The sequence below is a fragment of the Microbulbifer maximicatervae (SeqCode) genome, from assembly GCF_052468295.1.
In genome coordinates this window covers 1,267,006-1,324,676 of record NZ_CP174340.1, presented here as the reverse complement: position 1 = coordinate 1,324,676, position 57,671 = coordinate 1,267,006, and the positions used below count along the sequence as shown (strand labels likewise).

Sequence of the window (57,671 nt, the reverse complement as noted above, 5' to 3'; positions counted from 1 at the left end):
TTGGCCAATCGCATTCTCTGTAATTGCGGCACCCACCTTATTGCCGGAGAGGAATCCTGATGTGCTGCCAATACTGCCCTCTGCACCCGATAAACTCCCCAGGCCCTCCATCACACCAAAAGTCACCATACTGGTCACACCGGCTTTGGCCACCCCACTCCAATCGAAGCCGCTCTGTAAGCCTACGGCCATACTGGCTACCTGCGTGGCAGAGGCAACGGCGGCTCCAGAGGCAAAGGCACCCGCCGCTCCGGCAACGACAGGACCTGCACCGGCAAGTGCACCCGATACCGCACCATACACCCAAGGCCCCAAAAAGATCGCGGCCACCACTGCAACCGCCAGCACAATCATCACGGCCAAACCACAACCATCGGAATCAACCGGTGGTGGTGGCGGTACATCTGGCAGGGTTGGGCTGATATCGCCCAGCTGTAGGCTGCCGTCTACAGGACGGAAGGTATCGGCATTGTTATGGATATTGGTGACTACATTGGGCAGTTCCAGGCGCTGCCCCCGGGTCAGTACTTCATCCCCACGCAGACCGTTGGCATCCGCCAGCAGGTACCACAGGCTGGAGTCTCCCCAGATCGTGGCCGCAATAGTTTGCAGGCTTTCACCGCCCTGGGCCTCGTAACTGGTATAGCTGGCGGCCGGGTAACTGGGGTTGATCGGCTGGAAGTTCTGGTCAAAGTCTGCCGATTGCACCGCCTGTACATGGTCGCCGTTGTCGTTTAGGTGGCGGTTGCCGCTACCGTCAGTTTCCGCCAGCGCTTTCACATAGTCGTAGCGGCTCGGTACCCGGTCATTACCCACATCGCCCACGGCGTGGCCATTGAAGTAATAGAAGTGACGCATCTCGCGACCGAGTGTAGTTTCCCCGCTATCGCGAATCTCTTCGCGCACCAGAGTGCGGCCCTCTTTATCGGTTACGTAAGCCCTGGCACTTTCATTGGCCACATCGTAGACCCGGCGTATATGTCCGTTGCTGTCATAGGTGTAGTAGGCCTCACCGCTCTCCCACTGGGCGCGCTGCTCCGGGGTGAGATCAGCGTTATCGGCGTTGATCACTACCGATTTAGTTTTGTAGGTGTCCCACTTCTCGTAACTGTTGTGCAAGGTGGTGACCGTGGGCGCCGCACCGCCTTCGGGGTATGCCCTGGTAATCGAGGTATCCACTGTTGCGCCATCACCGAGGAAGGTGTTGCGCATCCGCGTAACCTCATCGGTCGCCCGACCGCTGTCGTCATAGCGGGTCGTCTGGTAACCCAGTAGGGTGCCATCGGCATTGTGATGATTCTCGGTCACACTAAACAGGGTGCCATCCGAGTCATACTCGTAAGAGGCGGTCACCTGCCCTGCATGGTTATTGACTCGTTGGGCGCGCAAGACAAAGCCGCTGCCCTGGTCGATATGTACGGTGGTGACACGGCCATTGGCATCGTAGGCGTACTGCTCGCGAATGCTGCCATCACTGGCGCGCACAGCTTGATAACGCTGATCCAGGCCGTTGTAACTGATCGCGGTTCCACTCTCTCCCATCACTATCTGGCCGTCCTGGAATTCGCCCAGGGTCAGGGTAAAGCGGTTGTTCTTGTCGTAGGTGTAATAGAACGATTGGGTTTCCCCTTCGATAGTGCCGTCTAAGTTATCCACATAGCGGCCGTTGTAAACACTGCTGACACTGCGGCGATTACTAAAGGCATCGAAGGTGTAGTCGATCTGGTAGGCATTTCCGTATTCGTCATAGCCCTCAATGCTGACAATACGGCCCTGCTCATCGTATTCAGCGTTGCTGTGCTGATACACCACGCGTCCGTTGTTGTTATACAAGTCGTTAGAGCGGTAATAGAGCTCACCGGTGCGGTTGCCCGCCTTGTCATAGCGATACTCGGTCACCGCCGGCGCCACCGTATCCCCGACTGCGGCCTGGTCCCCATCGACCAGGCCGTTGTTGCCGTAGTCGAAGGTGCGGAACAGGTTGCCGTTGTGGTAATAGGTGTAGCGAATATCCTGGCTGTTCCGGTCCTCCCACAGGGCGTCGCCGCTCATACCGGTATTGCCTGTCTGACGCGACAGCCAGCCGGCATAGTTATAGGAGTATTCGATGCGGTGACCACCTAAGTCGTCGTGCCAGACCGCTTTGCCAAAGTAGTCGCTGACATCAGTAATCACGTCTTCGCGGGAGCTCTGGCTCCAATTGACCGCGACGGTACCGCCCATACCGGCTCTGGCCACCGAGGTGATATAGCCCCCCAGGCGCACCTGGATGGCGTCGTCCTGGGCCTGCTCGCCGCTGGCGGCGAGCACACTGCGCGTGACATAGTCACTCCAGGCGTAGGCGTAATCCGTCACCTGGCCGCTGTAACTTGTGTACTCCAATACCCGGCCGAGACCGTCGTAGCGATAGGTCTCCTGTCCAACTGTGCCGCTGGCACTGGCATCGCCCGTATTGTCAAAGCTGGAATTGAGCACATAGCGGGTGTCGCCGTAGAGGGCGTTGCGATGGCGGATGCGATTGCCAAACTCGTCGTAGTCCCACTCATCGTAGTAGGCGGAGGCGCCGTAGTTGTAGTCGATCGCCCGGCTGCTGTCCTGGAAGCGATTCATCCGCACCAGCTGGTTATTGGCGTCGTAGTGGTAGGCCACCTGATAGTAGAGCGCACCGGTACCGCTGCCGCGCTCGCCGGCCCGGTAGGCCAGTTGGCTGGTCCCCTTGAGGTTGCCGGCCTGGTCGAAGGCCTGGGTATCGTAGTCTCCCACCGCGTCCTGGCTGGCAACCAACAAGCCCGCAGCATAGTCCTGCAAGCTCACCTGCTCGTGCTTGATGTTGTAGTTGTCGACAGCGGTGCGGGTGGCGCTGCTGGCGCCTGCGGCGGCTTGCGCAGCCACTTTTTCCATCACCGTCTCGCCGTAAGCGTTAACGCCGTACACAGTGGCGGTGTGGGCGCGGAAATGGGTCATCTGCTCCGTGTAGACATCCGCCTCTGGTTTCAACTCCTGCACCACATTGCCGCGCTTGTCGTACTGGTACAGGGTGGCATTGCCATTGTTGTCGATAGAGGCCACGGTTTCGCCAAAGGCGTTATAACTAGCGTGGTGGGCAATCAGTGTCTCGTCATTGGCGGCACCAGTCAGTTGCAAGGCGATATTGCGGACTGCCTGGCGGTTATACATGCCCACCTGGGAGTAGAACACCGAGCTATTCGCGTCACCATCGGAACTGGCACTGCGGGTATAAGTATTTGTGTCAACAGTTTTCAGCACCTCGTTGGTGATATTGCTCACCGAGCCGCCACTGTCGTTATTAAATTGGCCTTTGGCGTGATTGAGCAAGGTCCCGGTCTGGTTGTTGCCGCTGTAGGCCCAGAGCTCGAAGTCGAGAGCGGTAGCACTGTTGTCCATATCTGAAGTGTCGACATAAACCCAATCCTGCCCGGTAGGTACATCGACCTTCCTCGTCTCGCCATCGGCCGCAAACGTGATGGACTCAGTGCCCGGCGGCAAAGCGTAGACCTTGACGCGTTCAGGCGAGGTATAAGTCGCACCACCGTCGCCGGCGTAATGCCCCCAGCTCTGGTCGTTAGTCTTCATAGACACGGAGATGGCAGGGTTTGGCCGGCTCTCTGTAACCGCTCGGTAGAAACCGGCAGCGATCGTAAAAGTGCCATTACCGGTGACGATAACCGTTGCCGAATTGCCACCTATGGATAGATTCAGCTCAGCGCCTGTCGCATCCCGCAACCCCGAGACCGTAAAAGTGATCTCAGCCTGCATTTCGTACATTCTGAGATCACCGTTGCCAGTCGGCTCAGAACCCAGAACAACACTTTGCACCGAATCATAGGTAACCGACACGTCACCATAAGCCTCTACCTGCCCCGGGTAACTGGCAGCGACGCTGCCCGGAGGCAGTCCATAGGTTGTCTCATTGGTAGCTAGCGAATCGGAATAACTCAAATCGATACTCTGACCACTGCCCTGCTTGGACGCCTTATAACCTGCTGAAAGCCAGAAAGTATTTACCTCCGGTAAATGCTCCAGGCCCACTCCTTCGCCCGGCAGGCCAAAGCTCCCTTCCTGTGTCGCCGCGCCGCTGCTGTAGAGGTCAACGGCGTGCAGCACCAGGCCATCTGGGGACAGGAAAGTCAGCGACAGCGAGTGCACCCCGGGCGCGAGGGCAATTTCCATGCCGTCGCTCCAGTCGTACTGGGTGTTGTCCATTACCACTGCGCCCTCGGCATTCTTTGCCAGCACCTGCACCTTGGCGGTGCTGCCAAAAACATCGGCTACATCCGCACTGGTGAGACTGAGGGTGTTATCTGCCAGGGCCCAATCCAGGCTGGGCATCAGCGCCAGGGGGTTATTCTGAGCGTCATCCAGGATATCAGCGGCCTCATCATCGCCGGCCTGCAGGAAATTACTGGTGACGTCGTAGTTATAACTCTGGGTGGTCACTACCACTTCGCGCCAGCCGTACTCGACGCCATCGTGGGACAGGGGTACAAAAACATGCAACTGTTCAACCACTGTGAAATGGATCGTCTGTACGGTGATTGTACGGCCGCTATCCAGGGTCACCTCACGATTGGTGACATATCTTAGGGTATCCTTTTCTATATACCCTCGGCGCGTCTCTTTGAGGCTACCATCAAATAGAAACTCGTCATTGCCAATTAATTCATCCAGGCCATGACGCTGCTCCGTAGTAAGATCCATGGCTTCAAATTCGAGCCGAGGGTCTCCCTCACTGAGGTAAAAAAGCTCATCGGTGTTGTCCAACCAGGAGTTGGCACTGTCCACCGCCTCGGCATCGCCGGGGTTGCTGGTATAACCGCGCCCCTCATCGTCGACAAAGTAAATACTGCTGCGCTCGGTTGTTTTACTGCGCGCCGCAGGTAAAGTGAGTACATGACTGGCAGCCAGACTAGTGCTTGCCGGCATGTCCTCGCTGCCCAGGTCCACCCACACGGAGCTACTACTGGAGTGGGTGGTCTCCCGATTGCGGACACCTACGGTCGGTACACTGCCACTGCTCTCGCCATAGCTAGCCTCGTTTTGGGTTTCGCTGCCGTCGTTGTCGACATTCCACCCCACATCCAGGTTCGGGTTGTCATCCGGGGTATCCAGCGGTGCCTCCACTACGGTGATCAGCTGATCTTCCTGGTCGTAAAGGCTGTATTTCCACTGGGTCTCACTCTGGGTGGTCTCGTTCAGCGCCTGCTGCACGGTGGTGACATCTTCCAGACCATCGTTATTGATGGCGGAGATTTCCAGCGTGGTGTTGCCGTTTTGGTCATACAAGTAGATGCGCGGGGTGCCATTGCCGCTGTTGGTTTTAAACAGGCGACCCAGTTCGTCGTAGACAAAGTACTCCTGGTACTGGTGCTCTGCGAAGCCCGTGCGGTTGGCGGTGTTGATACCCTTGCCAACAATCTGCCCGTGGGTGTTGTAGGCGATATCGTGCTGCACTAGACCGCCACCTACGGCCTGGTCGGCACTGCTCACTCGGGCGGTCTCGCGGCCCTGGGCGTCGTATTGCAGCCAGGTCACCACCTGGGTCTGTTGGTTGTCAATATCGGTTTGGTAGCTGGTCTGGTAGACCGCATGGCCGAAGGCATCGAAGACAAACTCCGTGGTGCCTTGGTAGTTGGCATCGCCGCGATTCTCCCGCGCATCGCGAGTCTCGGTGCGCACGCCCAGGGCGTTGTAGCGGTGGCTGGTCACCTGGTCGCCGTCGTTGTGCACTGTCTCTGCGGTGCGGTTGCCATACAGGTCATAGTGATAACTCACCGTGGCGCGCACGCGGTCGCCGCTGTAGTCGGTGTACTCCGCGCCCTGAGTTTGTGCCTGCTGGCCGAGGGCGTTGTAAGACACACTCTCCGTGCGGCTGTCGCTGGCATTTTCATCCCCGTCGTAGCGCACCGCAGTGTCTTGCAGGCCGGTTTCGTTATAGCCGTAGCGGGTCACCAAATCGCTGCTTACCTGGCTGCGACTCAGGGCGGTGCCCGAGTTGCTGATACGGGAGAAGGATTCGCCTTTGAGGCGCTCCTCCAATAGCAAGCCGCGGCCGCTGTAGACATACTCGGTGGTGCGCAGCTCTTCGTCATATTCCTCAGAAGTGAGGTTGGCAATCAAACCATCGCGATTGTCATTGTAAAGAGACTCCAGCCAGGCGTGGCGCGCCTCATTGTCGGCGGGGGCCCCGAGGCCATCAAAGTTGAGGGCCATGGCATAGCGGGTTTGCGCGATTACTTGGCCGAGACCATCGTAAACAGATTCAGTGACATAGCCGAGGCGGTCTACCACCAGCACTTGGTTGCCGGCGGCATCAAAGAGGGCAAAGCTGGGTTGGTCTTTGCCGTCGATCTGGATAATGCTGTTGCCATTGGCATCGTAACTTACCTGATACCCCTGGGTGCTGCCGTGGCTGAAGCCCTCTTGCAGCTCGCCCTGGTCACCGCTGGTGGAATCCGGGTCGACCAGGTTGTTGAGGTCAAAGAAGATGCCCTCGTCGCTTTCCGTTCTCACCAACAGGTTGTTGGCGTTGTAGTAGAAGTGCGTGCTGCGCCCGGTGGTAAGTTCGCGATCCTGTAGCGCCAGGGCATCGTGGCGCCAGTGCCCGGAGGCACTGTCGAGATCCAGTGCGGCTGCACTGCCGTCCCAGGTGCTGCCGTCGATGTGCAGGCGCTGGTCGTAGCGGACCTCCGTGGTGAGGTTCCCGGCGGCGGTATACACGTTAAACGTGAGGCCGCCATCGGCATCCAAAACCAGTACCTGCTGATCCAGGCGGTTGTAAACCGAGGCGACAGCTTGGATCTGGCCGTGCTGGGTGCCGGAGACACTGCCGTCGCTGTTGAGTGCGGCTCCACTCAGGCCGCGCTGGCCTTCGTAGACCTGGCGGCCCAGGGCGTCGTAGCGCACTTCGGTAACCTGGCGCAGGGTGACCTGGCCGATCGCGCCATCAAAGTCTGGGGTGCTCAATGCACTGTTGCTGGCAGCGGCAAACTCCGGTCCGATAGAGGTGATCATCCGGCTGCGGTGGTCGTAAGCCATCTCGGTGGTGCGCAGGCCCTGGGAATCGGTTTTCTCACTGGCGGCACTCACATCCCAGTAGCGCCCCTGAGTCATCTCCACCCGGTCAAAGGCGTTGTAGACATATTCGGTAATGGCGCGCACTTCTCTTGTCGCGGTGCTGTGGGCGCTCAGCGCTGCGGCAAACTGCGGTCCAGTTTCCTGGGTAATGCGCCCCTGGGCATCAAACTGGTAGTCGGTGCGGGCGCCGAGGGCGTCGATGGCCGCAGTGCGGTTGCCGGCGGCGTCGTATTCATAGCGGGTCTCACTGGCGATTGCCTGGGACGCAATCAAGTCGTAACCGTATTGCGTCGTCGAAAGTAGCTGACCCCGGTTGTCATAACTGTTGGTGATATAGCGGTCGCGCACCACATCCTGTTTGCCACTGAGCAGTGCGTCGAGTGCGGCGGCATCCAGTGCGGCAATATCCACATCGCCAGCAAGCTTCTCGGCGTAGCTGCGCACCGCCGTAGCCTGGCCAAAGGCGTCGTATTCATAGGTCGTTACGCCGCCATTGGGCAATACCTGGTGGGTGAGACGATTGTTGGCATCGTAGATAAAGATGCCGGTATTGCCGTTGGGGTCGGTGGTGGCGACGATATTGCCAAAGGCATCGAGCACCGAGTGGGTGCTGCTACCGCGGGCATCCACCTCAGCCACTTTGCGCCCCAGTTGGTCGTGCTCCTGGGCGCTGACATAGATCTCGCCTCTCGGGCTGACCAGGGTCGCCAACTCATCGAAGTGGTTGTAGCTGAAGTAGGTCGTGGCGATGCGCTCGTGCCGACCGAGATCAGCTTCACCGAGGGTGGCGCGATTGGCAATGGTGCCACTCTCGGCGTCTGGCAGACCCGCCGTCTCCTCTACCAGCCGCCCCAGGGCGTCGAAGCCGCGGTAGGTCACCCGCTGCTCGGGCAGCCCCTTGGCCTCGATCGTGAGCCAGGTTTCACCGAAGGCGGTGTAGCGCTGTTCAGTCATCACATCGGCACTGTCAATGGTGAGGACCACTTCACCACGGGCCGAATAGGTGTAGCGGGTCGAGCGATCCTGGGCGTGTGCCAGGGCACCGGTATCGATACTACTGGGTTCGCTATTCAGCGGGATCGCCTGGCTGTAATGGGTCTCGGTCAGCACCTGGCCCAGGGCGTCGTAGTTCCAGGTGGACAGATAGCCCTGTGAGCCATTGCGCGGTACCAGTTGATGGGTCAGTCGACCGGCGGCATCGTAGCTGAGGTAGGACTTGTAGCCGAGCTGATCGGTGATCTCAGTGCGGTTGCCCAGAGCGTCGTAGCCGTAGTACTCGGTAAAGCTGCTGAGTCCGCTGCCATTCCAAACTTGCTCAGTGATGCTGGTTTTGCGTCCAGCGCTGTCGTACTGGGTAACGAACACTTGGTCGGTGGCGCTGCTGCTGCCAATAGACAGATCTCCAGCGCGCAAGCTACCCCAATCGGCGACAGCGGGTACGCTAATTCGGTTGGCATAGCGGATAACCGTCTCGCGGTTATCGCTGTCGCTATAGCGAGTCTCGGTCACATAACCGAGGCTGTCGACACTGTGGGTGCGGCGCCCGCTGGCATCGTAAATAAAGAGGCTGCGGCGATTGTTGGCGGCATTGGGGTCCAGGTCTGCGGTGGTCTCACTGGCCAGGGCAATGGCCCGGGCGTAGGTGATCTCTCCGGCCACTTCCCCACGGGCGGTGTACAGGGTCTCGGTCACATAAGCGTACTGGGCCCCATCCCGCTCAAAGACCTGCAAGCGGTGGGTCTGGCGACCGGCGGCGTCGTATTGGTAGCGGGTCTCCCGATCCAGGCTGGTATCGCGCACCAGGTCGTCGACACTCTCGGTAGACGGATTGATTTTGTGCGCATAGCGGATCTCCGCACTGACGCGCCCGGCAACATCGTAGCGGGTCTCGCTCACCTGACCCAGTGAGTCAATGGTGTAGGTGAGCTGGCCGTCGCCATTGTAGATATAGCGGGTGCTGCGCTGGGCCACGCCACTGTCGAGCAGTGCGGCAATCGCCTCGGGGGCGGCGCCACTGGCGATATTCGCCGGCAGGTCTGCGCTGTCTAGGAACGCGCCGTACTGCACCTTGCCAACCAATTCGCCGGCCGCGTTGTACTGGCTCTGAACCAGGGTGTACTGCGGGTTGTCCGGGTTGCCACTGGCGGAGAGGGTGTATACCGCGCGGCCTTCGGCGTCGTATACCGTATAGCTGGTATGGCCGAGGGCATTGGTCACGGCGGTGCGATTGCCATCCCGGTCGTACTGGTAGTGAGTTGCGATGGCCAGCCCATCCGGGTCGACCGTTTCACTTTGCACCCGTCCCAGTTCGTCGTAACTGTACACTCGGGTGCGGGTGTAACTGGCGGTGCCCGCCACGCCGCCGCTGAGATAACCCTCGCGCATCTGCAACAGGTTGCCCTGGCCGTCGTAGTCAAACTCAGTGAGCAGGTTGAGGCCCGAGTTATCGCTGCTGGCATCCACGATCACCCGCACCACGCGGCCGTTGTGATCGAATTCCGTGCGAGTCACGCTGCCACTGGCATCCACCGTCTCTTCAAAGCGGTGGCCGTAGCGTTGGGTCGTGGTGAGGTTGAGCCCACCCACATCCTCGGTGCGGGTCAATACCCGCCCCTGGGGGTCGTAACGTATCTCGGTGCGCACGCCGCGCTCATCCAAAGTGGCGGTGAGCTGACCTGCAGCGTCGTATTCACTGCGACGCGCCTCACCCAGCCCATTCTCGGTACTGACCAAGTTGCCCTGGGTGTCGTACTCATAGCGCGCCTGGCGGTGCCAGCTGCCATTGGCGTAAAGGGAGACCTCGAGGGTTTCACCGTGAATGGTAAACAGCGTTTCGGTGTGCACCCCCTGTGGAGTGGTCATTTTCTGTGAACGGCGCACATCGTCATAGCTATAAATAGTGGTGCGATTGAGCGCGTCGGTGCGGGTCAGGACGCGGCCGTAGGCGTCATAGCTCAGCTGGGTGCTCTGCCCCAGCGCATCGCGCTCCTCGACCACCTGCCCCAGGCGATCATAGAAATACGCGCGCTGGTTGCCCCGCGCATCCGCAGTCGCCTGTACCTGGCCGAAGGCGTTGTACTCACTGCTCGTGGTCACCGCCGTATAGGCGCCGTAACTCAGGTGCGTACTACTGGTCAGCACTTCACCGCGGCGGCTATAACTGAAGTCCGTCTGCGCAAAGCGGCTGTTGGCCCGGTCGATGGCCTGGCTGAGGTGGGTGCGCTCGCCGAAGGCGTTGTAGGTAGAGGTGCTGGTAAAACCCTCGCCGTCTGTGCTGTTCATCAGCAGGCCGCGCTGGTTGTACTCGCTGCTGGTGACGGTGTCCCCATCACTGGCGAGTCCCTCGACCAAGCTGTCCAACTGCGCTGCATTGCCATTCAGGTTCAAGCTGTGCAGCAGGCTGTCGCTGAGGCGATTGGCGTACTGACGGCTGCGGGTCAGCTCGCCAAACACACTGTAAGCCAGCTGGCTGACCTGCCACTCCAGGGTCTCCGAGCCCGGTTTGAACACCGGCGCAATGGTATATTTCAGTTGCCCGTCTTCGGTGTAGGCATAATAGGTGGTGTAACCGTTGGCATCGGTACTGGACAAGCGCCGCCCGGCGGCATCGTAGCTGTACCCTTTGACCTGCCGCCCCAGGTGATCCCACTCACCGGTCACCCGTCCGTGTACATCGTACTCCCAGTGGGCGTCGCGAGCGGCGCTGTCATTGGCGCTAAAGGTCGCATCGCCCTGGTAGTTGTCCAGGTAATTATCCAGGATCGAGCCGGAAGTTATCGCGAGACCACTGCGGCTGCTCTGCAGCTGGCCGTCGGCGGTATAGGTGAAGTGACTGGTATTGCCGTAGACGTCGGTGCTGTGGGTCACCTGGTTGCGGCTGTCGTAGCGCCACTCGCTCACCTGGTCGTCATCACTGCTGACCAGGCGCCCAGTGGTCTCGGTGGTAACTTCCAGGGTGCCTATACGACCGCTGCCGCGCACCAGGAACACGCCGATATTGAGCAGCTCCACATCCGGGTCCAGGGAGGCCAGATCCGCCTGTAAATCTCGCTCGAAGGCGTGCCAGTTGCCATCCAGGTAGCTGGCATCCAGGGGGAACTGGTAGTAGGGAGTTCCCGAGGAGGAGTAATAGATCCCCGGGCTGGTCACCTGCGAGCTGTACTCGATAAAGGCATAACCCTTCGAGGTCTCCACCGAAAAGAAGATCCGGCTGGGGGCACTGAGGTTCATCTCGAGACGCACACTGGCACTACCCTCGATATTCCACTGCTCGTGCGCCGCGTTCTTATACAGTTTGAAGCCGTCGTTAGTGCCCGAACCGGAAAGCTCCACCACTTCCCGCTGCATACGAATATCGTACACCTTCTCTATCGTGGCACTGCCGGAGTTCTGGGCGTAGATATCCCAACTACCCAGATCCAAATTGTCTTCGTTAAAACGGTGTTGGATAAAATTGAGGCCCTTGAGGGTGAGGCGCGAAGCATCGCCGTTCACCGCATCGAGTGCGTTGTCGAGGCCGTTGAGTGCGCTGGCGTAACGAATGGTTTTAACCCGGTTGCCGGCGACATCGTACTGGTGCTCGGAGAGGTAACCCTCTGCATCAATCTCGGCAACTTCGCGACCCTGGGCGTCGTAAATCCAGTAGCTGGTGCGGTCATTCTGCGCGTCCACCACCGGGCGCAGGGTCTTCAGGGTACCGCTGTTCAGCCAGTGTGCGCTCTCGCTATAGCTGGCCACCCGGTTGGCATAGCGGGTGGTTGCCACCAGCTGGCCTGCGCGATTGTAGCGATACTCAGTGAGATAGCCCTCCTGGTCCAGTGTGCCGCTGACCCGTCCCGCCTCATCGTAAAAAGTGCGGCTGATACGGGCATCGGCCAGGTCCACTCCACTGGCCGTGGCGCTGAGATATTGGGTATAGCTGTCGCCGGGAGCGAGGGTAAAGCGGCCCTCGCCGCTCTTGCTCACAGCAACACCATCCACATCCAGGGTGTAAGACAGGCGGTATTCGTAGACACCGCTGCCATAAAAGTCCTTGTCCAGCTCCACCGTGCCATTTTCTGCATCCACCGGCAGAGTGACCCACTCACCCTCGGGCAGTGAGCGAATGGATAGCTCCATCCCACTGGCGCTGTAGGACGGGTCCAGGGCCAGGGTTAGACGGGGGTTTTCCACCATTTGCAGCTGCCGCCCCACCTGCTGTTGGAAGGGGTCATCCACCAGGCTGGTGCCATCGTTGTAGTAACGGGTCACCTGCACGGTGTAATCGCCGTCGGGCAGCGTGGCGCCCATCAGCAGGTTGAGGCGGCCGGCAAAGGAGCCATCGCGCAGGGTGGCGGGATCAATCCAGGTTTGCACGGGGGCGCCGATGGCCGTGCCGGTGGCATTGTCGATCACCACCGCTTCCATATAGGCGATCGCCGCCGCCTCCTCGGCACTCAGGTAGCCCTCAACGGCATAGCCCTCCGCAGTGCTGCGGTGGTAGGTGGGCATTTCCCAGGTGGCCGGGGTAATACCGCTGTCGTTGGCGGCGAAAGTCCCAGACAAACTGCGCAGCAGGCGATCGTTGTCTCCGTAGCGATTGCTGTCCAGGCGATTAGTACCAATCTCAATGGTGCCGATACGGCCGCTGCCGCGCACTAGGAAAGCATCCACAGACTCCAGCTCAACATCTGCATCCAACTGCGCGATATCCGCGCGGATATCCCGCTCAAAGGTATGCCAGTTGCCGTCTAGGTACTCCGCCCCCAGGGGAAGCCTGTAATAGGTTATGCCGCCGCCGCTAACGTACATTTCGGGAGCGGAAATATCCGAGCGATACTCGACATAGGCGGAGCCCGCTGAGGTCTCTATGCGGTAGTAAAGTACGGCGGGAGCACTCAGGTTGATCTGGGCACTCACCGTACTGGCATCAGTAACCCCAAAACCCTGGTCAAGGGTGTTGCTATAGAGCCTGAAGCCATCATCGATTCCCTGAGCGGAAATCTCGACCACCTCCCGCTGTAAATAGCTGTCGTAAACCGTACCGAGCGCCGCCGTTTCCGAACTATTACTGTAAATATCCCAGTGGTCCAGATTGAGGTTGTCGGCGCTGTTGTAGGTGTAACCGACATAGTCGGTAACACCATCCCGGTAAGTGACAACCCGATACTCGTAATCGCCGCTGAGATCATTCCCCAGGTTAGCACTGAAGTGGTCTCCGTTTTGCTGCACGGCCACCCGCTGCCAGGGATTTTCGCCACTGACAGGGGTATCGGTCGTAATTTCTACGGTGCCGATACGGCCGTTGCCACGCAGAGTAAATTCGTGGAAAGCCTGTATTTCTTCAGTGGGGTCCAAATAGGCAATATCGGCGAGGATATCCCGCTCGAAGGTGTGCCAGTTGCCATCCAGGTATTTATCATCAAGGGGGAAGGTATAATAAATATAGCCGGAAACCACTTGAATATAGGGTTCTGTGGCTTCTGAATCGTACTTGGCATAGGCGATACCGCTGGCGGCCTTACTGCTGTCCAGCTTGTAGTAAATTCGATATTCACCTTCACCAGCATATTGCATCTCAACGCTGGCATTGACCCCATCGGCAATATCCCAAGAATCCCTATCGGCATTTTTACTGAGCGAAAAGGCATTATTGGCACTATCACCGGAAGTCTCCACCACCTTGCGCTGTAACTGGGTGTCGTACACCTCCGTCACGGTGGCTCCCGCCGGGCTAGAGTCAGAAACCCGCCACTGTTTCATATCTAGGTTATCGCCGTTGTTATAAGAGTGACGTACAACATCACTCCCCCCAACCCGGCGGTACTCCAGGTAGGTGACTTCATCGGCTTCACCGAGGGTAATCGCACCGATACGGCCACTGCCGCGCACCAGGAAACGATCGACCTCTAACAACTCAACATCCGGGGCCAGAGTAGCGAGATCCTGGCGCAAGTCACGCTCGAAAGCATGCCAGTTGCCATCCAGGTATTGGCTGTCTAGAGGGAGGTTATAATAAATAGTCCCCGACTCAGAAACTTCAGTAAAAGGACTGGAGATAAAGGGGTTATATTTTAAGTAGGCACCCCCCTCCGAAGTCTCAATCCAAAAATATAAGTAAGTATCCCCCTGCAAGTTAACTTCAATACGGGCCTGAGCGCTGTCACTAATATTCCATGCTTCGTGCGCGGCATTTTTATGTAACTTAAACCCATTACTTGTCCCCGTACCGGAGAAAGCGACGACATCCCGCTGCAAGAACTCATCGTAAACCCGATCAATGGTTGCACCGGCTGGAGTGCTGTCGTAAATCTCCCAGCTATTAACATCCAGGTTTTCACCGCTATTCAATACATGGCGAGGAATATTGAGCCCACCTGACTGAGCGGAAAAAACCGAGTCAATTTCTACAGTGCCGATGCGGCCACTGCCGCGCACCAATAACTTATCAATAGCCTGAATATATTCATTTGCATCGAGGGAATTGACATCCGCACGGATATCCCGCTCAAAGGTGTGCCAGTTACCATCTAAGTACTGATCTTCCAATGGAAATTTATAATAAATTGTACCGCTAGAAGATACCGCAGCTTCAGGTTCTGTAATCCCAGAGTGATATGTCGCATAGGCAACCCCATTGCTAGCAAGACTACTACCTAACTTGTAAAAGAGAGCAAGGTCTCCTTCACCTGAGTGTTGGATCTCTGTGCGAACCACACCACCATCGGTAATATTCCAACTTTCTCCAGCCGCATTTTTACTCAGGTCAAAACGGTTATCCGTACCATTGCCTGAGAATTCCACTACCGAACGCTGTAATTGTGGGTCATAAACTTGTGTGAGCGTAGCTCCAGCAGGATCATTATCACCTACCTGCCATTGCCCCAAGTCGAAATTATCAGCCGTGTTATAACGGTAGCGGGAAAAACTCTGTGCGCTCAGCCCCGCATCGGACCAATTGACAATATCTACCCGACCGATACGACCACTACCGCGCACAAGAAGATTATTAATACTCTGTATTTGTTCATCGGGGTCCAGAGAGGCCACATCCGCAACAATATCCCGCTCAAAGACATGCCAGTTGCCATCCCGGTACTGGGCCTCCAAAGGGAAGCTATAAAAGATCGAACCGCTGGTAGCGCTTATCGATATAGAGGGACTGCTAACGCTTGAGGAATAGGAGACATAGGCAACCCCGTTGCTTGCCTTACTACTAGTCACTGTATAATAGAGGCGCGTATGCTCTTCACTGGAAAATTGAATTTCAGTGCGAACCACGCGACCATCGGTAATATTCCAGGAATCCCCGGCTTCATTTATTCCCAGTTTAAATCCATTATCTGTACCAGTGCCGGATACCTCCACCACCGAACGCTGTAACTGCGAATCATAAACTTGTGTAACAGTCGCCCCTGCGGGACTAGTGTCATAGACACTCCAGTGATTGATATTAAAACTATCTTCACTGTTAAAGGTATGACGGGAGTAGCTGTGGGAACTCAGGTTGGGATCAGACCAGTGAATCACCCGGTCTTGGGCCGGTTGCTCACCGATCTCGACAGTAAAGGGCTCTTTGCCGACGGTGCTGTCATCGTCGTAATACAGGGTCAGGGTGACACGGTATGCCTGGCCCGGGGGCAAGTCACTGCCGACCGATAAATTTACTTCGCCATTATAACTGCCATACAACTGGGGCCAGGTCTCTGCGCTGGAGATCAATTGGTTATTTTGATCGCGCACTTCGGCAACGATTTTTTGCAGGGCCGGGCTGGAACCAATTGTCACCGGGTAACCAATAATCCCTACCCCCGTGTCTTCCTGTAGAGAAACGGTGGTGTACTGGAAATCAAAATCACTGGTTTTCGCGACCCCTTTATCTACTGTGAGTGTCGGATCGCCAATCGTTTGCTTTACTGTTTGCCCGTCTTTCTCGTAGCGAATTCGGAAATGGTAGTTCCCCTCAGTGATACTACCCTCATCCACATCGCCGAGTACGACTTTTAAATCGCTCCCTTCGTCATTGACCAAGACACTGCGCCAGTCGCCGGGGCTATGTTCATATTCAAAAATAACACTGGTGCCCTCGGGGCGCGAACTCGCGGGCCAGCGGAATTCGGTGGGGTGATACTCAGTTTGATCCCCTATCTCGTAGTCAAAAGTATTCGTGTCGATTTCATCACCACTCAAATCATAAGTGGTGACTTCTACTTCATAGCGACCATTCTCCAGCTCACCGTCTTCGGACAGGTTAAGAAAACCGCTAAAGGTACCATCATTTTCTTCAACCCAAGCCACATAATCTGCGGGAACAGCGGTGCTACTGGATACCAGATCGCCACTGACCTTATCCCGCACTCGCACCTCAACACGCTTAATTGTCTCGGCATCATTACGACTAAAGTAGTCGGTAACACCTGAGGCGTTTGTCTGAGTGATATAACGGGTGGAGTCAAACTCAAAATCAGCATCCACAGAGCTGTTATTATCGGAAGTACCACTTTTATCTATAGTAAAAGTATCAGTACTACTTCCCAGAAGGATTAGCTCGCCTCCCGGCTCGTCCGACTGTTTATAAAATTTGATTCGGAATTCATAGTCACCGTTATCTAGCACATCGAGCGTTACCTGTTGATTAGCACCTTCATCCACATCATAGGGTGCAGCGCTTATCCAGGGGTTCGCGTCAGAATTAGTGCGACGGTATTCAAATTCCACATCAGTGGATTCGGGCTGAATAGTAGATGCCCACTTAATTTTGGTACGATCATAAGAGTGTTGTGTGCCCTGCTCATAATCATAAGTAACAGTCTGAATTGAACCATTTTCCAAAAATATCTTCAGGGTAACCGTATATTTCCCATCGGGAATCTTAGCCCCAATCCGCAGATTGACGATTCCGTAACTGTCCCACTTATAAATTTCGCCGGCATTCGTAGTAGCTCTATAGCTAGTAGAACTATCTTCTACGTCCTCCGTGGTAGCAACAATTGTTTTCACATTGTCGACACTCAGTCCGGTGAGTGCAGAAGAGTTACTAACCCACTCCCTTTGTGCATAAAAAACAACGTCTTTGCCTATCTGGTTACTATCACTGGTACTCTGGAAAGTTCCTACCCCTACATTTTTCGCTTTATCATTATGTGAGTAGGAAATTTTAAAATCGTAATAATCGAAGAGACTACCATCAAATGTGACCCGATTTTTATGAGAGCCAAAGGTCGTAATAGTTTTTTCCGAATATTCGCTATCGCTACTACCGCTCTTCTTATATTCAAAAACGGTAGGATGGTTCTCACCGGTAGAGGGATCAGTCCACTCAACCCATGAGCCAACATTAAAGGACTTTGTCGAGGTATAATGATGTAAATACTCTGTCGCGTCGATACCAATTCCATCTTCACTACTAAGCTCAGGGTCTTCAATACTGTCATATCCCCCTGGTGGAGGAGTAGGCCGATATTTAAACACCTCTTCTAGCGTAACTTTAACTTCATAACTTCCTGTTGGTAAATTATCGCCATAGTGATCTGTGAGCTTAATACTACCGTCGAAATCACGGCTAGTGGAGGTGTAACTAAAAGTATCGTTATAGCCACTAGGGAGGCTCTCACCGTCATTGCGACTAACCTCCACAGTAATCTTAAAATGTTGGAAAATTTGAGGATAATTCGTTCCAGTCCTAGCACTAGCACTTGAGAAAGCGTCCGCCGCTAACGCAGTGCGGCTAGAGCTAGCACTAACCTTTGTATGCTGGCGATAGACATCCATATCCTCGGTAGATGTCAATGCACTATCAACATTGCGCAGCGCTCTACCATCAAATCTCATCCCAGCAGGGGGCTCTGCGGAACGACTGGAGTGCACATTAAGAACACTCACCCGATGGTTTTCAATAGCCGTATATTCCTCGGCCACAATCGCGCTGCTGGCATAGGTATAGGGCTGTACCGGTGCACGGGTATAGGCGGTGGTAATTGCGCTGCCACTGACCGATTCTGTCTGGGTATTTTCCACTCGCTGGTAAACAGTGCCGTACAACGTGTAATCGTTACGGGCGGTGCGTGTGCTGGGACTGCTATCCAGATCGACACTGCCTATATAACTGGCGGTGTCGCGCTGGTTAAACCCTGGACTATCTGCCTGGGCATAGCTCTGCACCGGCTCCACCCAGTGAGTGGCACTGCGGCTGGCAACTGTGAGACTGGCATCGTTGGAGGCATATTTTGCCTCTAGCGAATCCGTCGTTTCTGCAGCGGGGTCTTCAATATAAAGATTATATCGGGTGCTGCTCAGCACCTCGCCCTGGGCGGTGTACAGGGTTTCACTCAGGTAGCCCTCTGCATCGACAAAGAAGCGCACCCGGTCGGCATCATCATAGTATTGATAAGTGGCGCGGTCGGCGCTGCTATTGGCCGCCGGACGCAAATCCTCCAGGCTGACACTCTCCTCAATACCGACCAGGGCATCGCCGTCTTTAATCAGCAGGCTCTGCAACTGGGTGCCACTCACCGGGGTGCTGTAGTGCGTGGTTTGTATTTGCCGCCCCTCGGCATCGTAGTGGAATTCCGTAATTGCGCCCGAGGCACTGATCACCGCCACCATCTGTCCTTTATCATCGTAAAGGCTGTGGCTGACGGCTCCGGCGGCATCCTGAGTGGCCCGAATGCGCCCGAGGTGATCGTAGAAATACTGGACCTGCCCGCGAGCACTGAGGCCCTCGCGGGTATCGTGATAGACCTCACTAATCAGGCTGCCGTTGGTGGCGTAGGTGCGGGTTACCTGTAAACCATTGGCATCGGTACTGATAATCTGCGACTGAGCGTCATTGTAAATACTGGCGCTGGTGTAACCCTTGGCATCGGTACTACTGAGCAAACGACCGAGCCCGTCATAGACATAGCTGGTTTTATAACTGGAGGAATCAGCACCTGTGCCGCGGGGGTCCACGGTATGCAGCAGTTGGCCACGGGCATCATAAACGGTATAGCTGGTGGATTCAGTACCATCGAGAACGCCGTCCCCATTCACATCCACGGTACTGTAATCAGTAACGCTATAGACCTGACCGCGGAAGTCCAAACGGGTATCACTTCTGCGCGTGGCATTTTCTAGTTCGCTACTGAGTATGTCCGCCTGGGTTTCCTGCGCCCAGGTATTCAGGGCACTGAGACTAAAATCGATATCGTAACTGACACTTGCCTGGGTGTAGGTATCCACCAAGAACTGATCAAAGTAGCCGTGGTGCAAGTAGGTGATACTGCTGATAGTGCGCGCGGTAGCGGTTGCGTCGTCGTAGCGGGTCTCTTGTACCGTGCCGTCGTGGCCTACCACATAGCGCAGGCGCTGCATGTCGTCGTAAACATAGTGGGTTACCCGGGGGTCTGCTGGCATTTCCTCGCCATCGCCATCGGGGTCCGGTTGCAAGTAGACCGTTTCCTTAATCAGCTGGTTATAACTGTCGTATTCCCGCTCGAGCGTATTGCCCTGCCCGTCGCGCAGCAGGGTTTGATTGCCGCGACTGTCATATTCGTAAACCGTGGTATTGCCGCTGTGATCAGTTTTTGAGGTTAAATTACCTTCATCGTCATAACTGTACTGGGTACTCTCGCGCACGCCATTTTGGTCTGCAGGGGCTTTTAATTCGATAACCCGTCCGGCGCCATCAAAAACCAATTCCGTTTGCGGCCCAATCCAGCTGCTGGCATCGGATTCGGGGTTAACCACTTGAGTAATTTTGGTGGTGTTATTTTCCAGGTCATAGCTATAGGTGGTGATACGCCGATCGCTGCCATCCAACTCTTCTGCAAGACCGGAGTTAGAGTGGCGACCACTGCGCACTTCACTGACCCGATAATCTCCCAGGCCGTCGACATCGACGTACATAAACACCATGTAGCTGCCATCGCTTTGCTCAATCGTGTGAACGCGATTACTGCTGCCGTCATAGGTGTATTCGGTACGGTATACATTGCCATCGGCAATGCTGTTATCTTGTGGGGTTAAGTCAACGGTTACTGAGTCCAGCCGCCCCTGACTGTCGTAGCTGTAATACAGCCGCTGCTGAGCAGCGCCATCGGTGCTAACACTAACACCGGTAACTTTACTGCCGCTGTAGCTAATGGTGAAACTCTGCCCAGCCGCATCGGTGATGCTATCGACCAAGCCGCTGCTGTTATGACCAAAAACCAGTTGCCGGCCCTCGGCATCCACGCGGGCCACCATTTTCCATTCGCCATTAACCTGACCGTATACTTCTTCACTGCGACTTGAGCCCTCACGCCAGACCCATTGATTGCTGCCACTGTCATAAATGATTTGGTCGTGGGCACCGGCGCCGTCACTTGAAACATAGGCCTGTTGATGGGCATCAAACTGGTAAATTGTTTCTGAGCCATCACCACCGATACGGGTAACCTGGCTACCCGTCTGCCCGGGACTGCCAATCAGGTTGATCAGCTGGTTGGAAAAATTGAAGCGAAAACCGTCGTTGTTATCACCATCCATCTGCCCTTGGCTGTTGTAGGTGCGCAACATGGACAAGTCGAGGCCAGCTGCCGCTACAAATTCATCTTGTTGGCGCAAAACCAGGTTGCCGGTTGAGGCGTTCACATAAACAGACTCACGCCCCTGACCAAAACTCGCTGAACCGATACCGGTCTTTGTACTATTGAAAAGACCCAGTACGTCTCCGCTGATAATAGCAACCATAGAGATTCCCCAAAAACTATTCCATTTGACTCTGTCGCGGCATCTACCACTGTGGGCCACTTTATCCGCGTCGCTTTAAATACATATCCATCAGATTGGGGGAATCGTGCAGATATTTTTTTATTTTATTCTTAAAAGCTCAAAATACATTGATTTCATGACTTGCTAGCTAACTTAACGGACAACCTCCACAAGCAGTGATTTTAATCACATACATCTCAAAGAATGAGAATGGAACTAATACGAAGCACCAGAAAAGGAGGATTTAAGACAAATTTACATACCTAATTGCCATTCAGAGAATGCTCCCAGAATATTTTCATGTGAACATGTAAAATAGGCTTGAAAGTGAGGAATCGAGACATGCGACAAGAGATCCATAGCCACTTAGATACTGCCGAGCTCTTACACTGCGCCTTGGAAGCAAGTCGTACAAAAGACCATGACAAAGCAATTGAGCTACTTAAGCGTTGCCTTTTACTCGAGAAGCAACCGGCAACACATTTACTCCTTGCCGCAGAATATGCTCAGATAAAATTTTTTGATCGCGCCATCGAAGAAATGCAGATGAGTATAGAAATGGCCCCCACTTTATGGGTGGCTCATTTTCAACTGAGCCAAGTTTATTTAGTCACTCAGCAAATTGAGAAAGCTAAGAACATCTGGCAACACTTGGCTATCACGCCGAATACTCCTAAGTACTTTCAACTATTTTCTAATGGGTTACTGGCAATAATAGAAGAGCAAACTCAAAGTGGTCTTGATCTGCTAAGGCAAGGAATGCAGTCCAACACAGAGAACCCGGCCCTAAATTCTGATATCGAACAAATTATCCAGGTAGTAACGGAAACAGCCAAAGAAGAAAAAAGTGTTGCCAAGGATAGCGATGCAATAAATAAAATGCTCCTATCACAATATGGAGCCGGCCAGCCAATATGAAGCTTGACAACAGGTTCAACAACCGAGCTTACCTCGCGGGGAGATCTTCGACACCCAGCAGGTCGGCACCACAACAAAAAGCAAACATAGAAAACGTTAGCGGCAACCCCTCTGAGGCCCCTCAGGGAGTAAAAGCATTTACAACGCAAGAAATTATTGAACTTCAGCGATTGGGGGGAGACTTGCAAAAGCAAAAAGAGACCATGATCAGTATCATTTTAACTAGAGAGTTTTCTCACAGGGTACCGTCAGAAGTTTTGCAAGATATGATCCACTCTGCATTTAACAAAGCCGGAAAAAATGAAGCCTATCAATATAAGCTGGAGAAGCTCATATTAGAAATTACACAGTAATTTGTCGCTTCTACTTAAAGCCACATTAAATTTTAAGATACGGTCAGTAAGTGGTGGCCAAGATACAGAAAATTGAGGCAATAAATAGCCCCCCGAAAAATAATCAAGCTGTATAGCGCCCAAGATCAGCACCTTGAGCACTAACAACGGCTTAATTTACAAAACCGACTAATTAAAGTGGTAGCAACTCCAACTCAACCCGGCGGTTAGCCTGGCGGCCTGACTCGGAATCGTTGCTCGCAATAGGATAACGCTCACCATAACCTACAGCTTGAACACGACCAGCGGAAACACCCTGGCCACTGAAAAAGCTGGCCACAGAGTTAGCACGTTGTTCACTCAAGCTCTGGTTGTACACATCGGAGCCCGTACTATCGGTGTGGCCGCTAACTCGAATTGCAGTTTGGTCGAATTCCTGCAGGACAATAGTGACCGATTCCAGAGTGTCATAGAAGTCTGTACGAATATCTGCGCGGTTAGTACCGAAGGTAATGTTACCAGGCATGATCAGGCGAATATTATCACCTTCACGCTCAACACGTACGCCGGTACCTTCCAGGCGCTGACGCAACAACATTTCCTGACGATCCATATAGTAACCAATGCCACCACCGATCGCCGCGCCACCCAGGGCACCGGTCAAGGCTCCCTTACCACGGTCTTTCTTACTGGCAGTAGCGACGCCAACGATCGCTCCAGTTACAGCTCCAATTCCAGCCCCCTTGGCGGCATTACTGGTCTTACTTTCACCTGTGTAAGGGTCCAATGTGGAACAACCAACCATCGAACCCAGTGCCAGGGCTGCTACCCAATATTTCATTATTGGCTCTCCTAACGCATTTTTAAGTAACGGGTATTGAGCTACACACGTCTTGTGCAATCTCTGTATTGTTCAACACACTATCTGACTGGCGGCTGAACCAACCCAATGAAATTTTCCATAGGCTAAAGCGAATTTTTTGTCAGTTCTACTGACTAGTCCCCATTACGTACTAACTATTCATAACTACGTACCAATGACGGACAAAATAGCGAGCAAGAAGTGATCAGCTTCCCGATCTTCCACAAAATCTGTGGATAAAACTGTGTACTAATAAGCTATCCGTGGCGCCAGCCGGTGTAAACTCTCGCCTACAGCGTTTTGCACATTTTTTAAACTCTTTAGTTTTTCTTTTAAAAACAACAAGTTAGAAATCTGCCTTGACGTCAAATAGCGGTGGATATCTTCTTGTTTGAGGGCTAATTTTACCAACTGCGCATGTGGAAAAGTTTGTCAATAGCCTCACGCTCCACTGAGGCAATTTTTTTTAGACGCTTTTGTTTTTAAAGTCGCCCCCAAGAGGCAGCGAATACCTCTATGTTTGTCACTTAGTAACAAAAAAAAATTTCATGCCAGCCCCTGTGGACTTCTATAAAAACCCTTTTGTAACCACTGAATTAGTAATGCGGAGGTTTTTCATCCAGCGGCTTGCCGGCCCCCTGCATTTCAAAAGCAATCGTCCGATACTTTTCGCCCAACTCGCGCATATGTGCGAGTAGAGTGCGAATATCCGTATCCTGACGAGTAATCACATCATTTAATTGGCTTATAGTGTCTTCCTGGAAAGCCAAACGGCTCTCCAGTTCATCGACCCGCTCTACCAGAGCCTTTATTTCTTCAGTCATCACAACAACCCGTAAAGAACATCTACCAGACCGACCGCTCGACGATCCATAAATAAGCTCTGCCCCAAACGAGTTGTCACGTATCCGAAGCCCAGCCCTCTTTCCGGATCAGCAAAGCCGACACTACCACCCGCTCCCGGATGGCCAAATCCCTGGCTACCCCCAAAGCGCAAGTCCGCAGCGGAACTGCTGCGAATAAAACCACAACCAAAACTCACCTCAGCCTGCAATACTTTATCGCGGCCGTGACTCTGCTCCTTTGCCGCTTCATCTATCAACCGCTTGGGCAAAATAGTCGGCTCGTCACAGGTGAGTTCACCGTAAACCGCTGCCAGGTCTCTCGCACTGAAGTGGCCATTGGCTGCAGGAATTAAGGCACCGCGCCACTCGGAGCTATTGGTACCCATCATCAAGCTCACCGGGTTGCTAAATGCCATCGCAACAGGCCCTTTGCGGTCTTCTTTTATGGCGCGGCCAATGGCATTTTCCCGAAGCTCTGGTAAGGGTTGTTTCAGCGGGCTGACATCGGCAATTCTCTGCGAACGATGTCCATTTGCCCCAAAGCCCCCATCAAGATTGAGGGGTTTGGCTAGCAATTCCCGATAAAGTTCCAACAAGGGTTTTTCGGCAACCCTTTCAATTAATCCACCCAAGCTCCAGCCGTATAAAAATGGGGCGTAACCCTGTGCACTTCCGGGCTTCCACCAAGGCTCGCTGCCAGCCACCTGGTCGCAAGCGGCCTGCCAATCGTAAATCAAACTGTCTTTTACCCGCTCACGGAAAGCGACAAGTCCGCTGCGGTGGCACAGCAATTGGCGTGCGGTGACAGTTTCTTTGCCTGGGGCAAATTCAGGCCAGTAATCCGCTACCGGGCGATCCAAATCCAGTTTGCCTGCGGCAACTTGCTGCATCGCCAAAACTGCAAGAACGCCTTTGGAAGATGAGAAGACATTGGCCAATGTGTCTTCAGTAAATGGCCTCTCTGCACCCCGATCCGCACTTCCCGCCCATAAGGAACAGATTAATTCTCCATGCTGGCGCACGGCAAAGGCCGCTCCTGTATCACCGCACTCGCGAAAATTTCTGGCAAAAGCATCGTAAAGAGCCTCTAAACCAGGGGCACAAAAGCCGTATATGTCCATGTATTTACGTCCAGATAATTCGGATAACTCTGTTGCAAGCCCGCAAGGGTAGTTTCTTCCACTCTGCGGCGCAAATCGGTAGTATTGCGCGCTCATAGCGAGGGATAAATATGACTCAGGAAAGCGCAATTCAAGATCAGATCCAGGGCAATCATTGCTTCGGCTGTGGCCCAGACAATGACCAGGGCCTGCGTATTAAAAGCTACTGGACCGAGAAGGATCAAACCCGCTGCGAGTTCCTTCCCAGCTCCCATCACAATGCTGGACCTGCTCAATATTTAAACGGTGGAATTATCGCTACGGTTATCGACTGCCATACCGTATGCACAGCCATCGCCGATGGTTACCTGCAAGCCGGACGAGCTGTCGGCACTGGTGACAAGATCTGGTATGCCACCGGCAAACTGGATATTAGCTATCTGGCACCGGCTGCCATCGATAAACCGGTCATTCTCGAAGCCACTATTGTTCAGCGCTCCTCCAAGAAAACTGTTCTGCACTGCAATCTCACCAGCAATGGACGCCTCTGCGCCAAGGCAGAAGTCATAGCAGTCCGCGTCCCTGATGAATGGTAAAACCATAAGCTGATAAATGGCTGCCGGCCCTGTGTTGGCCGGCAGTGACAAAGTGCGAATAACTTACAGCGCTTCGCTCTCGTCCATATCCTCCAGGCGATGGCCACAGAATTTGCAGTATTCCGCATCTGGGTCATGGGCACTACGGCTGCAGTTATCACAGCGCTGTTGCACTCGCTCCCGATGCATTTCTCCAGCCAATTCCGCCGTTAGAATGCCGGTAGGCACTGCAATAATTGAGTAACCAATCAGCATGGTCATTGCAGCAATGCCCTGCCCCAAAGGCGTTTGCGGAGAGATATCGCCATAACCAACGGTTGTGATGGTCACAATGGCCCAATAAACACTCGTGGGAATACTGGTAAATCCGTGGCCTGGCCCCTCCACCACAAACATCAGGGAACCAAAAATAATGCACATAACCAAAACACTGGAGTAAAAGACCAGGATTTTGCGCCGGGCCAGCCCGAGGGCTCGCAACAAGACGTTGGCATCACGTAAGTAGCGAACCAACTTCAGGATTCGGAAGATCCGCAGCACCCGCAACAGGCGAATCACCAAAAGATAAGTGGCGCCGGTATAGAGAAGCGCCAAGTAACTGGGGAGAATTGCGAGCAGATCCACAATCCCATAGAAACTGAAAATATATTTGCGGCGATTCACCGTGCAATATATCCGGGCGATATATTCAATGGTGAAGAGGCCAGTAAATACCCATTCCAGGCCGATGAGTAAGTGCTCATAGCGGTCGCGCACCGTACCTATGGAGGTCAGGAGCACCAAACCCACGCTGATCAGGATCGCCCAGATCAAAAAAACATCAAAATTCCGCCCTGCCCGGGTCTCGGTTCCGAAAATTACCTCATTGAGCAGTTTGCGACGTCCCGTCAACGCCATCTATCACCTCAACTACGCTGCTGTTTCATATTGCGGCAAAATTCTAACCTCTCAAGCCCCAGGGGTCGCCCCATTTTCAACATCGTTTACAGCGGCTTTGACATCCTGCGCACCTCGGGCACAATTCCCGGCATTTTCAGCAAATACCAACGGAGTATTCCCAGCCATGGCTAAGGAGAATCGTCTCGTCTATTCAACTGACCTCGGTCGAATTAAAGAGGAATCCAGGACAGAGAAGCGCCGCGATGGAGATGGCATAGTTCGAATCCAAAGGGAAACCAAGGGCCGCAAAGGAAAAGGGGTGACTTGTGTACGCGGGCTGCCAGGCACTGACAGTGAACTCAAGCTGCTCCTGGCAGAGCTCAAGAAGCGCTGTGGCTGCGGTGGCGCCCTCAAAGATGGAGTGATTGAGATTCAGGGTGACAAGCGTACTGAGATCAAAACATTCCTGGAATCTCGCAACCACACGGTAAAACTGGCCGGCGGTTAACCGGCCTTAAGCAGTCGCAGCGGCTTTAACTGCAACTGCTTTTCCCGCTCCAAACACTGACTCAGCAAGGCGGCTAGCTGGATATGATATTGCTCCAGAACCACAGCGCGAATGTGTTTGCAACGCGATTCCATAACCTGCAGAGAATCCAGCACTTCCTGTCGCCCTTGTGGCAGCTGCCTGAAAGGCTCCTCCTGAGCTTTCAAATTTATTGCCGCCGCCACGCCTTGCTCTTTTAATAGAGCCGAACTCTCCACTGCCGCTACTATGGCATCTATCTCTCGCAAAGACAGCGCCGTATATTTTTGCAGCAGTTCCCTTTCATTCAACTCTGGTGATAGGTGCTGGGCAAATATTACCAGCGAGTGGCTATAACCGGTGAGCCGATCCAGATGTGGTGCCAAGCTATCGTAGGCGGCCAAATGGCGCAGCTGGTTCCTGGCTGTCTGGCGCTGATCCGTGGGCATAGTTACCAGGGATAGACACAGGCGCTGATAGAAAACACCATAAATCTGCTGTAATTGCTTGTGTGACTCCTCCAGTTCAGCGCGCTTAACAGCGATCTGCTCTTGAGCTCCTGCAAGGCTGGCCCCCTTCAAGCAAAAGTCTTCAGCGGTAAAAGGGATTTTGCCGCGTATCAGCGCCGCTCCCAGCTGCATTGTAAAAACCCTGATCTGCAAGTCCTCACGGCGTCCACGCAAATCACGCAACTCCACCAGTTTACTGCGCAGCCAATCGATAGTGCCCTGCAGATCCAGCGCCTGCATTTCCGCAGAGGATGGCCTGCGCAGAGGCATCAGGGCCAAGGGTGCCAGGCGATTGAAATACTCGTCCAGTACCTCAGCAGACTCCTCTGACTCCTTACTTGAACTCAGTAAAAGTCGGTTTTCGACCATCTCACAGTCTTTGCCAGCAACTTCAGAGGTCACAGCGGTTGCCAGCCCGGCAAAGTCCACAAACATGGATTGCAGGGGTATCGCAGATCTAACCTGCCCCACAAATTCCCGCTCAATCAACACCGTTACACATTCACTGTCGATCGCCTGCTGAATATCCCAGGGGTCCCTGGCCTGTGTCATAGCAGCCTCAACCACATCGCAGGTATCAACATCCAGGTTCTCCTGCATCCAGCGGACGGCATCGGGAATATTTGCACAACTGCGTCCCAGCGCCTGGGCTTCGCGATTAATTTCTGCCACTAAGAGATCTGCGTGCACTAACCGGTGCCACTTTCTGGCGAAGTCTGCCAACGCATCACTACCTATTATCTGTGCCGCAATACCGTCAGCCCTCTCCTGTAGCATTACGGCACTGCCTGCGGTTAAGCGGCAATGCAGTGCCTCCAGGCGCTGCAAGATAGGGAGCAAAATATATCCACCTGTCACTAGCATACGGTGAAATGGCGCGGCCAATGCTCCCGGAGCATTATCCGGGCTAACAACACTGCGCTCATTTTCAAAAGCCCACTGCATCAGTTCCAATCGCTGCACGGTGCCGTAAGTCAACCAACCAAGTGCGCCGAGCAAACGGCCGCGATAAAAGGCGAGCCCCCGGCCCACGAGTGCCAGGACCTCCTTTCCGTTCAATGAGGCGACGCTGGCAAGCCCTACCGTAAGTGGTAAATTCTGCCTAAAAACCTGGAAAAATCCCGGCTGGGACAGAATATGGGAGTCTGCACTTACAAAGACCTGGCTGATCTTTGGCAGCCCTAGCTTATCGACCAATGAATTAATTAACTTCAAGGCCTCCTTACCTTCAGAGGGCAACAGCTGACGGGGCTCCGATGAATCTCGCAAACGGGAGGATAAGCAGAAAAATGGCCAGACAAACAGCAGACCAACAAGCAGGGCGAGAAGTACGGTTAAAATACTCAGCGACACCCCCACCCAAGTAAGTTCTCCCTGCCAAACAGCCATAGGGATTTGCCATAGGGCATATCCACTGGAGAAAACACAAGCGAACAGTACCAACCAGAATATTGAAGGCACGATTACTGCTTTGACCACTCCCCAAACTGCCTTTCCCTGACTCGTGACACTGTCAGCCTGTAATCGGCCTGCATCAGATAAATACCACTCAACCGAATCCCGGGAGCCTTCCGGCTTTATTACTGGATTGCCTGCGGCAGGAGTGGATGAAACGACTTTCTGGGGCTCGTCTGCTTCGAGAGTTTTCTGGCTAACAGGAACAAAAGGGTCAGTACCAGCGCACGACTTATCCGGCGCATCCACCGATGCAGCATTGACCTGGGCCTTGCGCCGCTGGGCGACTTTTATCTTAGCAATCAGCTCGCGGTTATCAAATCGTCCCGCCGGACAAACCTCCACTCGCAGGCCAATTTTCTGCAGACTGGTGCGAAACTCCAGCGCCTGGTCAGAAACCAACCGATCTTTAATTACCCAGCCTTTTAGTAGCAGCCTGCGCGCCTGGGGCTCCGAGATAGAGAACAACTTCGCCACATCCCGGATAACCGGACCCGGTTCTTTGGCGTGAAGCGTCCTTCCCGTGGAAACCACCTGGTACAAATCCTGGCCCGCCATCTCCCTCTCCTGTCACCAAGTGACGCAAATTGTCACATTTATTACATCTTGCGCGGAGAGTAAAAGATTCAGAGAAAATCAATTGCGCACCAGTTCTCACCAAGCCAGTTCAAAAACAAAAATGGCAGGAAAGTAGGCAAAGTTCACAGTTTTTCTGGCACGCTTTGCCAATTTAGGAAGAAATCAGGGAGTGAATATCGCTAGAACACGCGCCGCCAGATCTGGAATAGACAACCCCTTATCTCTCGGCTTATACCAACTGTATGTGTGACTCAAGGCACCGACCAGCAAACGCCTTACCAGTGCGGGATCACCACCGGGACACTCGGCGGCCTCAATAGCGTCCAGCCATATCTGCTCATACTCCTCCCTTAGGCGTAAAACTTCCTGCTGACTTTCTTCGGATAGGCTTCTCCATTCCACCACCAGGATAGAAAAACCCGGTACTGCCAATCCATGAATAGCCTCTAATTCACACTGAATACAGGCCTGAAGCCTCTCTTGCGGTGTTCGACTCTGTTCCGCTGCGGTTCGCATTCGCGCACCGGCAAATATCGTCACCTCCCGCATTACTTCACAGAGAATCTGCTCCTTACTGGAGAAATGATGAAAAATACTGCCAGACAAAATACCCACTTCAGCAGCGAGATCCCGCACTGTTGTCCGGGCGAACCCTTTTTGCTCAAACAACCGCGCTGCAGCATTCAGCAAACGTCCACGGGCAGATTCAGGATCTGTTAGCACTCCCTCTGCCACCAAAGCATCTACCAGCTGCTGCGGCGATAACTCTTCGGGAACTCTCACTAAATCCTGCCCACTTTCAATCACGAACCACTCCCCGTATTGATCAATTTGAGTCAAACATCTTAACGGCCCTGAGAATTTTTAATCAAATAGGCGCCAAGTATTGAATACCAAGCGCTTGCTTGGTAGCGTTAAGCTATTCTGCGTTTTCCCACACGCAGGCGCAAGCGCCGACAAGAACAATAAAAACTGAATAAGCCGTAAGGCCGTAAAAAAGGAAACTTTCATGCGCTATCAAAGCCAGCTGCGCTCCGGCAGCTTTAGCGAGCAAACCTATATCGTCACCGGTGGCGGCAGCGGTATTGGACGCTGCATTGCCCACGAACTGGCCAGCCTCGGCGCCCATGTAGTATTGATCGGGCGCAAACTGGACAAGCTGGAAAGGGTTGCCGGCGAGATCCACAACGATGCTGGCGAGTGCAGCTTATTCAGCCTGGACATCCGCGATGAAGAAGGAGTGCAGGAGACAGTGGGGCAAATAGTCCAGGCCCGGGGCCAAATTCACGGATTAGTGAACAATGCCGGTGGCCAGTTCCCCTCACCCCTTGAGCAGATCAACACAAAAGGGTTCGATGCTGTTGTACGCAGTAACCTGCTCGGTGGCTTTTTAATGTCCCGAGAAGTTTTTGTTCAATCTATGAAACAGCACGGCGGCAGTATCGTAAATATCACCGCAGATAACGCCGGCGGTATGCCAATGATGGGCCATTCCGGTGCCGCTCGAGCAGGCATGGAAAATATTACCGAAACCTCCGCCTTAGAGTGGGCACCTTTTGGGGTTCGAGTTAATGCTGTAGCGCCAGGCTATATTCTCTCCAGCGGCTTTGATACTTACGACCCCAAATTCCTGCGCGAACTATTACCGGGCTTCCGAGACAGTATTCCCCTCTATCGATTGGGAGAGGAAGCGGAAATTAGTGGGGCCGTGTGCTTCCTGCTTTCCGATGCCGCCAGCTATATCACTGGACAAACGCTGCGTATCGATGGTGGCTCGAGTCTCAAACATCACTCTCCCCTTTGGCAGCCACAGGCGGCCCGTAACTCTAAGCGCTTCAACGGATTCCATCGCAAACGCCGGCCGCAGGTAGTGGAAGAATTGGAAGCGGAGGGCAAGCTCTAATGCAGCCGATTGATTCCCAGCTCGACAACCGCTCGGCAGAGTTCAATGACAACCAAGCTGCCATGCTGGAACAGATCAACCATTTTCGTGAAGCTGAGCAACGTCCGGTACAGGCAGAGAAAAGTAAGGCTGCGCGCTATCGTGACAGGGGCTGGCTGCTGCCAAGGGAGCGCCTTAATTTATTGCTCGACCCCGGCGCACCTTTTGTTGAGCTGTGCTCCCTTGCCGGCTATAAACTTTTTGACGACCAGGATGGTACCGGTGCCGGTGGCGGAGCCATTTGTGGCATTGGCCAGGTCAGCGGACAACGTTGCATGGTACGGGTGGATAACTATGCCGTAAAAGGTGGCACCATCTCACCAGCCGGGATGGATAAAGCCCTGCGAATGCAGAGGATCGCTCTGGAGAATCATTTGCCGATTGTCGCCCTGGCACAAAGTGGTGGTGCCAACCTGATGTATGCCAGCGACACTTTCGCTCCCGGTGGACGCGGATTTGCTAACCAGGCTCGAATGTCCGCTGCCGGTATTCCGCAAGTAACCGTGGTACATGGCGGCGCTACTGCTGGCGGTGCTTACCAGCCAGGCCTGTCAGATTATGTGGTCATGGTACGCGGGCAAACCGGTATGTATCTGGCTGGGCCGCCGCTACTGAAAGCAGCCACCGGTGAAATTGCCGATGCGGAAAGCCTCGGTGGAGCGGAAATGCACTGTACCGAATCCGGCAGTGGCGATTACTTAGCTGAGAACGACGCCGATGGTATCCGCATAGCAAGGGAAATTATTGCCACCCTACCCTCACCCATTAAAAGCTCAGTACAAAAAGACTACCGAGACCCATTACACCCTATCGACGACCTGCTCGGCCTGATTCCAGCAGATAGTAAAAAGCCCTACGACGTGCGCGAAATTCTCGCTCGTATCGCCGACGGCTCTGCCATGCTGGATTTCAAGCCGGAATTCGATCGACAAACCGTATGTGGCCATATTCGTATCGAAGGCTTCCCTGTGGGAATTATTGGGAATAATGGCCCCATCACCCCCAAGGGCGCCAACAAGGCCGCGCAGTTTATTCAGTTGTGCGAACAGAGTGGCACGCCACTGCTGTTTTTACATAACACCACCGGCTTTATGGTGGGTACCGAGGTGGAGCGCAACGGCATCATCAAGCACGGGGCCAAAATGATTCAGGCCGTGGCCAATGCCAGCGTACCAAAACTCAGTATTGTCGTGGGCGGTTCCTATGGGGCCGGCAACTACGCCATGTGCGGTCGCGGATTCGATCCCCGCTTTATTTTTGCCTGGCCCAATTCCCGCACCGCAGTTATGGGCGCAGCCCAGGCCGGCAAGGTAATGCGTATCGTCACAGAGCAAAAAATGCAACGCAGTGGCAATGTGGATGAGACTGTATTGGACAAATTGGAAAATGACACCAGCGCATTTATGCAGGGCAATTCCGATGCTCTCGCCTGCAGTGCACGCCTCTGGGATGACGGCATTATCGATCCCCGCGATACACGCAAACTTTTAGGCATGTTGCTAGAAATTTGCAATGAGGCCGAGCAGAGAAAATTCAATAAAAATACCTTTGGCGTAGCTAGGTTCTAACGAAAAACCGGGGCAACAAGGAAGTGCGGTTGCCCATTAACACAATCACCGGGTTCACACTTCAAGGCAGGGAAAACAATAATGATATTTAGCGATCAACACCGGGAACTGCAGCGCACTGTACAAAACTTTGTACAGCAGGAAATCAATCCCAATGTGGCGGAATGGGAAAAGGCCGGCCGCTTTCCTATCCACGAAATTTTCCAACAACTGGCCAGCCTGGGCCTGCTGGGCATCAGCAAGTCCACGGACTTCGGTGGTCTGGGTCTCGACTTCAGTTACGAAACCGTTTTCCTGGAAGAGCTGGGCAGCGCCCACTGTGGCGGCGTACCTCTGTCAATTTCAGTGCAAACCTCCATGTGCACCCCGGCCCTGGCTAATTTTGGCAGCCAGGATTTGAAAGAGCAGTTCCTGATTCCCGCTGTGAGTGGCGAGATGATCGGTGCAATTGCCGTTTCCGAACCCGGCGCCGGTTCCGATGTTGCTTCGATTAAGACCACCGCCAAGAGCGATGGCGACGACTATGTGATTAACGGCAGCAAGATGTGGATCACCAACGCCCCTTGCGCCGATTTTTTCTGCACCCTGGTCAATACCAGTGAGGGCAAAGCCCATAGCAACAAATCCCTGGTCATTATTCCGGCGAAAACGCCTGGTGTACGCATCGGCGAAAAACTCGACAAATTAGGCATGCGCTCATCGGAAACCGCTCCCATCTTTTTTGACAATGTACGGGTGCCCAAACATTTCCGTATCGGCGATGAAGGTGCCGGATTCCTATTGCAGATGCTTCAGTTCCAGGAAGAACGCCTCGCCGGCGCCGCGCTGAACTTAAAAGGCCTGGAGCACTGTGTAACCAGCACCATCGACTATGTGCGCGAACGCCATGCCTTTAAAGCACCATTGATCGACAATCAAACTATCCACTTTGCCCTCGCAGAAATGCAGACCGAAGTGGAATGCCTGCGCTCTCTAACCTGGCGCGCGGTGGAAGCTTATGTGGCAGGTGAAGATGTCACTACCCTTGCTTCAATGGCCAAGCTCAAGGCTGGTCGCCTGTCCCGCTCTATTCCCGATCAGTGCCTGCAGTTCTGGGGTGGCATGGGCTATATCGAGGAGACTGTCATCAACCGCGCTTACCGGGATAGCCGTCTCACCGCTATCGGCGGCGGTGCAGATGAAGTAATGCTCGGCATTATCTGTAAGCTGATGGGCATACTGCCCAGCAAACGCAAACCCACCGCGTGAGGTCAGGCCATGGAGACAATTATTGATGAAACCATCGGCATCGCCCGCCATCTCACGCTAAATCGCCCGCAACAGCGCAACGCCATCAGTTTGCAAATGGTAGATGAGCTTCTGCAAAAACTCGCAGAAGCGGAAGAAGATCCGCAGGTGCGAGCGTTGGTACTGCGGGGTGCAGAACACAACTTCTGCGCCGGTGGCGATATTGCCGATATGCTCAATGCTCAGCAGGGCGCGAGCGATGGAAATAGTGATGTGTTTTTTCACCTAAACCGTCGTTTCGGTGAATTGATGGAGCGATTTAATCGCACCCCTTTAATAGTCATTGCCGTACTGGAAGGTGCCGTAATGGGCGGTGGTTTCGGGCTCGCTTGCAGTGCCGATATTGCCATTGCCGATCGCAGTTGCCGCTTCGCCCTTCCGGAAACCCGCCTGGGTTTACCGCCTGCACAAATTGCTCCCTTTGTCGTGGCACGGGTCGGCCTCTCCCAGGCCCGGCGCCTGGCCCTGAGCGGAGCAAAAGTCAACGCACAGCAGGCCTTGGAAATTGGGTTAATCCACCAGTTGCTCGATAATTCCGAAGCCCTCGAAGGCGCGCTGCAGGAACACCTGGGCGCGATCAATGCCTGCGCTCCCGGCGCCCTGGCAACCACCAAGCAGATCTTGCTGGATGCTGCACGGGTGAGCGATGAGACTGCCCTCGGCCAACTGCTCGACGACGCTGCACAGCAGTTTTCCCATGCAATTCAAGGCCATGAAGGGCGCGAAGGCGCCCGTGCATTTCTGGAAAAACGATCACCGGAGTGGCAGCACTGATGTCGACAACAGAGACCCTGTTAATCGCCAATCGAGGCGAGATCGCACTGCGAATTATGCATACTGCTCGGGCGGAAGGCTATCGCACAGTCGCCGTCTACAGCGATGCGGACTGCGATGCACTTCACGCACAGACTGCCGATATCGCCGTAGCCATTGGCGGGCAGACTTCGGCGGAGTCCTATCTGGATATCCAAAAAATTCTCGCCGCAGCTAAAAAATCCGGAGCCACTGCCGTCCACCCTGGCTACGGCTTTCTCGCTGAGAATGCGGAATTTGCCAACGCTTGCGAAGAGAATGGACTGCGTTTTGTTGGCCCGAGTGCCGAAGTCATAGAATTGATGGGTAACAAACGCAAAGCCAAGGAGTTTGTTGCCGCTGCCGGCGTACCCTGTATTCCCGGCTTCCAGGGTACCCAGGACGACGACACCCTGGTCGCCGAGGCGCGACGAATTGGCTTCCCGTTAATGATCAAAGCTGCCGCAGGCGGTGGTGGGCGCGGCATGCGCCTGGCTCACGGAGACAACGAGCTGGCCTCCCAGTTGCGCGCCGCCCGCAGTGAATCCATGAGTGCATTCGGCAGCGACGAGTTGATTCTGGAAAAGGCACTGGTCAACGCTCGCCATATCGAAATCCAGGTATTTGCGGATCGTCATGGCAACTGTATTCACCTGGGGGAGCGGGATTGCTCCGTACAACGACGCCATCAAAAAGTGGTCGAAGAGTGCCCTTCCCCAGCGGTCGACACCCAGCTGCGGGAAAGAATGGGACAAGCCGCAGTCGACGCCGCGCGAGCCTGCGGTTATCTAGGCGCGGGCACCGTAGAGTTTCTACTCTGCCCCAACGGCGAATTCTATTTCCTGGAAATGAACACCCGGTTGCAAGTGGAGCACCCGGTAACAGAAATGGTAACCGGTTTTGACCTGGTAGCTTGGCAACTGGCAGTAGCACGCGGCGAAGCCCTGTGCGTTCCCCAGCAGAAAGTCACCCAGCAAGGGCACGCCATTGAAGTCCGCCTGTATGCCGAAGACCCGGAACAACAATTCCTGCCCCAGGCCGGAAAAGTACTCCACTGGGTAGCGCCAAAGGGACAAGGAATCCGTATCGACCACGCTTTGAAAAATGGTTGCGAAATTACGCCATTTTACGACCCCATGCTCGGCAAATTGATTGCCTGGGGGCAGGATCGAGAAGAAGCTCGGCGCAAGCTAATCCAAGCCCTGACCCGGCTGGAATTTATCGGCCCCAAAAACAATATCCATTTCCTGCAGAAGATCCTGGCCGAATCACAGTTTATCGCTGGCGATGCCGATACCAGTTTTCTCGACCAAAACAGCACGCTGACATCCGCAGAACCAGTTCCAGCAGTAATTGCAGCCCAAGCCGCATTACTTAATCACTTGCACCAAGCCAACCCTCAGGATCGGCGTAGCGGCCGCAGTGACTGGCGCAGTGGCGACAGCAGCGTGCCGATCAACTACCGACTGGAAATTGCAGGACAAACCCTAAACTGTGAGCTGCTGGCGTTAGTAGATAATTCTTATCAAATCTCAGTAGGCGACCAGCAGTTCCTGATTCAGTGGGTCCATTTTGAGAAATCACAAAAAGAAACTGGAGTTTATAGCGCTGAACTTCTGCTGGATGGCGTTAGCCAAAAGAGACTGTTTCTAGCCAACCAAAGCAATCTGCATCTCCTGTTAGACGGCAGGCAATTTCATTTTGTCGATATCACCCACGCCCCGGCCAAATCGAGCCTTAACGAAGGCAGTGGCCGCATCACGGCTCCTATGGACGGTTGCCTAGTGCAGGTATTGGTTGAGCCCAATCAAAGCGTTCAGCGGGGAGACACTATCGCCTTAATGGAAGCCATGAAAATGGAGCACGCCCTGCGCGCAGACCGCGACGGTACCGTAATTAAACTGGGCGCCTGTGAAGGAGACCAGGTACGCGGTGGCCAGCTGTTAGTTCAGATCGAAGCTGCTCCTGCGGAAACAGCCAAAATCCCCAGCGACGCTACTTCCTAAAGGAGATCAAAATGTACGATATTGATGCCTCCCGTATGGCAAGCCCCTTTTACGACGAAGGCCATCAGGAATGGCGCACCCAGTTGCGCCGCTTTGTTGACCGTGAGATTACTCCCTACATCACTCAATGGGACGAAGACGGCCAACTGCCCGCCAAGCTTTGGAAAAAAGCCGCAGAAGTTGGCCTTCTGCAGATGAGTTATCCGGAAAACTACGGCGGTATCGAAACCGATGTCTTCCATATGATTGTTGCCGCAGAGGAGTTAGCCCGCCCCGGCGCTGGTGGCCTCTACGCCAGCCTAATGGTCCACGGCATTGCCCTGCCCCCATTACTGCACTATGGCAGTGAGGCCCTAAAAGATCAGGTTATTCCCTCTGTATTACGTGGCGAAAAGCATATTTCCCTGGCTGTTACCGAGCCAGGCGCAGGCTCCGATGTAGCCAATCTTCAGTGCCGCGCAGAGCGTGATGGGGATGACTATATCGTTACCGGCGAAAAGACCTATATCACCGGCGGTATGCGCGCTAACTGGTTTACTACTGCAGTGCGCACTGGCGAGGAAGGCTTCGGCGGTATCTCCCTGCTCTTAATCCCTGCGGATGCCGAAGGCGTTAGCCGGCAGCTTCTCGATAAAAAGCAGGGCTGGTGGTGTTCTGATACGGCCAGTATCTTTTTTGATCAGGTGCGCGTGCCCGCGAGTAATCTAATTGGCGGTGAGAACCAAGGTTTCTTGCCCATAGTGCACAACTTCAATCGCGAGCGCCTGGGCATTGCCGCTTCCTGTGTAGAATTCAGCCGGGTCTGCTTGCAGGATGCCATTGAGTGGGCCCAGGAGCGCCAAACTTTCGGAAAGCGTCTCGCCAATCACCAGGTGATTCGACACAAATTTGCCCAGATGCTTCAACGCATCAATGCCACCCAAGCCTATCTGGACCTCTGTGCCTGGGCAGAGCAACAACATCAGCTCAAAGTAGCGGATATCGCACTACTCAAAGTCCAAGCCACAGAAACTCTTGAGTTCTGCGCTCGGGAGGCTATGCAGGTATTGGGCGGCGCAGGCTATATGCGCGGCAGCCGTGTTGAGCGTATATATCGTGAAGTGCGGGTGAATGCGATTGGTGGCGGATCTGAAGAAATTATGCGGGATCTGGCGTCCAGGCAAATGGGGATTTAGTAAGTGTAAGGCCTCCTAAAAACATCATATTAATAATTACGAAGCTTTATTTGGGGTAGTTACTTTGACTCAGGCAGCAGCAACTTCTTAAGAGAACAATTAACTACCCACTTTATAACCATCTTAACAACTACTAGAGGAATAAAAATATAGAGATAGTGAAGAGAATTGTGTGATATTTAGAAAATTCATCCCAAAAATTCACTTTCCCAAATAGTATTTCTGCATAAGGATCACCAAAGATCCAATCCGGCCTCTCCCCTCGAGCCAACCTGTTACATACAGTATGAAAGGCATAAAAGGAAGAACCCCTCGGTTTGAAAAACAAAGCCATCGGACTTCCATCCCTAAGCCATTTTTCATGGTACCTCTCAAATTGGTACTTAATCAGATCAGATAACTTTAGGTGACTGATTAAAATCGTAACTGGGAAGGAAAAAACCACTATAGTAAAAAAGTTAAACATAGCCCAATTCGGGAAACCAACTTATATAGCGCTGACACTTACTCAAAAATTAATTGGTACCCAACTGTGTAGCTCAGGCTCGCAATAACACGAGCCCGAGATCAGACTTAAATGCAGCTACCCTTACTTCTTGTCCTGAATGAAATCCCTTACCTGCTCACTTAGTACGGCCATAGGAACATTGCCATTTCTCAGAATGATTTCATGGAAGTCCTTAATATCGAAGTCTTCACCAAGTTCATTTTGCATCAGTTCTCGCAAGGCGAAAATCTCGAGGGCACCAGAATCATAAGAGGTAAGCTGCGCAGGCATAACCGCCATTCGGTCCATCAGAGTCCTCGGGCCTTTTGCAAATGAAGCGCCAGAATCCTGCAAAAACTCCGCAACCTTTTCATCACTCCAACCGAGTACATGCATTGCGGTGTCCGCTACCATACCTCGCGCAGGCCATGCTCTCCTTAGGATCTTGGTTGACCCATACTGATACATTCCCGCTTCCTCCGCTAGATGTTCAGAGTACCTACCCCAACCTTCAGCAAAAGCAGAGTTAGACAAAGCATCTTCTATTTTGTGAAACTTTTCTTGCTCTTGTACGAGAGCAATTTGCATATGATGGCCCGGGTACCCTTCGTGGATAGTAACCTTCTCTGCAGAAGCGTAAGACTCATCCTTGTAAGTTGTCGGATCATATCCAAATCTCGCCTTGCGCTCCTTGGTGCCCGGAATATAGTGTGCGCTGCGACCTGATCCCTGTTCATGCTCAGGGATAGCTTTTACTTCCATTTCGATCAAAGGCATTTCATGGAAGAAGTCAACGGTTAAATCTCTAGACTTATCTACCAGGCGCTCATAAAACTGATGCATTTCATCAGCGCTATTAAATTTCTGAGTTTTATCCTCACTGGCCCTTGCCACTGCCTCAGAATAGGAATCTACTTGATAGAACTCCTTGCCTAAGCGAACCACTTCGCTCTTGTTTGAGTTGACAGCCCTTAAACCCAACTCAAAAACTTCTTCAGGTGTTCTCTGCAAAGTCGTATAAGAACGATACTGAGCCATATAACATTTACGGCCATTAGGAATCGCATGGATACCAAGCTCCGCTCTGGCTTCAGGTAAATAGGCAGACTCTAGAAAATTCTTGTAATTCTCCATTGAGGGGATAACGTAATCTGAAAGCACCTGTTTAAATGCAGCTTCAAACTCAGGGTCCCCAGCTTTCTTCGCTAACCCCAAGAACGGGTGCTCATCGATAGGTACTTGGGTCAAGCCATCAACTTGCTGAATGACTCGCTTAACCACACTCTGAGGTGCGGAGTAACCTTGCTCTAACCCCCGGCGGAGATTGGCTATTTCTTGCTCATAGTAACGAGCCGCGTCAAGCCAACGTTCAATCGCATCTGCCTTTTCTTGGGCTGTTTCAACCGGCTGAACCTCGGTCAAAAAGCCAAGAATGATATGAGGCCCAAACATATGATCAACAGACCAGAGTTCAGTCTTACACACCCTTAGGCCAACATTGGACTCTAATCGCTCTTTTAGTTTGAAGTAGAATACCTTCTCTTGATCACTTTTTAGACCATTAAGATCTATCTCTGCCAATTTATTGAGTATTCTGTCCTCAGATGCCGCTAGAGAGGCAGCGTTACTGGGGGAGTTACTTAAAAAAAGGTTGTGCCTGTCCAGCTCCATATCTGAGAAGTAAGCGTACGGCTGGAAGTTTTCTAAATAAGCTTCAGCATATTGATCCGCTAGATCATGGAGTAGCGCCGAGTTGTCAATAGCTTCCCTACCGGCCACATCAGTTTGGTTATCAGTAACTGAGCACCCCATTAGGACCGATGAAACTACCAATACACCTAAACCCGCTCTTTTTACATTAATCATTCTTATAAGACCGCAACATAAAACTCATTAAAAAGGTTTCTATAAAGAAAACTTCAATTTCCTATTTTATAGTAGGCACTGTAACAAAATGAGTTTCAACACCTCAAATGCGGAATATCGGCGAAGCGAGGATATTTATAGATAAATCCCAGGGATAGAGCGTGAAACTCGTTTAATTGGCAGAGTCACAAGTAACAAGCGCTAGCAACTTGACATAGAGACCACCTAAGCCTCCATTAACCTATGCACTTGAAGGGTATGGCGATGCATAAGAAGCCCACTTTAATAAAAATGGGCTTCTTAAAGAACAGTAATTCCTTATAACACCGATGAATGTTACTTCATTTATATTACGGCACTAACTGGTAGCTATTACCTAAGTCGTCTTGTACAACCTCAGCAATACCATTGATGGCGGAGACTTCTAATGGCTCACTTAGAATGCGACTTCTAAATGTCCAGCCTTCTGGCAGATTGAGGCGACTTCCCAGGTCTTTTAAATCGTCAAACTGAAGATCAGAGACCTCAATACGACTAAATGATTGCATAATATACACCTGCCCATTGATATCAGTTAGCTCATAAACACGGCGACCTTCATAAAACAACCAAGTATTATTCCTTAGTACTTGTCCAGGAATATAGGAAACACTCTCTCCGAGATCAGAACTATAATTCATGGTAGTCAATAAGCGCATTTCTAAGTCACCAAAAAAACGGTATTCATCATCCGGACTGGGTGAGACAATATCGCCACCTAAAATTTCATCCACCACAAAAAAACGCGGCCCATTAGGGATTGCAAAAAGCGCACCATACTCAATTTCTATATCGTTGAAGTTGATAGCATCCCACTGACTTTGGGGACAAAAATTAACACCCGGGGTACCCCAAATCTCTGTTGACTCCTCAGCTCCGTCTAGATAAGACAGTAATATCTCACAATAGCGAAAATTAAAGAGTGGACCGCCAGCTTGCAATGGTTCCTCAACCGTAGTATTTCGCAAGAAATCTAAAAAGTGTATGGCCAATTCCTCGCCTACATCGTCTTGAATAAAGTGGCCTGCAGCAAAGCGCCTATGATCACCATCATCCGAACCTGGTACATGCTCCACCCACTTCTGTTGCGTTTCAATACTCCCCAAGTTGATATCATACTCACCGGCATTAAACATAAATGGGTTGTGAAAAGCTCCAAGTGTTTTCCAGGCAGAAAAATTCTGCATTTCAATGCCTACCATCATCGCAGGAAATGCTCGTATTGCCGCTTTATACTCAATATTTGGGTAGGGGGCGTTATACGCAAGTACTTCCTCATCACTTAGCAGGTTAATAGTCAATGTTTGTACCACATCTCCAGCAATTAATTCCGGTACACTAGAAGCATAGTTAATCCATTGTTGGAATCCCTCCACCCTGTCAGTCGATTTTGAAGTAAAGAATGTTTCTGCATCACCCAGTGATTCATCAATCTCAAAAGTCGGGTATATATAAGGATTTCCCCCCAATGGAATCACCGGAAGGTCACCATTCGCGACAACTAGCCTTCCGATAACTTGTGGCATATCACCTGCAATACGAAGACCAATAACACTTCCCCAATCTTGTACAAATAGATTAATATCAGTTAAATTTAACTTATCAATAAACGCCTTAGTCCAAGCAACATGTTGTTCATATTGATGAACTGTGACGTCGATCGGCTTGTCTGACCTTCCCATTCCAATATTATCTGGTGCAATCACTCGGTAACCGGCATCAGCAAGGATCGGGATCATTTTTCGGTATAAATAGGACCAGCTGGGTTGGCCATGTAGTAACAATATAACTTCGCCATTATCAGGCCCAACATCCACGTAATGCATATTTAAGCCGTCAATTTCTACGTAACTTGGCTCAAATTCATATCCTGAAAGGGAGTCAAAACAGGCATCGGGAGTAACAATATATTCCAAACCCGTAGCGGTTGCATATATTTCACTTTCAGACAATTTACAAGCATCGCTATTTGGACCTGTAACTAAGGGAATCTCTGTCCCTGAGACATCTTCAGAGTCATCCGAGTCACAAGCAACCAATAGGGAACCCAAAAAGCAGATACCGAACAGGCACCGGAATAGAGAGATATATTGGGGAGTTATAGATATAGAGACAAAAGAATAATTCATAATATAAACCTTCCTTTTACATTAAATATAAATTCCTTTAACTGGAGAGGATATTCATATCACCATCAGATCATCCACCTATAACAGAATTGTGCGGATGGTGAAAATCTCCGCACGACCAGAACTGTTGGAAGTTTTATCATTAATTAAACAGGGAAAACTCAATAAAAAAGCACATGACTAACCTCCGACAATTTAAGAACCTGAGATACATAAACTTATGCTTAGATACTTAAAAATTTGCTTGCAATCGAGAATGTTTTGTATGAACGGTGCATATTTCAAGCTCAATGGAGCAAATGGCAAGTTTCTTTCATATGAGATTACCTATATCATTCACTGTTGATATTTTGATATATAAAATCGATATTGAATGCAATATAGGCAAGGAACCTTGTTTGAATTTCGCAAAATAAATAAGATCCAAGCATGGATATTTCTTCTAATATGGCCATGGGTGAATATCTTTATCGTCTCTGCTACACTTTATTCACTTGAGTCACTAACCCCCCACCTCTTCCTGTTGGCTACAGCTAAAATATGGGGAACATTTATTTTATGTCACCTTCTTTTCATTTTTATTGAAAATCTTCCCAACAGCCCTCTACGATTATTAAAAGAAAAACACACCTACTTACTTAGACCAATTGTAGTCATTTTTCTATTTATAAGCATTGCACCGATCGTAGAACCCCCATTAACTTTCAAAGTACCTGATATTAAAATATTACCATTGGCGATAATGCTACTTGAATCCACAGTTTATATTTTTGCCATATATATATTTCAACAGCAAAGTTTCTTCTATCGCTCGCAGCTTCATGCACAACAGGCAGAGCTACAAATACTTAAAATGCAATCAAATCCTCACTTTCTATTTAACACTCTAAATTTGATTGCATCAGAAGTCATTCAGCACCCATCAAAAGCTAAAGAGCTCATTTACAGCCTTTCCGATTTATTACGCGACACAATCAACTTAACCAAAACCCAATGGATAACTATTGAGGAAGAACTAAGATTAATCGAGTTATACCTATTGCTGCAACAAAAGCGCTTTGAGGATCGATTTACCTTTGATATTGACTGTCCACAAAATTTGAATGGAATGAATATACCTTCATTACTATTAATGCCAGCTGTGGAAAATGCCATAAAGTACGGTATTGCACCCTACGCCAAAAGTGGTCATGTGAGTGTAAATGTGGAACTAAATAATAGTTACATAGAAGTGGAAGTTCAGGATACAGGGGCATGCTTTGATGACAAGAACATCACTTATGGTGAAGGATTGCGTATTCTTACTCAAACATTAAGAGTCAACTTCAGTGACAACCACGCCCTTAAGTTAAATTCAAGCGGTGAAGGAGCAAGTTTGAAAATTCGCTTCCCACAAGTAAATTCATCCATAACCCCGTAGGTTGAAAATGGCGAAAATGAATACTAAAAAAGTAATTATTGTCGATGATGAACCTGCAGCAAGATCCAATCTAATAGAAGTAATCAACACCTTCGATGAATTGAAAGTTGTGGCGCAAGTAACTGATGGAAAGTCAGCGATAAAGCAGATCATAACCAAAAGCCCTGATATCGTATTCCTTGACATTGAAATGCCAGAGGTGAATGGCTTTGATGTGGCTAATGCAACTCAACATATAAACTATCAACTTGTCTTCCTAACAGCCTATCAGCACTATGCCCTACGTGCGTTTGACACAAATGCAATTGACTATTTGACAAAGCCTGCTCACCCAGAATTAATAAAGAAAAGCATTCGCAAGATATTACGGCAAGAGATGTATGCCTTAGGGCAACAGACGTCTTCGACAAGCGGAAACCGATTGGTTTTGAGTGATTATAATCAAATGAAGATATTTGAATACGACCAAATTAACTATATCGACAGTATCGGTCGTTATCGTCGCATCCACCTTACCGAGACAGGAGTTAAATCTCACAATACAAACACCATTATTTCAGATATGACACTTGACAGTTTCAGTGAGCAGCTACCTAAGGAAACTTTTTACCGATTACATCGAAGCTACATCATTAACAGCCATAGAATCCTTGAATTAAAGTTACAGTCACGACGCCATTTTGTCCGACTTTCCGGAACAGATACACTTATCCCAGTATCTCGCAGTTTTCTTTCCATCTTAAAGGAGAGTATTAAAGTCTCAGCTAGCTCTCTAAGTGGGTAATAGATGGCTCTAAGTAATCCCACAAATACTGCTATGAAATTACTCCGAGCCTCCATAATCCCAGAAACCTACATATTCTTTTTAAGGAAACTGATGATCGACCCAAAAATAGCTCTATGGTGCTCACTATCAGTAGGGCCATGAGCCATATCTGGATATAGTTTCCACTCATAGTCCTTATCAAACTTACTTAACATCATATTCATGCGGTACATATGTTCAACATCAACAGTTTCATCCTTCTCACCATGAATAATAAATACAGGCCTTTGAAGGTTTTGTGCCAGATATACCGGTGAAATGTCCTTCAGTTTGCCATAGTCTTTAACAGTATCTCCAACATTCTCCTGCATCCACTTACTTTGAGCCTCAGTTGCATAGGGTGAGTTCAGGTAGAGGTTAACATCTGTGACACCGGCCACACTGACTGCACAGCGGAACAATTGCTGGTGTTTGATAGCCATCATTAGTGCAGCATATCCACCATAACTCATTCCAACAGAACAAATTTCCGAAGACAAAATATCGCTTCGGTCACTTACCACCTTTGTTGCTTGAAATATATCTTCAAGCATTAAGTTACCCCACTGGTGAACACCCGCTTCCTCCAGCTCAGTTGAATAACCACTCGACCCTCGATAATTCACCCTTAAAACGGCATAATTATTCGCCACAAAGAACTGTGTATAGTAGTCAAAATACTGATGGTCAAAAACGCCAAGAGGACCACCATGTGGCATAACTATAAGAGGGAATGGCCCGTTACCTTTTGGCATGGTCAATATATAGGGAATATCCAATCCCTCCACTTTAACCTGCTCGTGGTATTGGCGACTCTCAAGCTGATCATTTAAATGTGGAAATTTTGAGGCCACTAGCTGGTCAATTTTCTGGTTTTTCCTGCTAATGAAATAACGTCCTGGTTGGCCGTGGCTCTCGCTATAGTAAAGCTCTATAGTACTATCGAGGCTTCTTCCTACTGTTGTTTTTAGTAGACTCGCCATGCCATTTTTTTCTTGTCTATCCTCATCAATATATTGATATTCTAACCGTCCATTATGAACGACCTTTACACCAATTAACTCCCCTGTCGATTGCTCTATTACCAGATCGATAATATCGTAGCTATCAGATCGATAAGCTATGCTCTGTTCTCCACTAGTGAAATTGCAGCGGTAAACTATCCGATCTTTCTCCGAATTAGTATCTAAGCAAAAGTAAGTTCCAGACTCTGGACTTATAGACACCGGTACAAGGATTCCATGCTCTGCTCCGGGGGCGGGCTCCTCTTCCAACTCTTCTTCAGTCCAACTCTTTATTGGGGCGGTAGAGTGTCCATCAACAACTTTACTCAAATGAAGCTCGCTGTCATTGAAAAACAAAACTGACTTTGGCTGCCCTGATGGATCAAAAAACCAGCGTATCGCATACCCTTCAACTGAAGCCACTTCATTCTGAACTGTAAACTGGCCTCCATCTTTTCGTAAAAGTTTACTTGCCTTCTGTTTAAATCGGTTAAGCTTAGATACGTCAATGCTGTATACCTTGGAGTAAATCCCACTTTTTGCATACAGAAAATGGCCCGGCCTGTTTGGCAACGCATGGACCAACCATCCTGGTGTTTTTACCTCAAATATTTCTGGAGGCTGGCCTTCGGAGCCTGAGACATCAAGCACTAATAGTCGATAAGCTGGCTTGGTATCTAATAAATTTTTAACACCCTTCTTGACTTCCTTAAACTGGGCAACAAGATACTTTGGGCCAACCCAACGGATAAATTGAATTGATGCGTCCCTGGATGTCAATGTTTCGAGATCAATCAGGGTATGACTAGACCCATCTTCACGACTCCAAATATCTAACTTTTGACTAGCATCATTCTGCTTAATGGACGCTACCAATCTTCCATCTGGACTGACTTGTGCTGTTATAGTATCAATCGATTTAAAGTAGCTTTCTGCTGGCATTGCTACTACTGGACCAATTTTCACCAGAATGCACAACAAAACCAATAAAGTCCCTCGAAAAAAAACAATCATTGGTTTATCTCCAAAGGACTTAACCAACTTTGCAAGAATTCATCTTGCACTCCCGCACCAGATACCAGAGGATACAACTCAGTTAATGAATTTATAGCTTCTTGAATTCCATCTAAATCTGTTGCTATTCGATTTTTGAAATAGACCTCTACCGTATCTGACTTTCTTTGCTTACCTATAAACAAGCTACCAATATAATTTGTTTTTTTAGCTTCCACATGAAAACGCCAAGTACGCTGCTTAGCAGTATCTAGCTTGTAGGGAAGATTGAAGTAAGGTGCATTTATTTGGGTAATTTGGTACAGGCCAGCTGGGACTGTCATCAGGTAAAAACCTTCGGACTTATCCTTGAGGCTGACTTTATAACGACCTTTCTTTCGCAGTTTATATTTTTGCCCACTCAGCAGGTATTTATTTCCATTAGCGTACATCTTAGCAAACTCTATTGAGGGCGCAGTACCTCCTACATCGAGCTTTACCAAAACATACCCACGCCCGCCCTCTAACTCAGGCGGACTATCATAGGGTACCAATGACAGCGCCCGAGCAATTACTGATTCAGACACAAGGATTGCCGCAAATATTATGCCTTTAAGAAGAGTATTAACTCCACTTGCCTGATAGCCTATCGGCATCACGCTTCTTAAATTTAGTGTCAAAATAACACTTCCATATGTTTATTTATAAATGAGTGACAACGTTTTGAATACTATCTCAGAGCCAAATGCAATACAATTGGCAAGCTTTGGTTCTAATTATGGAGAATAATATGTCAGGGATGAACGCTCTCAGGTACGTTAAGTCTTGCCCACTTCTTTTAACGGTCTGTTTATTATTTCTACAAGGTTGTGCGGTGCAAGTTAATATGCTACCGGCATTGAAAGAAGACGCCCCTATTAACGAACAAGATGGAATTGTTGTCGCCCGAATCATTAACGCATCTGGAGTTGCCCTGCCGTTTAATCAACTCACAATTAACCCGGAAAACTTAAACGAGTCTAAGGCCATAAAACCCGAACGTCTCCTTGCGGATCGACCAAAGCTAAATGGTACAACGGTATTTGCCTCTTCTGTCAAACCAGGGAATTACTCTATTAGTAGCATTCGGGCGTTCTATTCAAACGGTAATGGATGGTACAGCCGTTTCGTAAGTGCAGATGAGAAGCTGGGGACCTTTTCAGTTACGCAGGGTGAGGTCACTGATCTTGGTACTTTGATCTATTATCCAAAGCCACAAGGTGACAGATACCTTGACCTTTTGATTCGCGCGCCTGAATCAAAAGAAGGGGAGGTAATTGCAAAGCACTTTCCATTCATAAAATACGATCCTCAATCAATCAACGGGTGGCATATCGATGAAAATGATGAAGAGCGTGAGTCAGCTTATATATCCATTGCACAGAATCCTCTGACATACAGCGAAGAGTATATTTCCCCTGATAGTTCCATCTACTTTCTTGGAAAGGTCGGCGTATTTATGAAACGTACTCCCGACGGGGACTGGGAGCTTGATGCTGTTGACACCAATCATGAACTAACGGCTATCGCACAAAATAATCATGGTGATCTAGTAGTCGGGGGGAGTGAAGGCGCGCTATTCTGGCGCTCTGCTAAAGGGGATTGGCTAGACATATCATTGGAGCATAATGCTCACATTGAAAACCTGAAACTTCTAGATACAGGAGAGATAGAACTTCTAGTTACTCGCGACTTCGAAGTGAATATCTATAGGGGAGTAGTAGCAAATTCACAAGTAAAGTGGAAACTTTTGAATCAATACTCCTCAAGATCAGGTCAAGGATGGAAGCATATTGCAGAAGTAAAAATAGGGGAAATGAAAGCTCACACCAAAAGTGACCAACATATATATAATACAACTATTTTTGAATTCAACGGCCAGAACTACATAACTGTCCGTGAGCAATCTACATATGGAAGTATTATATTTTCGCCAATCAATAGCGAAATCTTCATCTATGATCCTGAAAGTTGGATGATTGAAAAAACAGTAGATGATTTTGACCTAAATGCAATTATTGACGCAGGCGCAGTTCAGTTAGGTGTCGAGGAAGCTGGCTTCTGGTCCTGGACAGGAAAGCCAACCTATTACAAAATTGATAAAAATGGCAACCAGGATAAAATAACTACGTATATTAAAGAATGTAAAGAGAGTAAGTCTTCCAGAAATCGCTGTATAAATAGAAATTTCATATTTCGATCCGTTCCCTGGTTCTCAACTGACAATGAAGCCGTTGCGATTGTTGGTTTTTCACAAAGTAACTTTTCTGGTAGGAATCGTGAAACAGAAACCAGAATTTTAACAACAACGGATGGCGGAAAAAGCTGGATATCTACAGACAATAAACCACCTACAGACTATTGTACCTCTATAGTTCCTCTTGTTGCCGATCGTTTATTAGTTTCCTGCGATGGTGCCAATGGTGATTTCTACGAATCAACCGACTTAGGGGCCAGTTGGAACCAGGTAAGACAACAAGATAATTTCTAGAAAAAATAAGGTGGATACAAATATCCAATGTATCCACCTTATTTTAGTTGTAAACTATATTAAAGAATGGTTTTACTATAATAGAAAAAATAGTTATTTATAGCTCAAATCTCTGTAAATCTAGCAGTAAAATGTCGTAGAACTTGTGGCTCATACTCGAAAGCTAACCCCCGCAATTCATTGGCCCGCGAACTAAGTTCGATAATCGCATCTGCTACATAATCCATATGATCATTTGTATAGACTCTACGAGGAATAGTAAGCCGCATTAATTCTAGATCTGCTTTCTTTTGTTCACCGGTATCCGGGTCCCGCCCAAGAAGTAAAGAGCCAATTTCCACAGCCCTGATTCCCGCTTCTAGATACAGCGCATTGGTTAACACCTGTGCCGGAAACTGCTCTGATGGAATATGGGGAAGAATCTTCGATGCATCTACAAAAACCGCATGCCCACCTGTGGGATATTGAATGGGTACTCCAGCAGATCTCAATCGCTCTCCCAGATAGGCCACTTGGCCAATTCGGTAGTTCAAATAGCTCTCATCGGCAGCCTCATAGAGCCCCCGGGCCAGCGCTTCCATATCGCGACCAGCCATCCCTCCGTAGGTCACAAAACCCTCCATAGGGACGCAGCGGGTTTGTACGGCTTGAAACAGTTCCTCATTGTTTCGAATACAACAAAGGCCACCAATATTTACCATAGGGTCTTTTTTTGCGGACATTGTCAACATGTCCCCATATTGATACATCTCGCGAATAATTTCTAAAATCGATTTTTCTTGATACCCCTCTTCCCTTTGCTTTATAAAGTAAGCATTCTCGCAATATCGAGCCGAATCAATTACCACTGGGATATCATACTTAGTAGCAATTTCATAAACTGCCTGCATATTTTTCATGGACACAGGCTGACCACCAGAACTGTTACAGGTCACAGTAGTTATAATCGCACAGACATTGTGGCTTCCGTGCTCTTCAATAGTGGAAACCAGGCGTTGTAAATCAAAGTTACCTTTCCAGTCGTATGCTGTCGTGGTATCAAAAGCACGTTTATCCACCACATTAATTGCTTTTCCTCCATTTAACTCTATATGCCCTGCAGTAGTATCAAAATGATAATTTGAAATAAATACAGGCTCCGTTCCTCCACGCACTTGACGCATACGCTCAATCAGAGCAGGAAACAAAATTTGTTCTGCTCCACGCCCCTGATGTGTAGGAACAACCAATTTATACCCAAAAAAATGCTCTACTGCATTGCACAAATTGTAGTAGTTTCGGCTACCGGCATAGGACTCATCACCAAGCATCAAACCCGCCCATTGATTATCACTCATTGCACCAGTGCCTGAATCTGTCAATAGGTCAATATAGACATCATCACTGCGCAGTAAAAACGGATTTAATCCAGCCTTATTGAGTGCAACCTCCCTATCTTTATAGGTTGTCATCTTGATCGGCTCAACCATTTTTATACGGAAGGGTTCAGGGATTCGCTTCATCACAATTATCCTAACAATACCTGCCATACTGCAGGCAATAACAATCCAATTATTATAAGTAAAGTAATTAGTATAAGAGAAACAGGACCGAATTATATTTTAATTAAAGTTAAGCCCTGTAAAACATCTAAAAACTGCAGAAATACCTCAACGGGATATTGTCCCCTACTGAGATTCAGACTCCTCTGTCAAAAATGATTGTCAAGTATTTCACTTCTTAACTTATGGTACAATAGGCTGCATTATCTATATGACCTTTTCAGTCACTTGAGTGAACTTATTATCGGGTTCTTAGCTTCACATTTCTTGTGATCGAAAGCCACTCTAGATTTCCCAAGTATCGAGATAAAAGATTATCTAATGACAACTTAGCTCACATTTTAAACATTGATGAACAGAGGTCCCAGAATAGAAACATCTAACTTATAAATGAGGCAGAAGATACTAATTGGATCCGAGCTTATCAATTAGTGATTCTTCTGCCCCTCGTCATCTCTCTTAGTTACCTTCTAATTTTGAGAGGTAAAACTGAAAAGCACGATGTGCCACTTGATGACCTATCGCCTGCCCTGCAGGTACTGAAGGCTCAAAGTGTACACCTCCCCATACACGACTGTTACCACAGTCCTCTTCAAATGAAGTCCAGGTAGGGAAATATAGATTCAAGTCAGTTTGTGGTGTTACACTAGGTTCAATCTGAGAGCTGCCAGACAGCGCAGTTACAGAATATCCCAAAGTATCGCCTTGAGGTAAAAACAAGCGGCTTGTCTCGGCATGCGCAGCACAAAAGCTAGCTGATGCGGAGGGATACTCGGGATGATCAGCTACAGGCAGATAGCTAGTCCACTGACTGGCGGGCAAATCATTCACGGTTCCCTTTCCAGCGCCCCCCCAAGCCGTTACAGGTTCATCCTTATAAATATACCGAACAGCAGAAAAAGGTCTTACTGAGTTATGGCGACGCTTTTCCTTCCAGATAGCAATAGCAGTATCAAAAGCTGCCATATTAGTCAGGAAGTCATAGTGTATGAAATCCATCAGGGATAAACCTTGAGATTCAGATGCAAAAACGGCAGCGAAGCCTAAGCTGAATATCTTCATATCAAATAACTCAGCTTTCATCTTCTGCTCATCAGTTAAATTCGCTGATGTAGCCAATACATCATTTACTTGCGCTACGTAACTGGGGTAGTTCCAAATTTTGGATTTAATTGGTACTGGTGAAGTGAAATCATCAGGAGACTCGTAGCTATAGGGCGTAGTCAATGCTATTTGAGGAGTTACGAACTGCTGAACCCGAAATACACCTGGTCGCTCCATTAAAACTGCCGGCTGCCATTTTGATGGAAAACGCAGCTTGTAGGCAGAATTAGCGGGTTTAAAGTCAGTATAATCGGCATAAGGCAAGCGATGATAAAGCTGGTTACCTTCATTACCTAACTGATTCATCCCATCATTAACACGCCCTTCCAGAACTTTTCTACCAGCATAATTTCCTATACCAATTGGTGTCGTCGTATCTTCTGAAACATTTTCAGGATCTAGCCCTAGCTCAATTAGCATTTCATCCCATTCAGATACCAAATGAGGAAACAAACCACTTAGCACTTTGTGGGAAGCATAAGTCAATGCAATATTTAACTCAGTATTGTCTGTCGGCTCTGTCATTCGGCTAATATCTGAGTAAACGCCCTTTGCTGTCGGATGATAAGGTGCTGTTGCATCAAACCAGGAGTTAGTGATAAGCGTTGTAAAACGGAGTACCAACGTCGCATCATTTGCAGCTGGTGACACTTCGAAGATTGCGCAGGCTGCAGCTGGGATTATATTTTGTACCGCTACATTACAAGTTCCTAGCTCTTCAGAGCTACATTTTGGAGGCAATGAGACGTCCTCTAACTGAGGACAACTGATGGCCTGTGCTTGCCAACTTGCTGAAACAAATACTAATCCTATAATACTTTTTAAAGCTTTTTTATAAGTTACATCTTTTAGCATTGGATTTTCCTTTTTGCTATATCCATGTGACCAATGTAGCATCCTATCTACCGATCACTTTCTAATGATAAACACCTAAAAACACTTTAAAATAGACTGTTCTCTATACCCTCCCCCATTTCAATAGTAAATGACTATAACTCTCGATATTCTTCTAATGTCAATGCTACCTGAATTATCAGGCCCTAAAATTTAGACCAACAAGTAAGGCAGGCTTTTGAAACTACTTACAAAGTAATTACTTGTAAAGATGCCAGTTCACGGAAACAATAATTTTTTAGATTCAATTTATTGGCAAGTTTTTTCAAAAATCGGAAACCAGTGTTTTCTCTTAGCAAACTGCAAAGTCAAAAGGTTATATTTTAGTAATTGCTTTTCGGATTAAATGGGTCACTGGCTAACCACATATTTTCAACAAACATTAGCCAGCCCAACACAGATAGCAGTAAAAACACTAACACAGTAGCACTTAACACTGTAAATCCAGCACATTTCCATTCAATTGCCTAAATTATACTTTCTACTGATATTAGATATATTGATCTTATTTTATGAGCACCCAAATACTTACAGTACAATTAACCCGAAAATGGATAACATGGGACTGTCGTTGTAGCCATATATAACAGCATCCACCGTTCTATTTTATTATACTAGAATAATATTCACTAGGAAGTTACAGGTGCTTACACGATGTCTCTTAAACAGTCACACTCGATCGATAGAAACAAAAGACTCCTTCTCAAAAAGAGTAAAAATAGTTAGCAAGAAGAACTTTATGAACGATAACTTTATACTTTAGTGCCATTCTTACTAGTACAATGCACCAATAAGCGAAGGTCTAAACGTGAAAGTATTACATACACATCTGAAAGGCTCTGGAAAAATCAGTTATAGTAGCTTTCAGAAATAAGCCAACCAACAATGGATTAGGTTCAGCATTATCAAAAGCATTTTCTTTTGAGTGCGGTCAGATGCTGCGGTCAACTATAACCGGACGCTTTCTTAAGCGCATCTTTCAAATTCGATGGGGCTATGTCCCCCTGTGTTGTATGCATTCTGCGTGGATTGCAATAAGCGATATAGGACCTCATATCTGTTTCAGTGCAAAACTTACCAGGGCCGTCACTATCTAACGATCTTAGCACCAACCAACAATCCGGCATGAATAAAGATCAATTACTACCGCCAGGTATAACCAGCCCTACAAAGTCCAGATATATGTGATATCCGTAGTCCAAACTTGATTTTTAGTACTCGATGAGAAACCCCTATTCAGAAAATCCTCAGCAACTGTAAGTTGATATTTGTGGTTAGAGTAAATTGCTTCTTGTGTTTTACTGTCAAACCAAGTTTTTCATTAGCTTGCAAACTCTATAGCGTCCAATTTCAAAGCCTTCTTTACGTAGCAACTTCAGTGACCGACGGATTTTGTGGCTTTCATGAGATTCCGCAAATCGGGCTGGTGGATGCCAACTCAATATGGCTGGCGCTGGTAGTGGTCATTACGCCGCTGCCGCTACTGGTGGCGTGGAAGGTTAGTGTCTGGTTTGGGTTGTAGCGCTCGGTGGGGATATAGCTCAACGTGCTACGATCCAACAGGACAAAGCCCGTACCCGATGAGTGCTGGGTTGCTTCGGTACCCAGGCGTACATGAAGCAGGTAACCTATTGCCCAGAGGCCGGGGTAGTGGCGTCGCTCCATGCGCTATTACTGCCTGCGATGGTGATGTAATAACCCAGATAGGTATCGTCGCCGCTGGATAGTATTGGCGCACTAATAAAATCGGTATAGGTCGAGTTCGCAATCAAGGTAACCTGATCCGGTACGGCCATGCCCCCCCCTAAAGGCTGGCTTTGGTAGACGCTTTTGCGGTCGTGAATCAGTTTATATTTTTGCTCGACTCGATCAATATTCACTTTATCAATACGCCAGCACCCTCCTGAAATAGCACCATGTCAACCGCCGTGAATCCCAGGTAACTGTGGGATAAAGTGATGTCAATCTCACCGCGCTGTTCTTCGAGTATCACTTCATGCACAATCAAAGCGAACCGCATATCAAGCGGGCATTAAAGATATTCCACAATTCCAAATAACCCATCCGCTCTAACACCCTCCCTAATTTTCACTATGTAATTACAGCCCTGTCATTTATTCATTACCTGCTATTTTCTTTAAGCAGCAATGCTGAAGCTTGGAGAGGGGGTAGTTACTAGCGGGGCAGAAATAATCAGTACACCCTGGTAATATAAACTGCATGAAATACGATGCCAGAAAACTTAGTACTGAGGAGCAGCACCTCATACGTAAAATTGCTGTTCAGCGAGTATTTGATGGAGAATCTGCGGCGGAGGTTAGTCGTAGCTTAGGGCTGGGGAGCAGAACTATTTTCCCATGGTTAAGGACTGCTCGGGAGAAAGGTATTGAAGCGCTATCTCCAAAAATTAGACCTGGACGCGGTAGAAAACTGTCAGCTATTGAAGAAGAGGAAGTCAAACGATGGATTATTGGTGGCGATCCAAGGCAATATGGCTTTGATTTCGGATTGTGGACACGTCAGATCGTATCGGATTTGATTTTTGAGAGATTCAAAATTGAACTTAGCGTTTCTAGTGTCGGCACACTTCTACATCGACTGGGCCTGACGCCACAAAAGCCTCTACGAAGAGCTTACGAGAGAGATGAGAAGGCGGTGAATAAATGGGTAAAGGAAGTCTATCCAAAGATTAAATCTTATGCGAAAAAAACTGGTGCAGAAATATTTTGGCTGGACGAGGCTAGTATCAGATCAGACGATCCACTCCAAAGGACATGGGGAGAAAAAGGAAAAACTCCAGTGGTAAAAACGAGTGGTCAAAGACAGTCAATCAATGCGATCTCAGCTTTATCGAATAGAGGTGGCTTCTGGTATCATATTTATAGTGGAAAGTTCACGGCAGAAAAGTGCGTAGAATGCTTCAAAAATTTCCAGAGAAGTCAGAAAAGACCAGTGATTCTCATTGTTGATGGGCACCCAGTACACAAATCGAAAAAGGTATTGGAGTATGTCGATTCACAGGATGGAAAGCTTGAAATGGTGTTCTTACCGCCATATGCACCAAACCTAAATCCAGATGAGTTGGTCTGGAATCATATGAGAAATATAGGGACTTCAAAGAGGCCGCTGAAAAAAGGTGAGACACTACTGAGTCGTGCAAATGCAGATTTGCAGAGCATCAAGAAAAATAGAAAACTTGTGAAATCATTTTTTCAAGAGTCGACTGTATTCTTTGCTGCTGCCTAGGTAGTATGTCTATCATGTGCCATTTAGCCCTTTTGACATTAGTTTTGTAGATTTGATGGGCTAGGGATTTCTGTTTCCAATCATCAATAAAATGGTCATGCCGACAAAAGCACCCTCGTCCCTCTGCAATAATTTTATCTGCATCTTTTCTATCGACATAATCCAGTGTTCTTAAATCTTCATCCGACTCTCGTACATAGTTATAGAATTCCCGACAAACCTTGTCAGACAATATATTTGGCAACCCTTTATTTGAATAAAGCAGCCCGAATAGCTCTCTATTTCGCGCAATATCAACCCTACATTCCTCGGCAAAAGCTCGCATATACGCCACATCCGAAAAGGCTCTTTATGACCAAAACTTGTTTCTACATTTAAATATACATCTCGACCTATTTGCGACTTATATTTACTCCTGACAACTTAATAACGACTCTTAAGCGCCCACCAAAATCCACTATAAACAACATTCTTTTCTGAGTAATGTTTCAGGCAAGATTCTGCCTAGATCCCCGCAATAACTGACACAAGTGGCGATAGTGGAGGAGGCCAGCTGGCTGTAGGCTGGTTAGCTTCCACACAAACAAGCCAGGAACCTCATGAGAATCTATACCAACCAGCTGACCTTGAATGAACGATAGCAGATCGAAGTCCTCAATGGACAGAGCTATTCGGCTCGAGCCATTGCACTACATCTCAATCGCTCCAACAAAACTATCTCACGAGAGCTTAATCGCTTTCACCCTTTTTGTGCTGAAAGCGCTCATCGCCAGGCGTTGCAGAGACGATATGGGACTCGTAAGTACACCAAATTTGTTCGCCACGAAGGTGCAAATCGACTATCAGCTAAAAAACGCTAGCCCCGAACAAGTTGCTGGTCGGATGAAGCTTGAGAAATGTAATAAAACGGTCGGTTATTCTACTATTTGTCGCTGGATAGCCCAGCTTGGCTGGAGGCCGCGACTTCCACGAAAAGGCAAAGTCTACCGAAAGCGTACAGGCTCTGAGGCAGGAGCAAAGCTCATTCCGGAGCGTATTGATATTGAAGGTCGGCCTACTATTGTTGATGGAAACACCGAGCTCGGCCACTGGAAGGCTATACGGTTTACGGCCAAGATGGCCGTCTTGTGACTTTAGTTGAACAAGTCTCTAAGTTGTTGCTCACTCGTCGGGTGTCCAACAAGAGTAAGAAGACAGTAAGTCGGGCAATCAATTGCACAGAAACTGGGGTATAAAATATATATTGAAGAGCTTTATCACTCCTGGGAACATGGATTAAACGAAAATACGAATGGTCTACAGAGACGTTTCTTCCCGAAAGGTGTGAAAACTGGCAAGATACCCAAAATCCGTATTGACGATGCAGTGTTCCGAATAAACTCGCATCCAAAAGAGATTCTAAATTAGTTGAGCTCACTAGAATCTCTACCGGGCTGG

The 57,671-nt window shown here is 49.9% G+C and carries 31 protein-coding genes (1 of these 31 running past the window's edge); 15 read left to right on the top strand and 16 right to left on the bottom strand.

What is annotated here, in order from left to right; translation table 11 throughout:
* Window positions 1–20,784, bottom strand: the 5' portion of a protein-coding gene (locus ACJJIQ_RS06190; RefSeq protein ID WP_445364037.1) for a hypothetical protein. Its footprint begins 1,425 nt before the window's first position; 20,784 of the gene's 22,209 nt are visible here — the first part of the coding sequence; it begins with the start codon at window positions 20,782–20,784; its stop codon lies off the left edge, out of view.
* A gap of 363 nt (window positions 20,785–21,147) precedes the next feature.
* Between ACJJIQ_RS06190 and ACJJIQ_RS06185 the strand changes: the two genes are divergently transcribed.
* On the top strand, window positions 21,148–21,723 hold the full coding sequence (locus ACJJIQ_RS06185) for a tetratricopeptide repeat protein (protein WP_445364036.1): 576 nt from the start codon (window positions 21,148–21,150) through the stop codon (window positions 21,721–21,723).
* The gene (locus ACJJIQ_RS06180) at window positions 21,720–22,076 is read left to right on the top strand and encodes a hypothetical protein (protein ID WP_445364035.1); all 357 of its coding nucleotides are present in this window, start codon (window positions 21,720–21,722) and stop codon (window positions 22,074–22,076) included. The genes ACJJIQ_RS06185 and ACJJIQ_RS06180 overlap by 4 nt, the downstream gene beginning before the upstream one ends.
* Before the next feature lie 172 nt (window positions 22,077–22,248).
* On the opposite strand, the gene ACJJIQ_RS06175 is transcribed toward ACJJIQ_RS06180, so the two are convergent.
* From ACJJIQ_RS06175 to ACJJIQ_RS06165, 3 genes are all read right to left on the bottom strand, one after another.
* A complete protein-coding gene (locus ACJJIQ_RS06175; protein WP_444927567.1) occupies window positions 22,249–22,896 on the bottom strand; it encodes a YiaD family glycine zipper/OmpA-like lipoprotein in 648 nt (215 codons plus the stop codon).
* Between the two features lie 617 nt (window positions 22,897–23,513).
* Complete coding sequence (locus ACJJIQ_RS06170) at window positions 23,514–23,741, bottom strand: SlyX family protein (RefSeq protein WP_282933169.1); 228 nt, start codon at window positions 23,739–23,741, stop codon at window positions 23,514–23,516.
* Complete coding sequence (locus tag ACJJIQ_RS06165) at window positions 23,741–24,883, bottom strand: serine hydrolase domain-containing protein (protein WP_445358179.1); 1,143 nt, start codon at window positions 24,881–24,883, stop codon at window positions 23,741–23,743. The genes ACJJIQ_RS06170 and ACJJIQ_RS06165 overlap by 1 nt, the downstream gene beginning before the upstream one ends.
* A gap of 110 nt (window positions 24,884–24,993) precedes the next feature.
* Between ACJJIQ_RS06165 and ACJJIQ_RS06160 the strand changes: the two genes are divergently transcribed.
* On the top strand, window positions 24,994–25,458 hold the full coding sequence (locus tag ACJJIQ_RS06160) for a PaaI family thioesterase (protein WP_282933171.1): 465 nt from the start codon (window positions 24,994–24,996) through the stop codon (window positions 25,456–25,458).
* A gap of 63 nt (window positions 25,459–25,521) precedes the next feature.
* Here the strand turns inward: ACJJIQ_RS06160 and ACJJIQ_RS06155 are convergent, their stop codons facing one another.
* The gene (locus ACJJIQ_RS06155; RefSeq protein ID WP_445364034.1) at window positions 25,522–26,355 is read right to left on the bottom strand and encodes an ion transporter; all 834 of its coding nucleotides are present in this window, start codon (window positions 26,353–26,355) and stop codon (window positions 25,522–25,524) included.
* Between the two features lie 166 nt (window positions 26,356–26,521).
* On the opposite strand from ACJJIQ_RS06155, the gene yciH reads away from it, so the two are divergent.
* On the top strand, window positions 26,522–26,845 hold the full coding sequence (gene yciH, locus ACJJIQ_RS06150) for a stress response translation initiation inhibitor YciH (RefSeq protein ID WP_444932961.1): 324 nt from the start codon (window positions 26,522–26,524) through the stop codon (window positions 26,843–26,845).
* Here yciH and ACJJIQ_RS06145 read toward each other — a convergent pair.
* Together ACJJIQ_RS06145 and ACJJIQ_RS06140 are read right to left on the bottom strand one after the other, a co-directional pair.
* Window positions 26,842–29,385 carry a hypothetical protein gene (locus ACJJIQ_RS06145; protein WP_445364033.1) on the bottom strand — a complete coding sequence of 848 codons (2,544 nt, stop codon included), beginning with the start codon at window positions 29,383–29,385 and terminating at the stop codon, window positions 26,842–26,844. The genes yciH and ACJJIQ_RS06145 overlap by 4 nt on opposite strands.
* A 183-nt stretch (window positions 29,386–29,568) precedes the next feature.
* Window positions 29,569–30,213 carry a TetR/AcrR family transcriptional regulator gene (locus tag ACJJIQ_RS06140; protein ID WP_444905547.1) on the bottom strand — a complete coding sequence of 215 codons (645 nt, stop codon included), beginning with the start codon at window positions 30,211–30,213 and terminating at the stop codon, window positions 29,569–29,571.
* Between the two features lie 202 nt (window positions 30,214–30,415).
* Here ACJJIQ_RS06140 and ACJJIQ_RS06135 point away from each other — a divergent pair, with 202 nt between their 5' ends.
* The 6 genes from ACJJIQ_RS06135 to ACJJIQ_RS06110 all read left to right on the top strand — a co-directional run bounded on the left by ACJJIQ_RS06135 (window position 30,416) and on the right by ACJJIQ_RS06110 (window position 38,176).
* A complete protein-coding gene (locus ACJJIQ_RS06135) occupies window positions 30,416–31,309 on the top strand; it encodes an SDR family oxidoreductase (protein ID WP_444897601.1) in 894 nt (297 codons plus the stop codon).
* Window positions 31,309–32,916 (top strand): acyl-CoA carboxylase subunit beta, encoded by a 1,608-nt coding sequence (locus ACJJIQ_RS06130; protein WP_445364032.1) that lies wholly within the window; start codon window positions 31,309–31,311, stop codon window positions 32,914–32,916. Before ACJJIQ_RS06135 ends, ACJJIQ_RS06130 begins: the two co-directional genes overlap by 1 nt.
* A gap of 81 nt (window positions 32,917–32,997) precedes the next feature.
* Complete coding sequence (locus tag ACJJIQ_RS06125) at window positions 32,998–34,164, top strand: acyl-CoA dehydrogenase family protein (RefSeq protein ID WP_444897603.1); 1,167 nt, start codon at window positions 32,998–33,000, stop codon at window positions 34,162–34,164.
* Window positions 34,165–34,173: 9 nt separating this feature from the next.
* Complete coding sequence (locus ACJJIQ_RS06120) at window positions 34,174–34,977, top strand: enoyl-CoA hydratase/isomerase family protein (RefSeq protein WP_445364031.1); 804 nt, start codon at window positions 34,174–34,176, stop codon at window positions 34,975–34,977.
* On the top strand, window positions 34,977–37,001 hold the full coding sequence (locus ACJJIQ_RS06115) for an acetyl/propionyl/methylcrotonyl-CoA carboxylase subunit alpha (RefSeq protein WP_445364030.1): 2,025 nt from the start codon (window positions 34,977–34,979) through the stop codon (window positions 36,999–37,001). Before ACJJIQ_RS06120 ends, ACJJIQ_RS06115 begins: the two co-directional genes overlap by 1 nt.
* An 11-nt stretch (window positions 37,002–37,012) precedes the next feature.
* The gene (locus tag ACJJIQ_RS06110; RefSeq protein ID WP_444932955.1) at window positions 37,013–38,176 is read left to right on the top strand and encodes an acyl-CoA dehydrogenase family protein; all 1,164 of its coding nucleotides are present in this window, start codon (window positions 37,013–37,015) and stop codon (window positions 38,174–38,176) included.
* A 589-nt stretch (window positions 38,177–38,765) separates the two neighbouring features.
* Here ACJJIQ_RS06110 and ACJJIQ_RS06105 read toward each other — a convergent pair.
* Window positions 38,766–40,529 (bottom strand): DUF885 domain-containing protein, encoded by a 1,764-nt coding sequence (locus tag ACJJIQ_RS06105; RefSeq protein ID WP_445358173.1) that lies wholly within the window; start codon window positions 40,527–40,529, stop codon window positions 38,766–38,768.
* 350 nt (window positions 40,530–40,879) lie between these two features.
* Window positions 40,880–42,697, bottom strand: a complete 1,818-nt coding sequence (locus ACJJIQ_RS06100) for a haloalkane dehalogenase (RefSeq protein ID WP_444913523.1) — start codon at window positions 42,695–42,697, stop codon at window positions 40,880–40,882.
* Window positions 42,698–43,091: 394 nt separating this feature from the next.
* On the opposite strand from ACJJIQ_RS06100, the gene ACJJIQ_RS06095 reads away from it, so the two are divergent.
* Window positions 43,092–44,117 (top strand): sensor histidine kinase, encoded by a 1,026-nt coding sequence (locus ACJJIQ_RS06095; RefSeq protein ID WP_444916925.1) that lies wholly within the window; start codon window positions 43,092–43,094, stop codon window positions 44,115–44,117.
* 7 nt (window positions 44,118–44,124) lie between these two features.
* Window positions 44,125–44,901, top strand: a complete 777-nt coding sequence (locus tag ACJJIQ_RS06090) for a LytR/AlgR family response regulator transcription factor (protein ID WP_445364029.1) — start codon at window positions 44,125–44,127, stop codon at window positions 44,899–44,901.
* A 68-nt stretch (window positions 44,902–44,969) separates the two neighbouring features.
* On the opposite strand, the gene ACJJIQ_RS06085 is transcribed toward ACJJIQ_RS06090, so the two are convergent.
* Window positions 44,970–46,940: an alpha/beta hydrolase family protein gene (locus ACJJIQ_RS06085; protein WP_445364028.1), complete on the bottom strand. Its 1,971-nt coding sequence runs from the start codon at window positions 46,938–46,940 to the stop codon at window positions 44,970–44,972.
* Complete coding sequence (locus ACJJIQ_RS06080; RefSeq protein ID WP_445364027.1) at window positions 46,937–47,599, bottom strand: hypothetical protein; 663 nt, start codon at window positions 47,597–47,599, stop codon at window positions 46,937–46,939. Before ACJJIQ_RS06080 ends, ACJJIQ_RS06085 begins: the two co-directional genes overlap by 4 nt.
* A gap of 110 nt (window positions 47,600–47,709) precedes the next feature.
* Between ACJJIQ_RS06080 and ACJJIQ_RS06075 the strand changes: the two genes are divergently transcribed.
* Window positions 47,710–49,449, top strand: a complete 1,740-nt coding sequence (locus tag ACJJIQ_RS06075; protein WP_445364026.1) for a WD40/YVTN/BNR-like repeat-containing protein — start codon at window positions 47,710–47,712, stop codon at window positions 49,447–49,449.
* 104 nt (window positions 49,450–49,553) lie between these two features.
* Here ACJJIQ_RS06075 and ACJJIQ_RS06070 read toward each other — a convergent pair whose 3' ends face one another.
* The 5 genes from ACJJIQ_RS06070 to ACJJIQ_RS06050 form a co-directional block, all read right to left on the bottom strand.
* The gene (locus ACJJIQ_RS06070) at window positions 49,554–50,978 is read right to left on the bottom strand and encodes a tryptophanase (RefSeq protein ID WP_445364025.1); all 1,425 of its coding nucleotides are present in this window, start codon (window positions 50,976–50,978) and stop codon (window positions 49,554–49,556) included.
* Between the two features lie 471 nt (window positions 50,979–51,449).
* Complete coding sequence (locus tag ACJJIQ_RS06065) at window positions 51,450–52,949, bottom strand: vanadium-dependent haloperoxidase (protein WP_445364024.1); 1,500 nt, start codon at window positions 52,947–52,949, stop codon at window positions 51,450–51,452.
* Window positions 52,950–54,389: 1,440 nt separating this feature from the next.
* Entirely contained in the window at window positions 54,390–54,653 is a 264-nt protein-coding gene (locus tag ACJJIQ_RS06060) for a hypothetical protein (RefSeq protein ID WP_445364023.1), read from the bottom strand.
* Window positions 54,617–54,868: a hypothetical protein gene (locus tag ACJJIQ_RS06055; protein WP_445364022.1), complete on the bottom strand. Its 252-nt coding sequence runs from the start codon at window positions 54,866–54,868 to the stop codon at window positions 54,617–54,619. Before ACJJIQ_RS06055 ends, ACJJIQ_RS06060 begins: the two co-directional genes overlap by 37 nt.
* Complete coding sequence (locus tag ACJJIQ_RS06050) at window positions 54,865–54,996, bottom strand: hypothetical protein (RefSeq protein WP_445364021.1); 132 nt, start codon at window positions 54,994–54,996, stop codon at window positions 54,865–54,867. The genes ACJJIQ_RS06055 and ACJJIQ_RS06050 overlap by 4 nt, the downstream gene beginning before the upstream one ends.
* 212 nt (window positions 54,997–55,208) lie before the next feature.
* Here ACJJIQ_RS06050 and ACJJIQ_RS06045 point away from each other — a divergent pair, with 212 nt between their 5' ends.
* Window positions 55,209–56,234: an IS630 family transposase gene (locus ACJJIQ_RS06045; RefSeq protein WP_445362554.1), complete on the top strand. Its 1,026-nt coding sequence runs from the start codon at window positions 55,209–55,211 to the stop codon at window positions 56,232–56,234.
* Window positions 56,235–56,878: 644 nt separating this feature from the next.
* Window positions 56,879–57,094 carry a helix-turn-helix domain-containing protein gene (locus ACJJIQ_RS06040; RefSeq protein WP_445364794.1) on the top strand — a complete coding sequence of 72 codons (216 nt, stop codon included), beginning with the start codon at window positions 56,879–56,881 and terminating at the stop codon, window positions 57,092–57,094.
* Window positions 57,095–57,671: the final 577 nt, after the last annotated feature.

Bases quoted from the DNA above. Each gene is read 5' to 3' on its own strand.
- ACJJIQ_RS06185 (WP_445364036.1), top strand. From the start codon at position 21,148: ATGCGACAAGAGATCCATAGCCACTTAGATACTGCCGAGCTCTTACAC.
- ACJJIQ_RS06180 (WP_445364035.1), top strand. From the start codon at position 21,720: ATGAAGCTTGACAACAGGTTCAACAACCGAGCTTACCTCGCGGGGAGA.
- ACJJIQ_RS06175 (WP_444927567.1), bottom strand. From the start codon at position 22,896: ATGAAATATTGGGTAGCAGCCCTGGCACTGGGTTCGATGGTTGGTTGT.
- ACJJIQ_RS06170 (WP_282933169.1), bottom strand. From the start codon at position 23,741: ATGACTGAAGAAATAAAGGCTCTGGTAGAGCGGGTCGATGAACTGGAG.
- ACJJIQ_RS06165 (WP_445358179.1), bottom strand. From the start codon at position 24,883: ATGGACATATACGGCTTTTGTGCCCCTGGTTTAGAGGCTCTTTACGAT.
- ACJJIQ_RS06160 (WP_282933171.1), top strand. From the start codon at position 24,994: ATGACTCAGGAAAGCGCAATTCAAGATCAGATCCAGGGCAATCATTGC.
- ACJJIQ_RS06155 (WP_445364034.1), bottom strand. From the start codon at position 26,355: ATGGCGTTGACGGGACGTCGCAAACTGCTCAATGAGGTAATTTTCGGA.
- yciH (WP_444932961.1), top strand. From the start codon at position 26,522: ATGGCTAAGGAGAATCGTCTCGTCTATTCAACTGACCTCGGTCGAATT.
- ACJJIQ_RS06145 (WP_445364033.1), bottom strand. From the start codon at position 29,385: ATGGCGGGCCAGGATTTGTACCAGGTGGTTTCCACGGGAAGGACGCTT.
- ACJJIQ_RS06135 (WP_444897601.1), top strand. From the start codon at position 30,416: ATGCGCTATCAAAGCCAGCTGCGCTCCGGCAGCTTTAGCGAGCAAACC.
- ACJJIQ_RS06130 (WP_445364032.1), top strand. From the start codon at position 31,309: ATGCAGCCGATTGATTCCCAGCTCGACAACCGCTCGGCAGAGTTCAAT.
- ACJJIQ_RS06125 (WP_444897603.1), top strand. From the start codon at position 32,998: ATGATATTTAGCGATCAACACCGGGAACTGCAGCGCACTGTACAAAAC.
- ACJJIQ_RS06120 (WP_445364031.1), top strand. From the start codon at position 34,174: ATGGAGACAATTATTGATGAAACCATCGGCATCGCCCGCCATCTCACG.
- ACJJIQ_RS06115 (WP_445364030.1), top strand. From the start codon at position 34,977: ATGTCGACAACAGAGACCCTGTTAATCGCCAATCGAGGCGAGATCGCA.
- ACJJIQ_RS06110 (WP_444932955.1), top strand. From the start codon at position 37,013: ATGTACGATATTGATGCCTCCCGTATGGCAAGCCCCTTTTACGACGAA.
- ACJJIQ_RS06105 (WP_445358173.1), bottom strand. From the start codon at position 40,529: ATGATTAATGTAAAAAGAGCGGGTTTAGGTGTATTGGTAGTTTCATCG.
- ACJJIQ_RS06100 (WP_444913523.1), bottom strand. From the start codon at position 42,697: ATGAATTATTCTTTTGTCTCTATATCTATAACTCCCCAATATATCTCT.
- ACJJIQ_RS06090 (WP_445364029.1), top strand. From the start codon at position 44,125: ATGGCGAAAATGAATACTAAAAAAGTAATTATTGTCGATGATGAACCT.
- ACJJIQ_RS06085 (WP_445364028.1), bottom strand. From the start codon at position 46,940: ATGATTGTTTTTTTTCGAGGGACTTTATTGGTTTTGTTGTGCATTCTG.
- ACJJIQ_RS06075 (WP_445364026.1), top strand. From the start codon at position 47,710: ATGTCAGGGATGAACGCTCTCAGGTACGTTAAGTCTTGCCCACTTCTT.
- ACJJIQ_RS06070 (WP_445364025.1), bottom strand. From the start codon at position 50,978: ATGGCAGGTATTGTTAGGATAATTGTGATGAAGCGAATCCCTGAACCC.
- ACJJIQ_RS06065 (WP_445364024.1), bottom strand. From the start codon at position 52,949: ATGCTAAAAGATGTAACTTATAAAAAAGCTTTAAAAAGTATTATAGGA.
- ACJJIQ_RS06060 (WP_445364023.1), bottom strand. From the start codon at position 54,653: ATGGAGCGACGCCACTACCCCGGCCTCTGGGCAATAGGTTACCTGCTT.
- ACJJIQ_RS06045 (WP_445362554.1), top strand. From the start codon at position 55,209: ATGAAATACGATGCCAGAAAACTTAGTACTGAGGAGCAGCACCTCATA.